Genomic DNA, 56495 nt, shown 5'->3' on the forward strand with positions numbered 1-56495 from the left:
ATGTTCGTGATTGAATTAGTAACGAACAACGGAGAAACTCGTTTAGGTCCCTTGGTGTTCATTTTGATTACTTGTTCTTGAATTGTGGTTAACCCGCCAATTCCAGAGCCGTAGATAACCCCCATCTGTTCGGGATCCACTTCGCCATCCTTAAAATCAGCTTGTTCCATGGCTTCTACCGCCGTGTACAAAGCATATTGGGAAAACGGATCCATCCGCTTAGCAATTTTTCTTTCTAAACGTTCGGTAGCGTTAAAATCTTTAACTTCTCCAGCAACCGTAATTCCAGTAGGTTCAGCATCAAAATGAGTAATTTGGTCGATTCCTACTTTAGATTCATTTAACCCTTCAATAAAGGCGTCCCGACTATTACCAAGTGGGGTTAGTGCCCCCATTCCCGTTACAACAACTCTTCTAGTCATATTTTCCTCCTTGATTTAAAGGGTCAATCCGCCATCCACGGTCAGAACTTGCCCAGTAATGTAATCATTTTTCAGTAAAAAGCTTACCGCCATGGCAATTTCTTCCGGTTGCCCAAAACGGTGCATTGGAATCATTTCTTCAGTCTTAGCGCGAACCTTGTCGCTTAGTTTTCCCGTCATTGCTGTTTCGATCATCCCGGGAGCAATCGCGTTGCACCGAATATTTCTTAACAAACCTTCGCGAGCGGTTGTTTTGGTCAAACCTACAATTCCCGCCTTGCTAGCAGAATAATTAGCTTGGCCCACGTTTCCGTGAGTTCCTGAAATACTAGAAATGTTGACGATGTTTCCCGAACGTTGTTTTTGCATGATTTTCATTGCGTATTTAGTAACTGAAAAAGTTCCTACCAGATTAGTTGCGATAACTTCTTCAAAATCTTCTACCGACATCCGACTCAATAACTTATCGCGGGTGATGCCAGCGTTATTAATGACAATGTCCACGTGGCCTTGTTCTTCGTTAAGTTCGTTAAGCAACGTCCCCACTTCTCCGTCAGCGCGAATATCCAAGTTCTTGAAGGTAATTCCTAAATCATTGAGTTCGTTTTGTAACACTTCGTCTTCAACTGCCCGGCGTGCAGTGATAAAAACCTTCGCACCTTGTTGCGCTAAATCTTTGGCGATTGCAAGCCCGATTCCTTTCGTTCCGCCAGTAACTACCGCAACTTTATCTTTAATATCCAATTATTATGGCCTCCTAATTAAAGACTGAGAAAACTTAAATTAAATTTTCCCAGCCTATTCATGTCTATCAATGTCCGTAAACCTTTAGCTAACCGGTTCCTTAGCTTGTTTAGTCACTAAGAACTCGCGTAGTTTATTTAAATTTTCCACCCGGTCAACGTTAAAAATTGGTAGTTCCGCTTTTTTCAACGTTTTTTTCGCAAAACCACTCAACGCTTTGCCAGGTCCCACTTCAATAAGACAGTCTAGTTCGTCAACGTTTAAACTATTTAAACAATCCGTAAAGTAAGTCGGATGCGTTAACTGCTTCGCTAAGGTTTCCTTCAAATTACTTACGGTAAACGGTGCCTTCAGCGTATTGCTAATTACCGGGATTTGCGGTTCTTGAACCGGAACGTTTGCTAAGCGCTCTGCTAAACGAGCACTAGCTGGCATCATATACGGAGTATGCGAAGCCACCGGCATTTTGATTGGAACAACGCGTTTTACGCCCGCCGCCTTTAAAGCCGCACTAAAGCGTTCAATTCCCTCTGCGTTGCCACCAAAAACGGTTTGTTTTGGCGTATTATAGTTTGCTGGAAAAACGTCACCAACTTCTCGGGCATCCGCTAGCGCTTCATCCACTACTGAAGGTTCTGCGTTGAGCACCGCTACCATTTGACCAGGGTTTTGTTTACCAGCTTCACTCATGTATCGCGCACGGTCTCCAATTACTGCTAAACCATCCGCCAATGAAAAACTACCTGCCGCTAACAATGCAGAATACTCACCTAAGCTTAGTCCCACAAATTTTTCTGCTCGCAGTTTTTCCTGCCGTAAAATTCGTTCCACCCCTAAGCTAAAAATCACAATCGCTAATTGGGTATTGACGGGATCATCCATTACCGCAGGATCTGCAAAATCTTGGTCTAAAATTTGACTAGCTTCATCAACTAAAGCCCGATAAGCTGGTTCAGTTTTATAGAAGTCTTGCCCCATTCCCGCAAACTGCTGACCCTGTCCGCTGAATAAGTATGCTGCTTTAACCATTACGCTCTCCTTAATACTGACTAAAACTAATCTTGATTTTCAATGATGTAATCAACTAATTTGCCTACGGTATCCATGTTTTCGTCAGTATCAATGTCGATATCAAATTCATCTTCTAATTGATCCACAACTTCAAAAATGTCCAAGCTATCTGCTTCTAAATCTTCTGAAAAACTAGTTTCCATTGTGATTTTGCTTGCGTCTTTTTCCAATTGGTCTGCGATTACTTCTTGTACCTTTGCGAATACTTCTTCTTTTGTCATTTTATGTTCCTCCAAATAATATGTTTTTAAAATTTAATTACGTTAGTTCCGATGGTCAGACCACCGCCAAAGCCGCTGAACACAATGATGTCGCCGCGTTGGATTTTATGTTCCTGCATCAGTTCTGCTAAAAGCAACGGTTCGCTGGCTGCCGCGGTATTCCCATAATCAGCAATGTTAATCGGAAACTTCTCTATCGGAAGTTCCAGTCGTTTGGCCACGCTTTTAATAATGCGGGCGTTCGCCTGGTGTAACAGGAAATACTTAACGTCTTTCGCGTCGATTTCCGCCGCTTGTAACACTGCTTGAATTGATTCAGGAACCCGGTTAGTTGCAAATTCGTAAACCTTGCGGCCATTCATTTGAAAAAAATAAGATTGCGTTGAATCGGTTAACGCAGCTACGTTACCAGCTGTGAGGTGTTCCCCTAAATCGCCATAAGTAGTTAGTCGTTCGGCAATTAAACTAGCAGAACTCGCGGGATCATTTTCAACTAAAACGCCCGCCGCGGAATCACCAAACAAAACTGCCGTACTCCGGTCTTGCCAATCTAACAAGCGAGACAGTGCCTCTGAGCCAATTAATAAAGCTTTATGATAACTCGGCGACTGGAGCATTTGGTTCACCACGCTCATTCCGTAAACAAAGCCGCTGCACGCGGCACTAATGTCGAAGGCCATGGCTCTAGAAGCTTTAAGTGCACCTTGAACCAGTGCGGCCACCGAAGGAGTTTGGTAATCCGGAGACATGGTCGCCACCACGATCAGGTCCACCTCTTCGGGAACGGTATTCGTCTTGGTTAATAAAGCTTCTGCGACCCTAGTTGCCATCGTAGCATTAGTTTCTTCACCAATTCGGTGTCGCCGCTTGATGCCGGTTCGTTTCGAAATCCATTCGTCCGACGTATCTAACGTTTGGGCTAGTTCGTCGTTAGTAATAATCCTTTCAGGACTATACTTTGCCGAATCAATAATTTTTAATCCCATTTACCTCACCAACTATGCTTTAGGCTGGTCAGTTGCCCCAACAATAAAGGTCAATTGAGCTTGGCAAACTTTCTTTTCACCGACGGTTGCAAATGTTTCCACAACCCCCATGTTGCGTTTTTTCTTAATCATTTCGACATGTAATTTCAAAACGTCCCCGGGACGAACAATCTGGCGGAATTTAGCATTATTAATCGCGCCAAGGTATGCTGTCTTCCCGGCAAACTCTTCCGACTTCAAAATTAAAATTGAAGCTGCTTGTGCTAATGATTCAATAATTAATACGCCAGGCATTACCGGATTTCCCGGGAAATGTCCTTGGAAAAATTCTTCGTTAATAGTAACGTTTTTAGTTGCAATGATTGATTTTCCTGGTTCTAATTCGTCAACGTAATCCATAAACAAGATTGGATAACGGTTTGGAATTAATTCCATGATTTCTGCCGCGTTTAAAATACTCAAATTCTTATTTCCTCCTCAACCGAGTGTTCCTTGCGATTCCTTACATAAGGAATATTCAAAAGAATAGCGAGAAAAATATCTTTGCGCAATTGATTTTAAAATATGAACTTTTTTCTATTTTTTAATAAAGCTCCGTTAAACTCCGTAACCACGGGGCTGGAGGCTTTCCTTTCTTACTGAAACAGTTTGACGTGAATCGTCACAATTAATTAACCCCATGTACTAAAATCACCTTTAGACCGGCTTTTAACGTGTCAAGTCTTTTTTATACATCCTAGACATCGTTAATGGTGTACAAATAAACTGATTGTGTAACTTGCTTTTAGCTCCCTACTGTCTTTGATTCGCGTTATAATATGAGTTACATAACCATTGAGAAAGGCAGACTCGTTACTAATGAAAATAATTATCCATATTGATGAAATTGAAAAATGGCCGATGGTGTTAAGCAATCTCGCACATTTGAATGAGCATTACGTTAATTCAGACAACGTGATCGAATTACTTGTTAACGGTCCGGCAGTGGTGGCTTTACAAACTTCACAGGCTCGTAGTGCGTCAATTCAATCCGCCCTACAACCACAAAATCAGTTAGCCGTTTGCCAGAATTCATTAGACCAACGACAAATTAATCCCGGGAGTTTAATTTCAGCAGCAAAAGTGGTTCCCTCGGGGGTTGTTGAACTAGTAGAAAAGCAATCCGCTGGTTATGCATATTTACGTCCGTAACTTATATGAGGAGGAATTTTTATGGAAGAAATGTTAGTTACCACTACCGAACACATTCCTGGCAAGGAATATCAGGTGCTTGGAGAAGTTTTTGGCTTAACCACCCAATCAAAGAACTTGGTGCGCAATATTGGCGCAGGACTGAAAAATATCGTTGGTGGCGAAATTAAGGACTATACCAAGATGTTAGACGAATCCCGCCACATCGCGGTCCAACGTTTACGCGAAAATGCTGCAGAAATGGGCGCCGACGCCGTAGTCATGATGCGTTTTGACTCTGGATCAATTGGTTCGGATATGCAGTCGGTTGACGCTTACGGGACTGCCGTTAAGTTTATCCAAGCGTAGTAAAAGGTTTTAATAAAAAAGGAAAGTCATACCTCGTTAAAAGGTATGTCTTTCCTTTTTATTTTTGCTTGAAATTTTAATATACGTATTCTCTTGAAGATCGTTAATTCTAATAATGGTAAACCGCTCGGTTAATTTACTTAAAGCTCATGATGTTCCCTCAACTTAATCAGTCACTAATAATGAATTAATAACTAATTTATAGTCTTTGTTATCAAATCAAAAAGAAATCCTAAGTATACGAAATGCTCCTCGAATACTCCGGATTCCTTTTTGCTTAATTACCTAGTTGAGTTATTAATATTTTTCAGCAATCTTTAGAACTGCTTGTCGTGTATTAGCAGCTTTCCAGTGTCCGTTTGCGCCTGAATAATGGGGTAGCTTTTCAACCGGGCGTTGCGCAAATTGACGTAAGGTTGTGGCTGCCTTAGTTCCTAGTCCAACTAAAACGGCTTCGGCGGGAATGCCTAATTGATCCAGATGGTCTTCGAGAGCCTGGACTTCTGCTTCCCCGCTGACGACATTTTCACTGTTGCTTTCGTCAATCGCCACCAAATCGGTCATGAACGCACCCCACAATGGCGTGCCATAAACGGCGGCCGCTAAACGATAATCGAGGCTCTTTTTTTGACCATGAAAGTTCAAAAATTCTTGTTGCTCATCGAGCGTCACTCCCGCACTCCCGGGGTTTAAGCCCACGAGCACAAACTTAACCTCGGATAGAGCTGACGCTAGATCCGCTGGCAATTGTTCCTTGGGAAAATGATTTGGTTGGTAAGCTTCACCAAATTGATTTTGCCGCGTTTCGTCATCAAGTTGACTGATATCACCAGCTGGCTCATCCCAAAGAGCCCAACTATCTAACGTGTTAAATGGTAAATTTTGCATTATTTCATCCTTCTTTCTTTTCACTTTTCACCATGCTCCTGGACGATCATTTGCAAAACGAGCTTCATTATAAATTCCATCCTGAATATACATTTGCTCAACTTGAACATCGTACATATCATTTATTTTATCTAAAACTGAATCGAACCCAGCCTCTGTACTACTTTGCAAATCCTGAATAGCATTTTTAATTTGAATTGAATTTTTGTCAATACTTTGTTCAATCATTTTTCCAACTTGAAATTGCACCCGTTCAAGTCGTTTTATATTTTCTTCATTTCTATATAGCGTCATTGCTTCTTGCCAAGATGTCGCAATCCCATCTTCTAAAAATTCATGTAATAATTTGAGAGAAGCCAAATTTTGATATGCTTTAGGAAAAATAAGACGATAACTTTCAGAAGTAATTCCCATATTTCGCAATTCATAATATTTATTTACCAAATTTTCTCTCGGTTGAACGACTTTTAATGCAGTTTGTGTTGATAATTTTTCATACTTTTGATTAATCGAAGGAATTGCGTTATTGTGTTTAATTTCCAAATCATTTAATTTTTTTCTTGCTTCAGCATTCCTATCAATTTTAAATTTTAAATATAAAAAACCAAAGACAATTAAAACTAAGGCCATGATGCCTCCCATCCTCATCTTATTATCAGGAGAACCTATACTACTTGGCGTTAGTAGTACTAAAGCAATCGAAAATATAAGTGTTATTGGCATTACTGTAAAAAAAGCCAATAATATATATAAAGCGTATAATTTCTTTTTATGCTTTAGAATTTTTACCCACAATTTACGTCGTTTAATTTTTTTGGCTTCTTTTTCATAATCTAAAGCTTGAATTTCAGCTTCTCGCTTACTTTCCATCTCTTTAAAATCAGACGTATTTTTAAAATCATTTATTTTTTGTTGCTTAATTTCTATTAAAACTTGTTGTGATGCCTTTTGAAACATTTCTACGTAACTAGCACGCTGAATTAAATCAATTAGACTTTTACGACTTAAGTTCAATAAATATTCCACATTATCAAAAGTACGATTCACTTCATTTTCTTGCATTTCATTTTCACCTCAACAACCTATTTCCAACACCTTAGCAAGTACAACTTCTATAAGTTTGAATTACTTCTAATGACATGTCAAGCTGTCCTTTGTAGATTAAAATGGTTCTAAAATAACTAGTGTTGATGGACGTTTGTCCGTCGACACTTTTTTACGCAAAAAGGACATATTCTCATCCTTAGTGCTACAATCATGTCGATAAAAACCTAATTGAAAGCAGGTGATAATATGTCCCGTACTGTCATTATACAAGATAATGTCCTTAAAAGTGATTTCAATATTAAAATTTTAAAAGTGCTAGAAGAATATAAAATATTTCGTATTATTGGTAAATTAACTTATCGGTTAACTACCTGTAGCTATTGCCATCAACACAGCATGGTAAAAAACGGTTATAAAACAGTCTACATACGTGATATTCCGTTCAACAATAAATCCGTTATTATTAAATTAGCCAAACAACGCTTTCTATGTTGTGCTTGTCATCACTCTATTATTGCTAAGTTAGTTACAGACACTTCTGTAGAAAATATTGCTCAAGATTTAAATTTATCCCTCAACACAATTAATAAACAAATTACTAAGATTCATAACGAGTTTATTCATCCATCTGGAAACTTACCTGAACATCTATCATTTGACGAAGTACGTACTGCCAATCATCAAATGAGTTTTTTGGCTATAAATGCCGAAAATGGGAATATTATTTCTTTACTGCCAAATCGTATTTCTAAAAATATCATTGATCACTTCAAACGATGCTATAGCTTATCCAGTCGTAAGGCTGTTAAATCAGTTGTTCTTGACTTCAATTCTAGTTATCACATTTTTATTAAACGACTTTTTCCTAATGCTCAAATTATTGCCAATCGATTCCATCTTATTCAAATGTTAAATCGTGTAACTATCCAAGTTAGAATCGCTACCATGTACCAATTCCAATGGAACTCTAGAGAATATCGCCTCTTAAAATACTATTGGCGTTTATATTTAAAACCATTCAATCAGCTAGAATCGAAAAATCCTACTTGGAAATCACATTTAAAAGATCGTTTAACTTCTGAACAAGTTATTTCCGAGGGTATTAGTACTAATTCAGGTTTTTCTGAAGTCTACTTTGCTGCTCAATCCATCGCTGATGCCATTCGGCATCAAGATAAAGAAAAATTGTTACAACCATTTAGAACCAAGACTACTAATCCATATCTTCGTACATTACTTAATACTTTTAAAACACGCATTAAATCAATCGTACACGCTCTATATTCACTATTATCAAATGGTCGTATTGAAGGCACTATTCGTAAAATCAAACAAATTCAACGCACGACTTATGGATATAGAAATTGGCAGTACTTGAGAGATTGTATATATATCGAATTTATATTTAAAACTAAAAAAAGAAAACTAATTCGTAAATGAATTGATTTTCTTCAATTGCCTTCATCACCACTTGTTGACTTAGCGCCTTGATTCTTAACAACAAAAAAACCAACCCGCAACTAAGCGAATTGGTTTCTTCAATAGCCGTTACCCAATCTTAGTAGGGTTAAAGACTATTTGTTTTTCATAGCGTTAGCTTTACGACGGTCTTCCTTAATCCGAGCTGCCTTACCATGTAGTGCACGTAAGTAGTAAAGCTTAGCACGACGAACGCGACCGTAACGAACAACGTCAATCTTAGCTACACGTGGTGAGTGGAGTGGGAATGTCCGTTCCACACCAATTCCGTTACTGATCTTACGAACAGTGTATGTAGCACTAATACCTGAACCATGACGCTTGATAACTACCCCTTCAAACATCTGGATCCGTTCGCGGTTACCTTCAACAACCTTAGCGTGAACCCGAACAGTATCACCAGCGCGGAATTCAGGAATGTCATCGCGAAGTTGTTCTTTTGTAATCTTGTTGATTAATTCATTCATCAAAAAATCTTCCCTTCACCAATCTTCTTAACTCACCCGGAGCCAGCGGAACATTGTTAATTGTTGGCATTCAAGCCAAATAAAATAATAACACATCCGCTACTGTGATGCAAAGTTATTTTAGCTGTAAATCATCATTATAAAAAAGCGGATACGCCATGTAACACGCAATCACGCTACCAATACTAGTAGCCGCTAGCAACATGAAAGTTACCATGATTTGGTACAAAATTGCCTTTGTCGGATCCACTCCGGCAAAAATCAATCCCGACATCATTCCAGGTAAACTTACAATTCCAACCGTCTTAGCCGAGTCAATGGTCGGCGACATTCCCGTCTTAATTGAACTTTGAACAATCGCCCGTGACGCCTGTTTTAAATTAGCTCCTAACGCCAATCGTTCTAAAACCCCTTGACGCTGGTCTTTGAAGGTTTGGTTCATGCTACGGTAACATAACCCAATCGCCACCATCGTGTTACTAGCAATCATTCCGGAAATCGGTACGATTTGACTAGGGGTAAATTTAATTGCGCGAGCCAACACTAGCAAGCAAATGGTAGTTACGGTGGCCACGCTAATCGCTAAGAGACTGATAAAAAACGCGTGGGGAATCTTGTCCGCCCGTTTTTTTGCGTTAAGAGCGGCATTAAAGATGATGATTAACACCATTAAAATGGTTAACCACACCCGATCAACCTTAATAACGTACGTTAAAACGTAACCCACGACGGTTAATTGAATAACCGCTCGTACTACGCCCACCACCATGTCTTTTTCCAAACCAATTTTTTCGTGTAAATTGATTCCTAAGGCGATAATCACCAGGATGATGGCGAAGGATAATGCTAAGGGACTAACGATTAAGTTCATGTCGTTCACCTACAATTCTGCCATTTTCAATTGTTACTAACCGATGAGCTAAACCAATTTCGGCTTCATCGTGCGTAATTGCTAAAACCGTAATTTTACTTTTTTGATTCATTTTTTCAATTAATTGATGGACAATCGCCTTGGTATCCACATCTAACCCCGTGGTAACTTCATCTAGCAAAAGGACCTTTGGTGGGAAGAGTAAGTTGCGTACCAACGCTACCCGTTGTTTTTCGCCTCCGGAGAGATCAACAATTGGTTTATCCAAAAAGCGCGCCGTTAAATCGACCTGTTCGAGCGACCTAACTGCCTTATCAGCATTAAAAGGATGGTTACGAATTTCAAAAGGAAACGCTAAATTATCACGCACCGTTTCCCCAAACAACGTGGGTTGCTGAAAACAATAAGAAACTTCCTTACGGTATTCAATTTTGGGGATCGCAAGCTGGTCTTCCCCATGATACATAATCGTTCCGCTTGTCGGGGTCAGCAACGTGGCCAAAATCTTTAAAAAAGTACTTTTCCCCGACCCCGATGGGCCAATTATCGTAACGTAATCACCAAGTTCCGCATCAAAATCAATTGAATTTAAAATTCTGGTTCCGTTAACCACGTAATTAAGATTACGAACGGAAAAGATTTTGGTCATAAAAGTCACTCCCCTAACTTATTTAGATTCATTATAATTTAAAAAAACGTAAGTTACTAGTAAAAAGAGGATGAACCGCTATTCTAGCAACATAGTTATCTTTTAAAATATTTTTAGGTGGCCAGCTTTACGCCATGTCATCCTTTTACTAGATAATTGCTAAAATAATGTTCATCCTCATTATATATCTGGCGTTTGCAATTCCCGGAGGATTTTTTGGTCTTCCGTCGTTAGTTTAGCAGTTTTTAGCAAATCTGGGCGACGTTCGAGCGTCTTCTTTAATGCCATGGTTCGGCGCCACTCGTCAATTTTGCCATGATTACCACTTAATAAAATCTCGGGAACTTTTAATCCTCGAAAATCAGCGGGACGGGTATACTGCGGAAACTCCAGTAATCCGGTTGAAAACGAATCATCTTCAGCAGATTCGTCATTACCTAAAACATTTGGAAGTAAGCGCACCGTCGCATCAATCATCGTCAACGCCGCTAGCTCACCACCGGTAATCACAAAATCACCCAAAGAAACTTCGTCGTCAACCAACGTCTTAATCCGCTCATCATAACCTTCATAATGGCCACAAATAAAGGTCAGATGTTCTTCTTTCGCAAAGTCTTCTGCCATCGCTTGGTCGAATCGTTTGCCACCCGGATCTACCAAAATGACCCGACCTGCCGATTGCTGGTTTTGGCTTTTAACATGTTCCATAGCGTCAAAAATTGGTTGCGGGGTTAACAACATCCCGGCGCCGCCCCCGTATGGGTAGTCATCAACGTTCTTGTGCTTATTAGTTGAATACTCCCGAAAGTCAGTCACCTCAACGCCTAATTTGCCGCTTTCGATCGCTTTTCCCACGATTGACTCGTGGAGTGGCACTTCAACCATTTTCGGAAATAAAGTTAAAATATCGATCTTCATTAATCTAACCCCTCAGGTACCGCGACCTCAACGATACTTTTATCTAAATCAACCTTTAAAACCACGTCGTTCAAATATGGCAGTAACAAGTCTTTTTTACCCGGCCGTTCAACTACCCAAACATCGTTAGGGCCATACGATAAAATCTCTTTCACTTTACCGAGGGTTTGTCCATCTTCAATTACCGTCAAACCAATAATTTCATGTTGGTAAAATTCACCATCTGCGAGTTCTTGAAGCTGGTCTTCAGCAATTTTTAACATCATGCCCTTGAACTTTTCGACTTCGTTGATTGAGTCTAGTCCGGCCAATTGGATTAACCACATTCCCTTAAAAGGTTTTGCCGATTGCACCGTCACCGCTTGGGTTGGTGTCGTTGCGTTTGCGTCTTTAAACAATTGCAACTCGGTGCCGGCTTGGAAACGTTCTTCCGGGAAGTCGGTGTACGCAATCACCTTTAGTTCACCGCGTAAGCCACGCGTGTTGACGATTTTGGCCACGTTATAATAATTCATTATTCTTCCTCCGATACAAAAAGAAGGGCGTAATAAAACAACCGTTTTACTTACGCCCTTCATTTCAGGTTAAAACCTATTTTGTATATTTAGCTTCGTGATACTTCTTCATAATTCCTGCTTTAGAAAGAATATTCTTAACCGTATCCGAAGGTTGTGCACCATTGTTTAACCAGTTCATGATTTCTTCTTCTTCAAGCTTAACAGCAACTGGTTCAACTAATGGGTTGTATGTTCCAACTTGGGCGATAAAACGACCATCACGTGGTGAACGTGAATCAGCAACCACGATACGGTAGAAAGGACGCTTCTTCGAACCCATACGTTTTAAACGAATCTTTACAGACATGTTAACACCTCCACTATTTATTCACGAGTAATAATATACCAGTTATTCGAAGAGATGTAAAGGTTTTTTCCTTAACAGATTAAATTTAATTATTTAATCAGCTAAAATACGGTTATTTCCGCTTTTTATTCTTTTTCATCCGCTTCTTTTTGTTCTTTTTGTTTCGCTTAACCATCGAATTCATTGCCATTTTAGACAATTTTCCCTTAATTCCGTTACCAAACATCCCTTCCATTGGGCCAAAGTTTCCCTTAGACATTTGGTTCATCATTTTCTTCATTTGGTTAAACTGCTTGATCATCCGGTTAACTTCGACAACTGGCCGACCCGATCCGGCAGCAATCCGCCGCCGCCGACTCGGATTTAAAATGTCCGGATTTTCGCGCTCTTGTTTAGTCATTGAGTAGACGATTGCCTTAGTATGCTCAATGTCCTTCGGATCCACGTTAATGTTCTTTAACGCAGGATTATTCGCCATTCCTGGAATCATCTTGACGATGTCTTCAATCGGCCCCATACTTTGGACCTGATTCATTTGATCTAAGAAATCGTTGAAATCAAAGGTGTTTTCCCGAATTTTCTGGGACATTTCAGCCGCTTGCTTTTCGTCGAATTCCTTTTGGGTCTTTTCGATTAAAGTAAGCATATCTCCCATGCCCAAGATTCGGGAAGCCATCCGGTCTGGATGGAAGACGTCTAAGTCTTCCATCTTTTCACCTTGACCAACAAACTTGATTGGCTTACCAGTTACTGCTCGAATCGACAGGGCAGCACCACCACGAGTGTCCCCATCTAACTTAGTCAGGATTACTCCGGTGACGTCCAACTTGTCGTTAAAGCCTTCCGCAGTGTTTACCGCGTTTTGCCCGGTCATTGCATCGACAACCAATAGAATTTCATCCGGATGTGCTAGATCCTTGATGTCGGCTAATTCTTGCATTAGTTTTTCATCAATTTGTAAACGCCCTGCCGTATCGATAAAAACATAATCATTCTTGTTTTCAGCTGCTTGTTCAAGACCATGCCGAACAATTTCAACCGGGCTGACGTCGGTACCCTCTTGATAAACTGGAACGTCAATTTGTTCACCGACTTGAACCAATTGGTCAATCGCCGCTGGCCGATAAACGTCAGCCGCAATTAACAGCGGGCGAGCTTTCTTTTCATTTTTTAGCTTTAATGCTAATTTACCAGTCGTCGTAGTTTTACCAGCACCTTGCAACCCTGCCATCATGATTACGGTAGGAATCTTAGGTGCCTGATTTAAAGGACTAGCTTCAGTACCCATCATCTTCACTAATTCATCATTAACTAGCTTAACGATTTGTTGTGCCGGATTTAATCCTTCTAAAATATCCGAACCGAGTGCTTGTTCTCGGACGGTTTTAACAAATTTCTTTACAACGGTAAAGTTAACGTCGGCTTCCAACAGGGCGAGGCGAATTTCTCGCATGGTATCCCGCAAATCGGCTTCCGTTACCTTTCCTTTTTTTCTTAAATTATTAAAAGTTTTCTGTAAACGTTCTGTTAGACCTTCAAAAGCCATTGACAGCCCCTCCGTCTTATTCTTCTTCACTTTGCTCAAGGTCCGCTAAAAAACGCTTGAGCTGGGTATCTTCTGGATATTTCTTGGCAACGTACGCCTGAATACGGTCAAATTTGGCGTTTCGAGCCTCAAAATTACGCAAAAGGTGCAACTGTTGCTCATATTTTTCCAGAATTTTCACGGTCCGTTTAATATTATCATACACTGCTTGACGACTAACGTGAAATTCCTCAGAAATTTCGCCTAAAGAATAGTCATCAGCATAATACAGGGTGATGTACTCTTTTTGCTTCGGGGTCAACAACTGTTCATAAAATTCCAACAAGCTATTGACCCGATTATTCTTTTCAATTTCCATAGGCACTATTCATCCAGTAAACCTTTAAACAATCCCCGGACGTACTCTTCCGGATTAAACGGACTAAGATCTTCAACCTTTTCCCCTAAGCCAACATATTTAACTGCCAGGTGAAGCTGGTTACGGATAGCCAAAACGATTCCACCCTTGGCAGTCCCGTCTAGTTTAGTGAGGATAATCCCCGTTACGTTAGTGGTTTCCAAAAATGCTTTAGCTTGGGTTAACGCATTCTGCCCGGTTGTAGAGTCCAAAACTAGCAGTGATTCTTGCGGAGCGTCCGGGATTTCACGGCTAATTACCCGCTTAATCTTGTCTAATTCCTTCATCAAGTTAACTTTATTTTGTAAACGACCAGCTGTATCAATGAAAACCAAGTCATAATTCTCAGCTTTGGCCTTTTTTACCGCTTCAAAGGCTACTGCTGCAGGGTCAGATTTTTCCTTACCGGTAACAATATCGACACCGTCCCGGTTAGCCCACTCTTCCAATTGTTGAATTGCCCCCGCCCGGAACGTATCGCAGGCTGCCAAAAGGACCTTCCGTCCCCGAGCTTTGAAACGAGCCGCCATCTTACCAATGCTGGTAGTCTTTCCAACACCATTGACGCCTACAAAAAGAAATACCGTTGGGCCTTCCTTACTGAAGACTAAATGGTTATCTTCTGCACTGCCGTTACGCGTATATAAATCTACCAAACGCCGAACGATTAGTTGCGAAATTTTTTCGGGGTCCGAAACGTTTTCGAACTCAATTTCTTCACGAACCTCTTCACTAATCTCAAGCGCCGTGTCAAAGCCGACGTCGGCTTCGATTAGGGTTTCTTCAAGATCGTCATAAAAATCATCATCTACCCCTGAAAAATTAGTAAACAAAGCGGAAAGCTTTTGACCAAAAGACTTTCGAGAACGTTCCAATCCCCGATCATACTTTTCAGCTTCATTTAATTGGGGCTCTTCATTAACTGGTGCCGCAGAACTAACTTCCTTAGCCGGAGCTGGTTCTGGTTTACTTTCCGGTTCCTTTACCGGTGTAGTGTTCGTTGGTGCTTCTTTTACTTTATCCGGAGAAGCCTCTACTTCGGGTTGTGAAACTGGGGTTGATGGTTCAACCTTTTTTTCGGCTTCTTTAGCCTTCTTTTTCTTTTTACCAAAAAACCATGCCATTTATCCCACCTGCTCTCTTCGTTCGATTTCATCAACTGATACCGAAACCATTTTTGATACACCTGATTCTTGCATGGTAACTCCATAAAGTACGTCCGCCTCCATCATGGTCCCTTTTCGGTGGGTAATCACGATGAATTGGGTCGTGTCTTGGAAAGTTCGCAAATACTTCGCGAACCGGTCCACGTTTGCGTCATCGAAGGCTGCTTCAACCTCATCCAAAATGCAAAATGGGACGGGTTTAACCTGTAGAATTGCAAACAATAGGGTAATTGCCGTTAAGGACTTTTCTCCGCCGGACAACAAACTCAAACGTTGCAGCTTCTTCCCCGGTGGCTGGACCTTTATTTCAATCCCGGTAGTCAGTAGATTATCAGGATCAGTTAATTCGAGTTCGGCATGCCCTCCACCAAACATTTTAACAAACACTTGTCCAAATTCTTCAGCAACTTGGTCGAAAGTTTGCTTAAATCTTTGACTTGCTTCTTGGTCGATTTCCGCAATGGATTGTTCCAGCTGTTGTTTGGAACTAGATAAGTCTTCCTTTTGGTCCTTCAAAAAATTATAACGAGTGGAAACACGCTCGTATTCAGCAATCGCTCCGAGGTTAACCGTGCCGAGTTCATCTAAGCCCCGGCGCAATAATTTCAATTCACGCCGTAACTGCTCATCGTCCAACGATTGGTCAACAACTGCTTGAGCACTTTCAAACGTTTGTTGGTAATCATCGTTAAGCTGATCAGCAGCTAATTCGATTTTACTTTCCACTAACGCCAACGTATTTTGCGCTTCTTGGACCTGACTTTGCGCTTCACTACATTGCTTTTGGGTTAATTCGTAGTCGGCAATAACCCGGTCTTGTGCTACCTGAGCCTTTTGCCATTCTGTTTGCAAGTTCGTCATCGCTTCTTCACGTTGTTTCAAACGTTTTTGAACATCTACTAGGTTGACCGCTTGTGTTTGGGACTTCGCAGACGAAGATTGTTCTTCTTGTAGCTGAACTAACTGACGCCGAATTTCTTCCAAACGATCCTGCAAGTCAATTTGGGTTTGCCTTGCCGTCTGAAATTGTTGTTCTTTTTGAGAGTACTGCTCGTTTAGTTTTGCTAATTTTATTTGTAATTCAGCCCGTTGTTCCTGACGAGCTTCAGCATCGTTATCAAAAAGTGCCAATTGCTTTTGCTTTTCGGCCGTTTGGTCCTTTAAATCTTGAATTTTTGCTTCTAATTCGCTGATTTGGGCGGGTAATTTTTGAATTGCGTCATCTACTGGGCTCAACTGGGTTAATTCAAAGTTAGTAGCTTTAATCCGACGTTCGAGTTCAGCAATCCGCTCTTTAGTTAAGCTAACTTGATTTTCTGCCTTAACCTTAGACTGTTCGCTGGTTCGCTGCGTTTCAGTTAATTTTGCTATTTCACCTTGAACTTGTTTACCCTGCGCTAATAACTCTTGCACATGCCTTTCCTTTATCGCTAACTTTTGCTTCATTTCGGCAATTTGCGTTTGCAGCCGCTTGATTTCCTGGTCCTGTTGCAAAAGTCCTTGGCGACCATGTTTCATGGTTCCACCAGTCATCGTTCCCCCAACGCCCACTACGTCACCGGCCAAAGTAATCACCCGGTAACGACGCTGAATTCGTTGTGAAATTTGTAAGGCATGGTCTAAATTATCCGCAATTAACGTTGTCCCTAGCAAATGCTGGCTAACTACGCGGTCAACGTTAGCAACCTTGATTAAATCACTTGCCACCCCGCAAAAACCAGCTAGCGAGTGAACTTGCGTAAGCATTTCGCTACGAATCGTTCGCGCCTGCAACGTATTTCGAGGTAAGAACGTTACCCTGCCTTGGCGTTGTTTCTTTAAAAATTCGATAATCGACTTGGCAGTTTGGTCCGTGTCCACCACTACGTTTTGAATTTGGCTTCCTAACGCGGTTTCAATTGCCACGGTGTACTGTTCCGGTACTTCAATCACGTCCGCAACTGGACCAACCAACCCTGGAAAACGTTCCCTTTGTTGTAAAACCGCACGTACTCCTTGATAAAAGCCCGTGTGTTCATTTTTCAAACTGGTCAGAGCTTCTAATTTGCTGGTTGCGCGGTGCACGATGTCCGACCCGTCTAGCCACTGCTGACGCGCTTCCTCGTATTCTTGGCTTAGTCGGTTGCGCCTTTGCGTCAGTTCTTGAAGTTTACCAGTTTGTTTTTGAAAAATTTCCGTAGTGTTAGCCACCGCCTGGTTTAATTCAGCTAGTTTAGTCTGAAGCTCTTGAAGCTCTTTGTTAAACCGTGCTAAATTTAACTCCACTTTCAACCGTTGTTGTTCATCACGCTTTTGATCTTGCTGGCTGAAACTATATTGATTCTTCAATAAGGTTAATTTTTGGAGATGGTCAACATACTGCGCCCGGAGGTCTTCAATTTGGGCTTGCAAATCAGCCTTCTTTTGTTCTTGATGATCATCAGTTAATAGTTGTAAAGCTTGCTTAGTCTTTTTAATTTGTTGATTAAGGTCGGTGGTTAATTGTTCTAAGTCCTTTAAGTCCTGCTGTCCCGCATCAATTTGCCCTTGTACTTGTTCGATTTGTTCCGTTAAGCGGGTTTGTTCTTGCTCAAAATATTTCCGACGTTCAATCTGTAAGTCATGCTCCCCAGCTAATTGTTGTTCAAGCCGGTTTAAGCGGACTAACTCCGCTTGGAGGTCGTCTTTTTGCTTACTTTGCTGGTTCACTTGTTCCTTAAGCCGGTCACGCTGCTTAACCAACTCGTTTAATTTATTTTCTAATTGATGCGCCTCAGTTTGCTTAACTTCAGCTTCCTTTGCCCACCGTTTTTGGAGGTCGCTATTATGAGTAATTGTTCGCACTAACCGGGTTTGTTCTAAGCGGTCAAACCGTTTTTTTTGTTGCAAATAGTCCTTTGCTACCGCGGCTTGTTCTTCGAGAGGTTCCACCTGTTTTTGAAGTTCCACAATTAAATCATTAACTCGCTCTAAATAGCCACTGGTCTTTTCTAATTCACTTTCAGCCCGCCGTTTATCTTGCTTGTACTCCAACACTCCGGCAGCCTCTTCAATGATCGCGCGACGATCCTCCGGTTTACTATTAAAAATTTCTTCGATTTTTCCTTGCGAGATTACCGACAGGGATTCGCGACCTAACCCAGTGTCGATAAACAAATTTAGGATATCTTTTAAACGACACTCCTGATGGTTCAATTCGTACTGGCTTTCACCATTTCGAAAAAGGCGTCGGCTAATCATTACTTCGTCAAATTTGGAATCTAAGAAATGATCCGAATTATCAAAAACAATGCTGACCGCTGCCCGGGAAAGCGGCTTACGTTTCTGGGTTCCGGAAAAAATTACGTCGGGCATTTTTCCACCTCGAAGACTCTTAGCGGAAGTTTCCCCCATCACCCAGCGAATGGCCTCAATAATATTACTTTTACCCGAACCATTCGGACCAACGATCCCCGTGATCCCATCCTTAAAATCGATCTTGGTATGGTCAGCAAAAGATTTAAATCCGCTAATTTCAATTGTCCGTAGTTTCATTAAAAATACCTAATTCCTATTACGCAATTTTTGTAAAGCTTTGTTAGCGGCATTTTGTTCCGCCGCTTTTTTAGAATGTCCGCTACCTTTCGCTAAAACTTGGTTAGCCGCACTTACCTGAACGGTGAAAACCAAGTCATTATCCGGCCCAGTTTCAGATATTAATTCGTAATTAATCTCCACTTCACCGTTTTGTTGCAAAAGTTCTTGCAATTCAGATTTATGGTCAATAATGTGGTCAAACCGGCCTTCATCAAGCTTAGGAAAAATCACTTGGCGGACGAATTTTTCAACCGCTTGGCGTCCTTGGTCTAAATATAAAGCTCCGATAAACGATTCAAAAATATCACAAAGAAGTGATGGACGCTGCCGTGCGCCGGATTTTTCCTCTCCTTTACCAAGCCGGATGTACCGGTCAAAATGACATTCCTTGGCAAAATCACTGAAGCTGGCCTCACAAACCATTGCAGCTCGCAAACGGGTTAGCTTTCCTTGTGGCATTTCAGGATAACGTTTGTATAGATATTCCGAAACTACTAACTGTAAAACCGCATCCCCTAAAAATTCAATCCGTTCATAGAACTTCAACCCTTGGTGCGGGTGTTCATTAACGTAAGATGCTTGAGTGAAGGCTTCGTCCAGTAGTTCGTGCTTGGTAAAATGAATATCAAACATTTCACTTAGATCGTCTTCTAAATCTTTTAACAACTCGATCATTCCTTTCTAAATTTAAACTCAATAATTCTTTTATAGATAAGAATAACTCGGTGACCAAAGTACATTCAATCACCGAGTTTCCCATTATTGTATTAAGACTGATGTTCACTAATGTAGTTAACAGCATCGGCAACTGTAGTCAACTTTTCAGCGTCTTCATCGCTGATTTCAGCTCCGAAAGTATCTTCTAATTCTAGTACAAATTCAACGATATCGATTGAATCAGCGTTCAAATCTTCCTTGAAGTTAAGCTTTTCGGTAATTTGATCGGCATCCAACTCAAAACGGTCTGCCAAAATTGCCGCAATTTTGTTAAAAATTTCTTCTTTTGACAATTTACTTGCTCCTTAAATTTGTTATAAATCCTGATAATATTTTAATTGTTTTTCCGAGGCTTGTCCACTTCGTCTTGTTGAATACATTTAACGTGCATGTCAAAGTATTCGGCAAGATTTTTAACTAATTTGGAGTCCACAATTTCGTGAACTTGAATTAAAGCATTTTTTACTTGGTTAGCATTACTAGAGCCGTGCGCTTTCACCACCGGAGCTTTAACCCCTAAGAGTACGGCACCCCCGTGCTTAGAATAGTCCATCTGGTCTTTAATTTGACTAAAGGCGGACTTCAACAGTAAACCGCCCATTTTACCTTTTACGCCACTGTTTAAAATGGTGTCCTTAACCAGTTTAAGCATGGATAGCGCCGTTCCTTCAGTATTTTTTAAAACCGCGTTTCCGGTAAATCCATCGGTTACCACAACGTCAGCTGCGCCGTTTAACAATTCCCGGGACTCAACATTGCCGACAAAATTTAAAGAGCTATCGTCATTTAACAATTGATAAGCTTCCTTATGAACTCGATCCCCTTTATCATATTCCGTACCGTTGTTTAAGAGAGCAATCCGGGGATTCGTAATATGCATTACGTTAGCACTATAAAAATTACCTAAAATAGCAAAGTCGTGCAGATTCTTGGCTTTGCTTTCCGCATTGGCACCCACGTCAAGCATGGTGAAATTATCGTGAGGCCCTTGTAAGCTTGGTAACGTGGTGGTCATTCCGGGACGGTCGACCCCTTTAATCCGGCCAATGACAAACAATCCCGCCGCTAACAGCGCTCCGGTATTTCCAGCAGAAAAAATTGCATCCGCATTGCCTTCCTTAACTGCTTGAGCAGCTAAAACCATTGAAGACTGTTTCTTACGTCGAACTGCCCGCACTGGTTCATCTTCCATAGTGATTACTTCGTCAGTATGCACAATTTGGACGTTCCGAAAGTCGTCCATATACTTAGTAATTTCGTCTTTTTTCCCGTATAAAATAAATTCCACGTCCGGTAAAGCTTCACGAGCGGCAGCCACTCCTTTAACAATCTGCTCGGGGGCGTTGTCGCCGCCCATTGCATCAACGGCAATTTTCATTTTTACTCTCCTTATGTTTATTATCTAGTTTAATTAATCTAACCCTTGCTCAATTTGCATAACTTGGTTCAAATACTTGGCTAAGTTTTGGAAAGCTGGTTGGGATTGCCAATCGGGTTGGTTAACAATCTTAGCAGCTTCAAGTTGGGCAGTTTGTAAGGCACCTAAATCCACCACCGGGTCCCCGACTTTAAATTCAGGCACTCCCGATTGTTGTTGACCAAACAAATCCCCTTGCCCACGCATTTTAAGGTCCGCTTCGGCAATTCGGAAACCGTTATTGGTTTCAACCATGATTTGCATCCGTTGTTTACCCACGGCATTTTTGGGATCGGCAACCAGTAAACAATATGCTTGTTGCTGTCCCCGACCGATCCGTCCGCGCAATTGGTGGAGCTGGGCTAACCCAAACCGGTCCGCATCTTGAATCACCATTAAGGTGGCGTTAGGTACGTCTACGCCCACTTCAATTACCGTGGTCGAGACTAACCCCGCATACTTTCCAGCTTTAAAATCAGCCATGATTTGGTCCTTTTCTGCACCATCCATTTTACCATGCAAGATTCCAATCGCATATCTTTGTCCAAAGAAATCTTTTAGTTCCTCATACAATGCCATGGCATTTTGCAAATCCATGACTTCTGATTCCTCAATTAGCGGTGCTACCACAAAAGCTTGCCGTCCCTTTTTAAATTCGTGTTCCATCAATGCCAGTACTTTATCCCACTCGCCTTTTTTCAACCACTTAGTAACCACTGGCTTGCGACCAGCAGGAAGTTGATCAATAATCGACACATCCATATCCCCGTAAGCAGTAATGGCTAAGGTACGGGGAATTGGGGTAGCCGTCATCGCCAAGATATCAGGATTCGCTCCTTTTTGGCGCAACTTTTGCCGCTGGTTCACCCCAAAGCGGTGTTGTTCATCAATGATGGCTAAGCCTAAGTTTTTGAATTCCACATCGTCTTGAATTAAAGCGTGGGTACCAATTACGATGTCAATTTCTCCAGCTTTAACAGCTTCCAAAAGCTCATTGCGCACTTTCTTACGCATTCCGCCAACTAACAGACCAATTTTAACGTCAAAATTGGCAAAAAACTTAATGAGGTTATTAGCGTGTTGCTCAGCAAGGATTTCGGTTGGCGCCATCAAGGCCGCCTGGTGGCCGGAGGTGATGGTGGCGTACATGGCAATTGCCGCCACCACCGTTTTCCCGCTACCTACATCCCCTTGCAACAACCGGTTCATATGCCAAGCTGATTTAAGGTTAGCTAAAATTTCATTGGTAACCCGCTTTTGAGCTCCAGTTAGTTCAAACGGCAACTGTTGGATAAATTCCCGAACTAGTTGGATCTGATAGTCAATTTTGGTTCCTTTTTCCACGCGGTCCCGCGATTTAACCACTTGCAATCCCATTTGAAAAACTAAAAATTCTTCAAACATTGCGGTTCGGCGGGCTTGTTTAGTAATCTGCTCGTCGCCAGGAAAATGCAGGGCTTTAATCATTGCCAAACGATGCATTAACCGGTATTTTTCAATTAAAGCTTCCGGAATCACATCCTGGACTTGCTCAGCATATTCATTCAAAGCTGCCTCCACTAATTGTTGGATTGTCGCTTGTCGAATATGTTTGTTAGCGGGATAGACAGCTTCCATTCCCTGTTCTTCAGTAATTATCTTGATTCCGGTCAAACTTTGCCGGTTAGCATCCCATTTTCCATAGATAGCCACTTCTTGGTTAGCTTCAAGCTGCTTTTTGATCCACGGTTGGTTAAAAAAAGTGACCATCACCGAGCTGTTTTCTACTAATAGCCGAAAATTAACCCGCACCTTATGCCTTCCAAAGCGAGCAATGGTCGGTGCAGTAGCCACGATTCCTTGAAAAGTAACTTTCTGTTGATCAGCAACTTCTTGCGGCTTTTTTGCTGCTAAATCTTCGTAACGAAAGGGATAGTAGGTGATCAAGTCTTCAATCGTCTGGATCCCCAGCTCTTGCAGTGCTTGCGCGCGCTTAGGGCCGACTCCTGCCAGTACCTGCACTGAATCTGTCAGACTTTTCATTTTTCCTCCACAATGCAAATCGAGGCTGTGACATCAATTACGTTTGTCATAGCCTCTAAAATCTATTTCAGCATTAGCTTAACACTTTTAAACCGCTTAGCCTACTCAACCGAAATTAAAAATGGATATACGGGTTGGTCCCCTTCGTGAATTTCAATTTCAAGGTCTTCGTCAATTGCTAAGATAGCCTGTTCTAATTCATCTGCTTGTTTTTGGTTTGCATCTTTGCCATAAATAATCGTTACAATCTCACTATCTTCATCAAGCATTAACTTAACCATTTCAGTAGTTGCTTCCATGAGGTTTGCAGCGGTATTAACAATTTTGCCATCAATCATGCCCATATAATCATCTTTGCGGATTTGACGTCCGTCTAACTTAGTATCGCGGACCGCAACCGTTACTTGACCGCTTTTGACGGTATCTAGGTTATCTTCCATTGCACTTACATTTTCATCAAGTTCCGCTTCGGGATCGAACTCAAGCATTGCCGCCATTCCTTGGGAAATTGTCCGACTGTGAACGATCTTAGTCGGAATTTCAGCAACTTCCACAGCTTGTTCTGCTGCTAAGAAGATGTTTTTGTTGTTAGGTAAAACAATGGCTTGCTTAGCACCCGAATTGTTGATCATTGCAGCAATATCTGCCGTACTTGGGTTCATGGTTTGCCCACCGCTAATAATGTGGGTAACGCCTAAGCTATTAAACAATTTTGAAATCCCGTCTCCCGAAGAAATCGCGATTACCGCCGTTTCGGGGGCTTCCTTAGGTTCGGGAGCAGTCAACGAGTCGTCTTGTTCAATAATCTCTTCTTGCTGCCAGCGCATGTTATCGATCTTGATCTTGGTTAAATCCCCGAATTGTTGTCCCCAGCTTAAAACGTCGCCAGGATGTTCGGTATGCACATGTACCTTAACCACTTCATCGTCATTAATTACGAGTAAGGAATCCCCTAACTTCGCAAGGTAGTTGTAGAAGGTGTCGTAATCAAATTCTTGAGAAACTTGGAGTCCCTTACCGATCCGCACCATCATCTGGGTACAGTAACCATACTTAATATCTTCGGGATTAATTTTTCCTTGCACGCTTTGGTGGTGCTTGGCTTCCACCATTTCATTGATTTCGGTAACGTCTGGTTCATGTTGATATTCGCTGACGTCCTTACCGTTTAAAACATCATTAAAGGCGTCAAAAACAAAAACCAATCCTTGACCACCAGAATCAACTACTCCGACTTCCTTTAAAACCGGGAGCAGTTCCGTAGTCTTTTTCAAAGCTGCTTGCGCTGCAGTATCGATTGCCTGCATTACCTCAGCCAAATTATCACTCGTTAAAGCAGCTTCGTTACCGGCCTTAGCGGCTTCTCGAACCACCGTTAAGATAGTTCCTTCAGTAGGTTTCATTACCGCTTTATAAGCCGTCTTAGCGCCATTAGCGACCGCATCTGCAAGATCCTTGGCATCTAAGCTTTCCTTACCTTCCACACTTTTAGCAAAGCCGCGGAAAATTTGCGATAAAATAACGCCCGAATTACCTCGCGCGCCCATTAAAAGTCCTTTAGCTAAGGAACCTGCCAAGTGACCAACTTCTTCACTAGCATCGTTAGCTTCGTACTTTGCACCACTTTCTAACGATAAACTCATGTTAGTTCCGGTGTCTCCATCCGGTACCGGAAAAACGTTTAATGAGTTAATAAAATCCGCATTCATTTTTAAGCGATCAGCACTAGCCTGCACCATCTGATCAAAAACTTCATTAGTAACTAAGGTTTCGATTACTTCCAATTCTTTATCCTCCCAACCCAACGAACTAATCGCTGAGTGCCTTTACACCCTGAACGAAGACATTCACTGAGTTAGCAGAAATGCCTAGCATTGATTCCAGGTTATATTTTACTTTTGATTGTACATTTTTTGAAATTTCAGAAATTTTTGTACCATAACCGACAATGATGTATACGTCAATTGCAACCCCATTATCTTCTTGTTTAATTACCACGCCTCGTGCATAATTTTCACGTTTTAAAATTTCATTAATGTTGTCGCGGATTTGATTCTTGCTGGCCATGCCCACTACACCATAGTTATCCGTAGCTGCGCTGCCGACCACCGTCGCGATCACATCGTTTGAAACCTCGATGGTTCCATTTTTTGTTTTAATTTTGACAGCCATCTTCCTGCCTCCTTAGTATCATATATACCAACGATATTTTACCATATCTTATCTAGACGCTAAATACAAGAACCTGCCCCATAAATCGACGTCAATTCCTATTATACTGGGAAATTATGTTCGTGCCAATTCTTAAACAGAAGTGACAGCAACTTTTATTTCGTCACGTTAAAATATCTGTCAAGGATAATTACTTGAAAGTTTCCTATTGCAATATACCGGGCAATGTGATAAATTGTTATGGTAATTGAAATAGATTCTATTGAGATATAGAAGTGACAAAGGAGGGTTTCAACATGGCAAAAGATTTTGTCACCGGTAAGCGCACAAGTTTTGGAAATACTCGCTCACACGCTTTGAACCACAGCCGCCGAAGCTGGAAGCCAAATTTACAAAAGGTTCGCATCTTAGTTGATGGTAAGCCTAAACGCGTTTGGGTTTCTGCTCGAGCTCTAAAATCAGGTAAAGTAACTCGTGTATAACCAAGCACTTAAAAGCTTAAAACAAAAAATGCTCTTAACCGTTAGATAATCATCTAGCTGTTAAGAGCATTTTTTTATTTTACTTAGTCCTTGCTTTGAATAACCGCAATTAATCCGTTGCTTAAGTAAACGGTAGCCGTACTACCAATAAACTCGTTGCTTACGTAGGCCCGCGCATTGGGCACCATGTGATTATGCAGTTGGTACTTTTCATCATCCAAAGTCAATGCGTCAATGGGCGTTAACGGAATGAATGACAAATATTTAAAACCAGCTTCCTTTTTAATTGTGTGTTTTCCAGAATTGAAAAAGGTAATCCGATTTTGCCGGTCAATCAACGTAATCTGTTCAGCAAATCGCCGAAAGCGCGCTTCTAGCACCATTAACACGTTTGCTAGCAAGTGGTCGATCCGCCCGCCGCTAACGCCTAGAATGCGAACCTGTGCGTGATCGTCAATATTTAATACCTTAGCTAACGCCGCTTCGGTGTCCGTATCATCTTTGATGGGGTTTAATTTAACCACTCTATCAAATCCCGCTGCGACCTTTGCAAACTCTGCTTCGCTCACCGAATCAAAATCGCCAATTGCCAAACTACCTTTAAGCTGTTCATTTACCAAACGTAATGCTCCGCGGTCTACGCCAACCCATTCACCATCTAATTCTTGCCAATTTTCTGGTAAATTTGCCGGGTCGCCGCCGACTAATAGGTTAAATATTTTCATTATTTAGTAAGGTCCTTTAAGGTTTGTACTTGTTTAGTATAATCAGGTGCGTTAAAAATGTATGATCCAGCAACTGCCACATCAACTCCTGCGTCGTACACTTGTTTAACGTTTTGGTCACTAATTCCGCCGTCAATTTCGATGTCAAATTCTAAACCACGTGCTTGGCGTAATGCTGACAAACGTTTAACTTTACTAATCGAACTTTCCAAGAACTTTTGTCCCCCAAATCCTGGGTTAACCGACATGATTAATACTTGGTCCACTTCTGGTAAAAGTTCTTCTAATTCAGTTAGCGGTGTGCCTGGATTAACAACGACTTCTGCTTGCGCACCCGCTTGTTTGATTAGTTGGATAGCCCGGGCAATGTGCTGGGTGCTTTCTACGTGCACTCCGATAATGCTAGCTCCCGCTTGGGCAAATTGCTCCACGTAATTTTCCGGATTTTGAATCATTAGGTGGACGTCCAACTTAATATCACAGTCTTGTGCCAAGCCCTTAACAGTGTTTAATCCAAAGCTTAAGTTAGGAACAAAACTGCCGTCCATTACATCGACGTGTAAGTAGTCAGCTCCTTGAACCTGTTCAACATCCTTCATTAGATTTGCTGGATCTGCACTTAAAATTGATGGTGCTACTTTAATCATTTCTTCTTCCTCCGATCTTTTTTCTGGTACCCTTTACGTTTATAATCTGGTTTTTGGGACCGGATCAACCCCATGAATTGTTCATAATTAGCGTAACGACTAGCCAAAATTTCCCTATTTTCTACAGCAGCTTTCACCGCGCATCCTGGTTCGTTAAGGTGTAAGCATTCGCGAAAACGACAATTTTGGCCGATTTGCTTTATCTCCAGAAAGCATTCTTTAAGTTCCGTATCCGCCATTTCAAAAACCGCATAAGAGGAAAAACCTGGCGTATCCGCAACTAATCCCCCATCAATGTTCATTAATGAAACTTTCCGCGTTGTATGCTTTCCTCGATTTAGTGCCTGAGAAACTTCACCGGTCTGGATGTTCAAATCCGGATCAATTCGGTTTAACAACGTCGACTTACCTGCTCCAGTTTGTCCCATAAAAATAGTTAATCGCTCAGCAAAAAGTTTGCGCAACGCCTTCACATCGGCATCGTCTTTTTGGCGAACAGGAAAAACTACTTGATAACCAATTTTTTGGTAATAGTCGGCAATTTGTTTTAAATCTTGGTAAGCCTCGTTATCCAATAAATCCGTTTTGGAAAAATAGATCACTGCGCTAATCTTTTTTTCGGCAAGTGCCACTAGTTGCCGATCCAGTAAATTAGCTGAGAAATCCGGCTGGGTAGCTGCCGTAACCACTACCGCTTGGTCAATGTTGGCTAACGGCGGGCGTACTAATTCGTTTTTCCGGGGGTGAATGCTAGTGATGTAGCCAGTTTGATCCGAATTTTCTTTGAAATCGACCACATCTCCCACCAACGGTTTAGTTTGTTGGTTACGAAAATTCCCCCGTGCCCGGGTGCGAATCACTTCGTGTTGCTCAGTTAGCACATCATAAAATCCTGCTAACAATTGTATAATTTGTCCAGTATGCATGCACTTCTCCATCTATTTAGCGATCGTAAACGTAATCGTTGTCAAGCGCGGGACGACTACCTGACCAGCAACCACATCTTGTGAAATAATGCGGTTGTTGTCAAAACGATTAGTAACCACCTCTTTTTTCTTAATGGTGAATCCCTTAGCTTCTAGTTGCCGCTTAGTGCTTGGATAATCACTACCTACATAGTTATCCACATCAAAGCTATTTGGTCCCTTACTAATCACCACGTTGACCTTAATTCCTTCTTGAACAGCTTTACCATTCTCAGGTAAGGTCTTAACCACCTTATTATAACCGGTTTTATCATCAGCGACCTTAGTTATTTTACCCACTCCAAGATTTTCCTTAGATAATTTGGTCGTTGCTTGATTTTGCGTCAAGCCATGCAAATTGGGAACCCTAACCATTTGCGGGCTGCTTAACTTAAAGGCAATTAAAATCCCCAAAATGAAGGCCAAGATGGCAAACGCCATAAACGCCGCCCGCCTGCGCAGCGGGTGCCGATGTTTAGGTCGGTGCATTTCCTCTGTTTTTGCTGCGGGCTGGTGATTTTTCTTAATTGATTTAAGCTTCTCGTTTACCTGCATCTTAATTGAGCGGGTCTGTTCGCTATCCGGTTCATCCAATTGGCGGTTAATCGCCTTTTGGTCTAAAACGATGGTGTGCTCAGTTAAAGAATCCTCTACGAACTTGCTTTCTTGCGCACGTTGCGGACTTAGGGTCGTTTTTAAATCAAGTGCCATTTCGGCAACGTTTTTGTAGCGATCCGTCGGGTTCTTGGCAGTTGCTTTAAGCACCACGTTTTCCAACGCTTGCGGAATTTGGTGATTAAAATCAGTTACTAACGGTAATTGATCTTGGTAATGTTTAATAGCAATTGATACCGCCGTCTCACCTTCAAACGGGACCTTTCCAGTTAGCATTTCAAAAAGAATAATTCCTAATGAATAAATGTCCGACTGTTGCGTAGCCACGTGCCCGCGGACTTGTTCCGGCGAGAGGTACTGTACTGAACCAATCACCGTGTTGGTTCGGGTAAAACTACTTTGCTGGTTGGCAATTGCAATTCCAAAATCGGTAATTTTAGCATTCCCATGTTTATCAATCAGCACGTTTTGCGGTTTTAAATCCCGATGAATAATCCCATGCCGGTGGGCCGCTTGCACTCCGCACAAGATCTGCCCCATTAAATTGACCACTTGTGGAAGCGGAAGCGGAAACTCATCTTTGATATATCGTTTTAAATCTTTTCCTTCTACGTACTCCATTACGAGATAATTCATCCCGTGCTCTTCACCAATGTCATAAACACTAACGATGTTGGGATGAACCAGCTCGGTAGCCGACAATGCTTCTCGTTGGAAGCGGCGCACAGCCGAAGCATCGTCTTGCATATCAAAACGGACTAACTTAACCGCTACGTCCCGGTCTAAAATCAAATCGTGAGCTAGATAAACGCTAGCCATGCCACCTTCACCAACGGGGCGAATAATCTTGTAACGTCCGTTTAGCGTTTGATTCGGGGTCATCAGCTCGCCCCCATTTCTGTTTCCACAATCAGCACCGTCACATTATCAAAACCGCCGGCGTGGTTAGCCAAATCAACCAGCTTACGCGTTTTGGCTTCGAGACTTTGTTGATCTCCCAAGATTTGTTGGATTACATCATTACGAACTAAGTTAGTTAACCCATCCGTGCAAAGTAATAAAATATCACCAGCCGCCACGTTAAATACCTTGATTTCCGCTTCGGCTTGCTCAGAAATACCAAGCGTTTTGGTAATCACGTTTTTTTGCGGGTGGTTACGGGCTTCCTCTGGGGTAATCCGGCCAGTTTTTAGCAACTCATTTACTAACGAATGGTCGGTTGATAATTGACGTAATCCAGCCTGCTGATTATATATGTAACAACGACTGTCACCTAGATTTGCTACGACCACTTGATCATTAATAAATAACGCCAAAACAATGGTAGTTCCCATACCATTTAAATTTTTGTAGTGCTTAGAAGCTTGTAGAATCTTACGGTTTTCAATTGCCAACTGGTGGGTTAACCAGTTTTTGGCGTCTTCAACAGTGTTGATGTCGGAGGTCTCAAATAAATAACCAATGTGGGAAACCGCCATCTCAGAAGCAATGTCACCGCCCCGATTACCGCCAACGCCATCAGCGACGATCGTTAAAATCGATTCTGAATCACTTTTAAAAATTCCCACGTAGTCTTGGTTTGTTTTGCGGACTTTCCCTTTGTCCGATAGGTACGCATATTTCATATCTATCAATCACTTCACTTTTTTCATATTCGCAATGAAGAAACCATCTGATCCAAAATCATCTGGGTAAATATTTAGGCTCAGATCAGTGCGGTCTGCTTTAACTTTTTTATCCGTCTGCGTTTTTAATAGTTCAAATTCTGGGTGCTGGGTTAAAAACTCATCGATTGTCATCTGATTTTCCTTACGGAGCATTGTGCAAGTGCTGTAAGTAAGAATTCCGCCCACCTTAAGCATCGACGCTACGTTATCTAAAATGTCCAACTGAACGCGGTGTAAATCGCTGCTATCCTTTTTGCTCTTAAGGTACCGCGTTTCAGGCTTTCGGCGTAATAAACCGATTCCCGAGCACGGGGCGTCAACCAAAATACGATCAAATTCTTCCTTTAATTCTGGGCAAGGAGCCGTGGCATCGTGGACTTCCGTAACAATGTTCGTTAAATGCATCCGCCGTGCATTTTGTTGAATTAGCCGGGTACGGGATTCATAAATATCCCAAGCAATTACTTGTCCATCAGGTCCCACTTTTTGGGCCAACTGGGTTGTCTTACCCCCTGGTGCTGCGCAAGCATCTAAGACTTTTTGTCCCGTTGCTAATTGCATGGTTTCACCAACTAACATTGCCGACTCATCCTGTGCAATCACCTCGCCAGCTTGAAAACTAGCGGACTGCGCCAGTCCAGGACCATTTTGTAAACGTAATCCGTCCGTTGCTAATAAACTTTCTTGAACGTCGTATTCTTCGGATAGGCTTTGGCGAATTGCCGCCGTCGAACGTTGAATAGGGTTCATCCTGACACTTAAATGAGCTGGCTGATTAATACTATCTAGTATCTTCCGGCACTTATCTTCTCCTAATTCATACATTAATTGGTCCACAATCCACGGAGCAACGCTATATTCGGTTGCTAATCGCTGGGTTAAATCCGGAATGTTGTCTAAACTTGGAGTTCCTTGACGTTGATAAGAACGTAACACCCCGGTTACCATCTTACGAACACCGTCGCTTCCCCGCCGTTTAGCAATTTCAATGGTTTCATTAAAGATGGCAAAGGTGGGGACCCGGTCCAAAAATTCCATTTGAAAAATGGCCGTACGTAATAAGTTAATCACCCACCGCGGGGTCTGTTCTGGTCGCTGCAAGAAATTTGCTAAATAAAAATCAATGGTCAAGCGGTGTTGTAAAACACCATAAACCAATTCGGTCAGTAAATGCTTATCGACTTCTGATAAGTCTGCATCCTGGATCACCTGGTTCAACTCTAAATTTGAATAGGCGCCTTCATCAATACTTTCTAAAGCGTCAACCGCTAAATCGCGGGGGTTATTTTTCAATTCCGTCATTGTCTATAATTTGCTTTCCGGGGTGTAAATTATCGCCAACCCCATTTAAATAATCTGTGATGGACATCTTTTGTTTTCCAGCTGGTTGTAATTCTAAAATGCTGATTACACCATGCTCACCAGTGGCCACAAGCAATTCATGCTTGGTCTTTTCAACCACCTGTCCAGGTGCTAAATCAGTACTTTGATCAACGACCGCCGTCTTCCACAGCTTGGTCCGCTGTCCTTCCATGATCACGTAAGCAACTGGGAAAGGTCGCAATCCGCGAACCTTAGCATCTACTAAGCGTGCTGGTAAATTGATATCAACCGCTTCTTGTTCAGGGGCAATGTTAGGTGAAAAGCTAACCTGTCCTTCATCCTGCGCTACCGGCGTGATTTCTCCGTTTATTAACTTAGGTAAGGTTTCCAGAAGCGTATCCCGGCCTAAAATACTTAATTTTTCAAACATGCTGCCAACGTCATCTTGATCGGTAATTGGCATTTTAGCTTGGGCAAGCATATCCCCGGCGTCCATTTTCTTAACCATGTAAATAATGGTGACCCCAGTTTCTGCATCCCCATTCATGATTGCGTAATGTACGGGTGCTCCTCCCCGATATTTAGGTAATAACGAAGCATGCACGTTGATTGCCGCAATTTTAACCGAGTTAATTAATTTCATCGGTAAAAATTGACCAAAGGCTGCCGTCACGATAAGGTCCGCGTTTAAATTAATTAACTCCTCCATTTCCGGACTGCCACTAAGTTTTTCCGGTTGATAAACCTTAATATCGTGCTTAGTTGCTACTTGTTTAACCGGACTTGGTGTAAGAACGTGCTTTCTACCAACTCGGCGATCAGGCTGGGTGACCACCCCAATTACGTTATAATCCGGATGGTCAATTAAACTTTGTAAAATGGGCGCCGAAAATTGGGGCGTTCCCATGAAAATAATTGATTTCATTAAAAAACCTACTTTCTATGCTTACATAAAGTTTTGCGGATCGGCATCAATTGTGATTCGGACCCCGTGTCGAAACTTTTCTTGTGATTCATTTAGCACCTTTAACAAGGCGTCATGGAGTCGCGGCTCCTTTTGGTACTTAATTAAAATCTGGTAATAATATTTTTGCTTGATTTTAGAAACCGATTTAGGCGTAGGCCCTAAAACAATTGCTTGCGAGCTTAACTGGGGTTGAATTTTATTTAACACTTCGTACGCATTTTTTTGCGCAGTAGCTTCGTCGGAAGCCGCAACGTTGATTAAAACCGTAAAGTAATACGGAGGGTATTTCCCCAGGTGGCGCAGATACATTTCTTTTTGAAAGAAGTCTTCATAGTCCTGTTTTTGCGCCAACTTAATCGCGTAATGGTCCGGATTAAAGGTCTGGATAAGAACTTCACCAGCTTTTTGCGCTCGTCCGGCTCGTCCAGCAACCTGTGTCAACAATTGAAAAGTCCGTTCACTGGCTCTTAAATCCGGTAGTTCTAAGGAAGTATCCGCATTCAAAACCCCTACAAGAGTTACCTCAGGGAAATCTAACCCCTTTGCAATCATTTGGGTTCCTAAAAGAATATCTGCGTCATGGTTACCAAAACGCGCTAGTAGCCGTTCGTGAGCCCCTTTTCGCCGAGTGGTGTCCACGTCCATTCGTAAGACCCGTGCTTGCGGTAAGATCTGTTGCAGCTGTTGCTCAACTTTTTGGGTTCCCGTACCAAAGAACCGAATTTTGTTGCTGCCGCAATTCTGACATTTTCGCGGAATTGGTTCTTCATGCCCACAGTAGTGACACTTCATCGAGTGAGTATCCAGATGCATGGTTAACGAAACATCACAATTAGGGCATTTCAATACAAACCCACAATCACGACACATCACAAATGACGAAAATCCCCGTCGGTTTAACATTAAAACTACTTGTTCATGCTTTAGGAGTCGTTCTTGAATCGCGTTAACCATGGGAGCCGAAAAGTTCTCATTAAACCCGTCGCCCAGGTGCCGTCGCATATCAATTACCCTTATTACTGGCAAAGCCTGTTGGTTAGCGCGTTTATGAATCTGGATAAAGTCATAAACCCCCCGTTCTGCGCGCGCCCGACTTTCCAGCGCTGGAGTCGCACTACCTAAAACCACCGGGCAATTAGCATTTTGCGCCCGATAAATGGCAACGTCACGCGCATGGTATCGCGGAGCATCGGTTTGCTTATATGTTTCGGAGTGCTCTTCATCCATAATAATAATACCAAGATTATGCAGGGGTGCAAACACCGCAGAACGCGCACCCACCACTACTTTAACCTCGTTACGCATAATTCGGCGCCATTCATCAAATTTTTCGCCATCGGAAAGTGCGCTATGCAAGACCGCCACTTGGTCGCCAAACCGCGCCCGGACGCGGTTAACCATCAAAGGAGTTAGTGAAATTTCTGGAACCATTAAGATTGCGGTCCTGCCTTGGTTGAGCACCTGGGAAATGCTTTGTAAATAGACTTCCGTTTTTCCTGAGCCAGTTACTCCCTCTAATAGGATTGGCTTAGCACGACGGTTTTGAACAGCATCCGAAATTTTTTTAAAGGCAGAGGCTTGTTCATCATTCAAGTTGAGCGCTTGGTCGGTTTGCAGATCACTTTGCGCAAACGGGTCCCGGTACTGTTCTACTAAGTCACGCTTTAACCACCCTTGCTCTACCGCGTGGTCAACCGTTCCGCGACTAATTTGATAATCCTTGATTAAGGAAGCTTGACTAAGGCCTTCTTTAACGCTTATTTCTGGTATTAACTGCAATAGTTTCAACTGTTGACGGGCGTTAGGTCGCACCGTCTTGGTAATTTGAGTGATTTGTTCGGCATCCACTAGCGGCCAAATCCAGTTAATCATCTTTTTTCTAGCAGAATTTTCGGTGGCGTACTCTAAAGTAACGCTACCGTCCTTAACCCACTGGTTTAATTGACGCTGTTGCGGATAATCAAGCTCGTTAACCTTTAAATCGACGACCTGCTGCTCGCCCAATACTTCAACAACCCTTTGTGGATCAATTCGTTGACGATTAACTTTCACAAACCGTTTTGTATTAATTTTAACCAAATTAGGCAACATTGCATTCAAACAGGTTACCCTAAAGGAAAAAGTTTTATCCGCCAACCATGCTGATAAATCAATTAATTCCTGATTTAAGAAAGGCTCTGGTTCAAGAAGTGAAATAATATTTTTTAATTCCATCGGGGAACCTTGCCGATTTTCTCCAATCACAAACCCTTGGACCGGTCGTCCCGCTTGACCAAAGGGAACGATTACGCGTGAACCAATTTTAATGTCATTTTCAATTGCCGCGTCTGCTTGGTAAGTAAATGGTGTGTTCGTTTGCAGAGCTGGTACGTTGACGATGACATCAAACTTTTTTGTCATTCCCTAATCCCCTTTACTTCAATTCTTCGCTAACAATTTTTAAAATTGCTTCTGCAATCTTTACTTTAGATTGTTTAGCAATCACCTTAGCTCTTTGATCCGGACGTAAAATGGTTACGGCATTATCGTCAACGTTAAAACCAATCTCGGGGTTGCCCACGTCGTTAGCCACCACCATATTCAGACCTTTTCGCTGCATTTTTCCCGTAGCATTTTCTAGTAGATCATCCGTCTCCGCCGCAAAACCCACGACATATTTTAACCGGTCCGGTCGGTCCAACGTAGCTAAAATATCTGGGTTTTCGACTAGTTCAAGTTGTAAGCCATTTTTAAAATCATGTTTCTTCAACTTATGCGTGCTAACCTTAGCAACTCGATAATCAGAAACCGCAGCTGCCATAATTAACACATCCGCATTTTTGAGCTCCTGATCTAAAGCTGCTTTTAACTCCGCTACGTCTTCAATATCAATTCTTTTAATTTTAGAATGGGTGTCAAGGCTTAAGTTAGTTGGTCCAGTGATTAAAGTCACTGTCGCTCCGGCTGCCGCAGCTTGTTGTGCAAGTGCAAAACCCATTTTTCCCGATGAACGGTTGCCAATGAAACGGACCGGATCAATTGCTTCACGGGTTCCTCCAGCAGTGACCACCACCTTATAGCCTGCCAACTGCTGGCTACTACTAACTGGTTGACTTATAAACTGATTAACCACTTCCGCCGATGGAAAACGGCCCTTTCCGGAGTAACCTTCCGCCAGTTCTCCCACTACTGGCTCTAGTATTTCTACCCCATCCGCCTTGAGTTGGGTCAGGTTACGTTGAACCGCTGGATTTTGCCACATGTTAACGTTCATCGCCGGCAGAACCCTTTTCTTAGCTGAAGACGCAAGTACTACCGTAGACGCAAAATCGTCCGCAATTCCAAGTGCCATTTTTGCGATAAAGTTTGCCGTTGCCGGAGCCACCACGACTTGATCCGCCCAGTCAGCTAATGCTACGTGAGCAACTGGCTTTCCCAGGTCCGATTTAAAATCATCATAAACCGGTTCGTTGGTTAACGTGGCAAACGTCAATGGGGTGACGAACTCTTCAGCCATCTTAGTCATAACAACTTTTACTGCGTTACCAGCCTTCACCTGGTATCGAACCGCCTCAACCACCTTATATTCGGCAATTCCGCCGGTAATTACAAATAATATTTTCATTGGCAAACACCTTCCTAGTTTTATATTCTACCAGTCTCCTGTACCTAATCCCATCTAAAATAATGGAATGACAATCACGTAAAAAAGCTAGAAAAAATCATTTCAGATTTTTCCTAGCCTCGCTTTACACTTAGTATCGTTTGGTAGATTTTCCAGTGACGGGTTCTACTTAACCTTAAGTACTGATTAATTATAGGTCTTTTTCGTTAGGATCAATAACTACGTCGCCCGCAACAATTTCTTCTAAAGCTTTCCCAACGTTTTTATGAGAACTATAGTGGTCAAGCAATTCTGGTGCGCCCTCATCTAATTGGTGTGCGCGCTTGCTTGCTAACATAATTAATGAATAACGAGAATCAACTCGTTCAAGCAGTTTATCAACTGAAGGATATAAAATCATTTTACAACTCTCCTAACATTTCTTGGTATTCAGGGTAAACGCGTGAAACGCGTAAATGTTCTCCCTTAATAATATTTTTAATTGATTCAACGGCATTTTCGACCTTATCATTAACGATTGCATAATCATAATCATGCATCGTTTTAATTTCATCGACCGCCTTTTCCATTCGTTTATTAATCGTTTCAATGTCTTCGGTTCCCCGATTAATAATCCGTTGTTTTAATTCCATCAAATCTGGCGGTGTTAAAAACAAAAAGACGCCGTCCGGCATTTTTTCACGGACTTGACGAGCTCCGTTAACTTCAATTTCTAAAAAAACGTCCCGACCAGAGTCTAAAGTCTGGTTGACATATTTTAACGGGGTGCCGTAGTAATTGTCAACATATTTGGCATACTCTAGCATTTGACCTTCTTCGATGTTTTTCTCAAATTCAGCTTTAGAAACAAAGTAATAATCCTCGCCATTAACTTCACCTTCACGAGGTTTTCTAGTAGTCATTGACACTGAATATTGGAAATCATTTCCACCTTGATCAAAGATTGCTTTTCTAACCGTTCCCTTACCTACACCGGAAGGTCCCGAAAGAACAATCAACATTCCTCTTTTCGCCATTTCCAAACTCCCTCAAATATATGTATGTAATTACTATTTTGCACTTTTTTTACTTATTTTTCAACTGTATTCCGCATGTCAAGGCAAAGTAATTCCGCTTTTGAGCACCTTTATTTAAAACTACTTGCAAAACTGAACGTTTGTTCGTATAATAAAAACACAAACAAACGTTCGATGGAGGCAATTATGGAAAGTCGTAAACTAAGTCCGCTTAAATTATTTAACTTTTCGCTCGCAGCAATTCGTAGTACTTATGAAAATTTATTCGTGGTTCCTGAAGACCGCGGACTTAACATTGTTGACCAAGCGATGTCCTTAACTCAAATCAACGATACGATTGCGTTTGCTATCCAAAACCAAGTTCCCGTTCAGATGCAAATCAATTTAACGGCTTCTCGGGTGGTCGAGCTACGTGGCCACCTATTATTAAACCGTTCGGGAAGGCTTTGTATTCAAGACCAAAATTCAAATACCACCCAGACATTAGAAGATGCAGAAATTCGCAGCATCGCGCTAATATAATATTTTCTTTTACAAGTTCAACGTGGCTTGTAACCCGCAATCCGTTATTTGTCGTAGTAGGAGCGCGAAAACTATTAAAAATCGCGACTGAGAAAAACTAAAAATCGACCATCATGGACTAGGGGCCCTGTCAAGTTGACAGACAAAATAATATAAAATTAGGTAGCTTACTAAACGGCTTCGTTCCAGTATTCATCTGGAATGAGGCCATTTCTTGTTGTTGATTAAAATATTCAATTCCATTTTTAACTAACTTAATTAGCACTTGATAGGCTTTAAGGATCTCATGTCGTTCCAGCCAACGTAGTTTAAATTCAATTATAAAAGCTAAATTTTTCTAATGCTGTGTACTTAAATCTAGACATTCAAAAATCCCTCCATGATTGTCAAATGAAATATCATAATTCATCTGACAGTCATGGAGGGATTATTACATTATGCCAAATCCAAGCATGATGATTAGTTTCTTAGTTAATGCTCAAAAATTACCAAACTTTTATCCCACGCTCACTTTTTACGTATCTTATTACTCAGGCTTGTTCATGTTCCATCTGCAACAGCTCGCGTGCGTGCTCTAAACTCAATTCAGTTAGGTCTACCCCAGCTAACATTTTAGCGATTTCATTAACCCGCCCCTCATCATCAAGAGCGGTTAAATTAGTCATCGTCCGTCCCTTAACCACTTTTTTAGCCACGTGCAACTGGTAGTCTGCCCGGGCAGCTACTTGTGGAAGGTGGGAAATACATAATACTTGCGAGTGATTTGAAATTTCATGAATTTTATCCGCAATTGCCTGAGCTACTCGACCACTGACTCCAGTGTCAACCTCGTCAAAAATAATGCTGGTAACCCCCTCATTACGAGCAAAAATAGTTTTCAAAGCTAACATGATCCGTGAAAGCTCCCCACCAGACGCAATTTTTGCCAATGGTTTCAAGTCTTCACCAGGATTGGGTTGGATTAAAAATTCAACGTCATCAAGTCCGTCGAGTTCCGGAACCTTTTTAGAATTGAACTGTACCTTAAACTGTGTTTTTTCCATGTACAATCCCGCCAACTGATCCCGAACTGCTTGTTCTAGTTTCAAAGCCATTTTCTGGCGCAAATTGGTTAACTGCGTACCTAATTGCTTGGTTTCTTGCAGACGTTTTTCCACTTCCACAGCCAAATCATCTAGATTTTGACCCGCCCCAGTCATTTCTGCCAATTCGTTTTCAATTCTCGATAAGTATTTCAGAATTTCAGTAATCGAATTGCCGTACTTCTTTTTTAACTGCCGGATTGTTTCTAACCGTTGTTCGACTTCATCCAGTTCAGCAGGGTTCCATTCCATCGAGTCAATCGCCGAGCGAACTCGATTAGTAACATCTTCTAAAGAATAGTAGGCATTTTGAACCTCATCGGCAATCTGCTCGTATTCTTCATCATAGTCAGCAATTCCTTGCATTTCTTGCATTACATTTCCAATTTGATCGGTTGCAGAAACTCCTTCTTCACTTTCCAAAACTTGAAAACTAGTTGCTAACGCATCTGAAATACTTTGAAAATTAACCAACTGATCACGCCGCTTTTCTAACTCTTCATCTTCACCTTCGATAAGGTTTGCAGCCTTAATTTCATCAACTTGAAACTGCAGCATATCTACCCGCTGATTCCATTCATGTTCATTTTTTAGACTTTGGTTTAAACGCCGGTTTAATTTAGTGTACGCCTTAAAAGCAGCTTGGTACCGTTGCTTGGTGTCGGCTACCGTAGCGTAATCAAACTGTTCTAACAAGCGTAAATGCTTATCGCTATCCATCAATTCTTGGTGTTCATTTTGTCCGTGAATATCAATTAAAGTTTGCCCAATCTTTTTTAGACTGTTCAAATTAACGATGGTTCCGTTAACTCGACAAACGCTACGCCCCGTCTTAAGTAATTCCCTAGTAATCACGAGGTCGTTAGTCGGTTCAATTCCTAATTCTTCTAAAACCGTCTTAGTATTGGCAATTTCAGCAATATCAAAAACGCCTTGCAAGACGGCCTTATCCGCGCCAGTTCGTACAAAGTCTACGGATCCGCGACCCCCAGCTAGCAATCCGACGGCATCAATGATAATCGATTTTCCGGCACCGGTTTCCCCAGTTAATACGGTCATCCCTTGCCGAAAACTAGCATCTAGTTTTTCGATAATTGCAAAATCCTTGATTGATAATTCCAATAACATGATAATCTCTCCTAGGTATAGGCTATCGCTTTGGTGATCCTTTTTCTTAACTGTATAGCGCGCTCATTGTCTTTGCAAACTACCAGCACTCCGTCATCATCAGCAATCACAGCAAACACAAAACTATAGTTAACTTGCTTCAAAGTTGCCGCAACGCTGGGACCGTTCCCGGGCTTTAAATCGATGTAAACTAATTGGTCTTGTGCCTTGATCGTAATTAAAGACGTCGCTAGTAAATTAAAGAAACGCTGTTCAATTTGTGAACTATCCGTCTTTGGTAACGCATAGCGAAGACGGCCATCCACCGTGGCGACCTTAACTAGCTGCAATTCCTTAATGTCACGAGAAATTGTTGCTTGGGTAACTTGAATTCCTTGCTTTTGCAGAATTTCAACAATATCTTCCTGGCGCCCAACCTGATGATTATTGATGATTTGTTTAATGAGGGCGTGTCGTTGATTTTTACGCATTATCTCACCTACGAATTTAAATTAGAATATGCTCGATCAATTACTTCATTAATATTTACCTTCGAACTAATGCTGCCTAATTCAGCATCCGTACTAGATAGCCATGCTAAGAACTCAATATTACCTTCGCCACCCTTGATTGGCGAATAATCTAGCCCCAATACGTCGAATCCTTCCGCATTAGCCATGGTCAAAACATTCTTAAGTACTTCTTCATGCACTTTACGATCCCGGACGATTCCATGTTTACCAACCTTTTCACGCCCTGCTTCGAATTGTGGCTTGATCAAGCTAACTACCGAGCCTCCAGTTCTTAAAATCTGTTTAAGGACCGGTAAAATTAGTTTTAAGGAAATGAAGGAAACGTCAATAGAGGCAAATTCTGGTTGACCGCTGGTAAAGTCTGCTAACTTACTATAGCGAAAATTAGTATTTTCCATCACTACTACTCGGGGGTCTTCCCGTAATTTCCAAACCAGCTGGTTAGTCCCCACATCAAGGGCATAACTTAATTTAGCACCATTTTGGAGCATTACATCGGTAAAACCGCCTGTAGAAGAGCCAATGTCTAAAACTACCAGTCCACTCACGTCAATGTCAAAAACATCTAGGGCCTTAGCAAGTTTTAAACCACCCCGGCTCACGTAGGGCATCGGTTTTCCCTTTAAGTGTAATTTAGTGTTCGGGTCAATTTTAACCCCTGGTTTATCCAACCGTTCTTCATTATCTCCTAGAATTTCACCAGCCATCACTGCTCGTTTGGCCTTTTCGCGGGTGTCAAATAACCCTTGCTTAACTAATAAAACATCTACTCGTTCTTTTGCCATTACCTTGTCTCCATTATTTTAAATACGCTAAAAAACCGCGAAGCAGTGAAACTTCGTAACCCCGTTCAACTAAGGGGATCAACGCCTCTTCGCATGCATTAAGAACCGTCGATAACCGTTCTTTTGCAGAATCCAGTCCTAATAAATTAACGTACGTGTTTTTATTTAGCGCTTGATCCTTACCAGCCGTTTTGCCTAGTTCCACACTACTTTCCGTTACGTCAATGATATCATCATGAATTTGGAAAGCTAAGCCAAAATTTTGTACAAACCGTAATATTGCCGTAGCCACCGTGGTTTCGCACTTAGCAATATGTAAAGCTGCTTTAGCTGGAAAAATCAACATTTGTCCCGTTTTTAATTCGTGCAATTTTTTTAATTGCTCAATTGTATAGCGTTGGTGATTGCCTTCAATGTCTTGTAGCTGCCCAGCAATCATCCCTTCTGGTCCCGCTGCCTGCGCCAAGTCACCAATCATCGTGGCTTTGACTTCAGCTGTAAACCCAGTCACTGCTAACCATTGAAAAGCAATCGTTAATAGGGCGTCCCCCGTCAAAATTGCTTCCGCTTCCCCGAATTGTTTATGACTAGTTGGACGGCCTCGCCGAAGATCATCATTGTCCATCGCCGGTAAATCGTCGTGAATCAACGAATAGGTGTGTACGGCTTCTAACGCGACGGCGACCGTTAGCACATCAGGATTGATGGGCTCTCCCAGCACCTCTAAAACGGCTAGTAATATTAACGGGCGGACGCGCTTGCCTCCAGCGTTGAACGAATACGCCATCATCCGCGCCAGCTGGGGTTGGTGTTTTTCAACCTTCTCCATCAGTTCTGCAAAATGATCGTTGATTAATGGTGTACTTCTTCGAACAAACTCGTTGAATTCTTTATTCATTAGTTTCATCTGTTTCTAAATCAAGATCACTTTCTTCACCATTGTCTTTCATCACTTTGGTAAGTGTCTTTTCAGCATTTTTCAGGGTATCTTGTAATTGTGAACTCAATTGAATTCCTTTTTGAAATTCACTCAATGCTTTTTCAAGAGGGATATCACCCTGTTCGAGGTTATTTACTACATCTTGTAATTCTTGTAAATTTTCTTCAAACGTTTTTTCTTTTTCCATTATTTTTCCTCGTTATTAATTGTTTTAATTATGGCATCAGCACTGCCGTCGCTAAAGTTCAACTTAATTGCGTCATTAACGGATAACTTTTCTACGGAATTAACCACTTGTTCGTCTTTAGTAACGTAAGTATATCCTCGACTCATAATCCGTAAGGGACTAAGGTTATCTAAAGCTGCAACTAATTTTTGCATTTGTGTTTGTGATTGAGTAAATCGCCTAGTAATTACGCTAAGCAATTGTTCCCGCAAATATCCCACCTTTTGCGTAGCTAAGTCAACCTGATTTTGCGGATTGTTTACTAACAAGCGGTGCTGTAATTTAACTAATTCTGCAGAGCGGTCAGCTAAATACTGTTTCTGTGCATTACGCAACCGCTCCGTTAATTGATCAACGTTTTGTACGTAGCCTTCATAAAGTCGTTGAGGTTCTTGAAAAATATACGAATTTTCTAATTGACGCGCTTGTTGTTGCTTAATTTTCAATATATTTTTGAAAGCGTTGATAACTCTTAGCTCCGTTTTTTGTAAATCTGTCAAAACATCCGTCAAAACTGGGGTCGCCAGTTCCGCCGCCGCAGTTGGGGTTGCCGCGCGAACGTCGGCAACTAAATCAGCAATCGTCGTGTCCGTTTCGTGTCCTACCGATGAAATTGTCGGGATTCGGCTTTCAAAAATTGCCCGTGCCACTACTTCTTCATTAAAGGGCCACAAATCTTCAATTGAACCTCCGCCCCGACCCAAAATGATGGTATCAAAATCGGGTAAAGTGTTAATAAATTTAATTTGGGCGGCAATATTAGGGGCAGCTTCGTTACCTTGCACTGCTACAGGAAAAAGCACTAGTTGTACAATCGGATAACGGCGCTTCACCGTAGTAATAATATCGCGAATTACCGCTCCCGAACGACTGGTCACTACCGCAATTTTTTTCGGAAATCGGGGAATTGCCTGTTTAGGGGCCTTAAATAAGCCTTCCTTATCTAGTTTAGCCTTCAACTGCTCGTAAGCTTGATATAAAGCGCCCACACCGTCCGGTTGCATTGAATCGACGTACAATTGATAACTGCCGTTTCCGGGATAGACGCTAATCCGACCGCTCACAATAACGCGCATTCCTTCTTCAGGTTGAAATTTAACCTTCGCAAACGCCGACTTAAACATAATTACATTAATTTTAGCCTGTTCGTCTTTAATACTAAAATATTGGTGGCCGTTAACGCGCAAACGGAAATTAGAAATTTCACCGACCACGTAAACCCGATGCAAATACGGATCAACGTCAAATTTTCGTTTGATATATTGAGTTAACGCCGAAACCGTTAAATATTGATCATTTGTCATTAAATACTCCACTTTGTCAAATCAATTGTTTGCCTCATTAGCATGGTAATGGTCATTGGACCAACCCCTTTCGGGACCGGGGTAATAAACGAAGCTTTTGGAGATACCTCCGCAAAATCAACATCACCAGTTAATTTGCCATTTTGATCCCGGTTCATCCCTACGTCGATTACTACGGCGCCATCCTTTACTTGGTTAGCTTTGATAAAGTGCGCAATCCCCGTAGCTACGACTAAAATATCGGCTTGCTTGGTTAGTTCGCTTAAATTTTTAGTATGACTATGTGCTACCGTTACCGTTGCGTTAGCGTTTAGTAACAATGCAGCCATTGGCTTACCGACGATCATGCTCCGTCCAATTACCACGGCTTTCTTACCTTCTGGATTAATGTTGTATTTATGCAGCATTTGCATAATTCCTCGGGGGGTACAAGCCACCGGAGTATGATCAGTTTTATTTTGTAAAAGCCGCCCCATATTCACCGGATGAAAACCGTCTGCATCTTTTCGCGGATCAATTGCTAACGTCACCTTAAATTCATCGATTTGTGGCGGCAGTGGCATCTGAACCAAAATTGCGTGAACCGAGGCATCGTGGTTTAAGCGGTCAATTTCTTTTAATAATGTTGCTTCCGTTACGCTACTTGGAAATTGGCAAACCGTCGATTGGATTCCAAGCTTTTCCGCCCGTCTTTTTTTATTACGAACGTAAATGTGGCTAGCTGGATCATCACCCACTAGTACCACTGCTAAATGCGGAACGATTCCCCGTTCCTTTAATTGCATAACTTCTGCCTTAGTCTGTAAGTCGATTTCAGCCGCTAAGGCTTTCCCATCAATGATTTGTCCCAAGCACAACGCCTCCAGTTTTGAATAATTACACACTTTAAATGATAACACATGACCTCATAAAATAATTTGTAAAATAAAAGAGTTACGAATGTCAGTTTCCATCCGTAACTCTACATAACCTAGTCTTTAGCAACGTTCGATAAAACACCGTTAATAAACTTACGTGCCTTTTCGTCCGTATACTTCTTAGCTAACTCAAGTGCTTCATTAATTGCTACGCTATTAGGCACTTCAGTATGTTTAATTTCATACGTACCAATTTGTAAAATCACCCGGTCAGGGTTTGCCAAACGATTTACCGTCCAACCAGCTTTAAGTTCTTTACCAATCGTTTCATTAATTGACGAAACGTTTTCTTGAACTCCAGTAACTAGATTGTCCAGAAACGGATCAGCAACGTCGGTTTCATGAAATTCTTCCAAAACTTGTTTTTTTAATTCTTCGGGATCCGCGTCCGGATTTACGCTCTGGGCAAAAATCATCTTAAAGGCGCTTTCCCGCATTTGATGTCGATTTAAACTCACTTTTGATCACCATTATTTTCTGAAAAAATATCGTTAGGGTCAATATCAGACGTGGTTTTGTCCGGAACCATTCCACTAACTACTACGTTAACTTCATCAATAACGATGCCGGTCATAAATAGTAGTTGTTGTTGAATCCGATCCTGAATCTTGGTGGCAACTTGGGGTACAGATACGCCAAAATCAAGCATCACATTGACCCTGATTACCAATCCGCGTTCATCTTCAATCAACTTAGTACCAGCGCCAACTGCGTCACGACCTAAAATGGTGTTAAAGCCCTTTGAGATATTGTTGCTAATCAAATGGACACCGTCAATTTGATCGACCGTAATCCCCGCAATGGATTCAACCACGTCAGGTGCAATCGCGATTCCGCCGCTTTTTGAACTGGAATCCTTCAATTCCAAGTATTTCGTATCTGCCATAACTATGCCTCCCAAAAAATTAAGCCCGTGAAATATAAGTTCCGTCTTGGGTGTTAATGTTGAGGGTATCTCCTTCGTTTACAAAGAAAGGTACTTGTACCACTAAACCTGTTTCCATCGTTGCTGGCTTTGAACCACCGCTTGCAGTATTACCCTTAATACTTGGCTCAGTCGATTCAACCTTCAAAGCAATGTTCTTTGGTAGTTCAACCCCTAAAGTTTCGGAACCAAAGAAGGAAATGCTTACTTCCATATTTTCAATTAAGTAGTTTTTCTCTTCTTCGAGACGTTCTTCTGGAATTTCAACTTGTTCATACGTATTGTTATCCATGAATACGTAGTTTGCCCCATCGTTATACAAGTATTGCATCTTGCGAGTTTCGATGTTAGCTTGTTCCATCTTTTCACCAGCACGGAAAGTCTTTTCTTGTACCGCGCCAGTTCTTAAGTTTTTCAACTTAGTCCGTACAAATGCACTACCTTTACCCGGCTTAACATGTTGAAATTCAACAATCCGCCAAATGTTATCTTCAACTTCGATAGTTAATCCATTATGAAAATCTGACGTTGAAATTGTGCTCATAAAAGATTCCTCCAATTATTATAAGTTCATAATATCAATCGCTCGTCTATTTAACAAGAAATTCATTAAAAAAGGCCGGAACAAGATGATTTGTCCCGACCTGAATTGCTTATCGCTTATTCAGCATCTGCTACTGGATATACAGAAACTTGACGCTTGTCGCGACCTTTACGTTCGAAACGAACGATTCCGTCTGCAAGTGCGAACAATGTATCATCGTTTCCGCGACCAACATTTACACCAGGGTAAATATGTGTTCCACGTTGACGATATAAAATCATACCAGCCTTAGCAGCTTGTCCGTCAGCACGCTTAGTTCCAAGGCGACGACCAGCTGAGTCACGACCATTGGATGTGGAACCTCCCCCTTTATGATGAGAGAAGAATTGTAAGTTCATTTCCATGGTAAATACACCTCCGAATGTAAGTTAATTCATTACTAAGTACTTGTCATAGGTTTTACTAATATCCCGTAATCCTAATTCAAAAGAAGCCAATAAGACTTGCGCCTTTTGTTCCGCTTCCCGATCCTTACTTTCGGGGACATTAACTGATAAAAATCCACCGTTATCATCATCTGAATCAACCAGTGGCATTACCGAGGCGATTTGTTCGATACTATTCACGGTATTAATAGCTAAAACAGAAACTGCGGCACAAACAATATCCTTGCCGTACTCACCAGCATCCGCGTGCCCGGTCAGCTTGAACCCGCTAATGCGGTCGGCTTCCCGATAAATCCATGCTTGTATCATCACTCTTCACCCTTCCAACTGACTAAGCGTTGATTGAATCAATCTTAACCTTTGTATATGGTTGACGATGACCCTTCTTAGTGTGTTGACCCTTCTTAGCCTTGTACTTGAAAGTAGTAATCTTCTTTTGCTTGCCTTGTTTTTCAACAGTACCTGCAACTGAAGCACCTTCAACGACTGGAGAACCAATCTTTGTTGATTCACCACCAACAAAAAGTACTTGATCAAATGTTACCTTTTCGCCTTCAGCAGCGTTTAGCTTCTCAACGTATACAGATTGTCCTTCTTCAACCTTGAGTTGCTTGCCACCAGTTTTAATAATTGCGTACACAACGTGCACCTCCTTATTCATCTCAGACTCGCCAAAGTAAGTGCCATGCTTAAAACTCACTCTGTGCGGTTGTAGCGTGGAGACCACACCAACATTAGTACTATACTTGATTATCGTTAATTAGTCAACGTTAAACCACAAAAAAATCAGTCAACTTTAAATTGTTTGCCTTGACACTTTCTTTGCTATCAAGGACTTGTTTTGCTGCGTTTGCCATGTAATGCGGCGTGTACATCATTCCTTTTTCCAACCAAACCTTGATCATTCCGACAATTCCGTTTACATAAAAGGAGCTCAATACTTCGAAGGGAAACCCGCCTAAATCAATTTCGTCATCGTAATAATCTGCGAACTTTTCAAACTCTTCCATTAAGCGTTTTTTTAACGTCTGGTTGAAACTAGGTAGTCGATCGCTTCCCATTACTACTGTGTAAGCTTGGTAATTTTCAGCTACGTGGTTAAAAATTTCAGTCAACGAAAGCACATTTGCCTGATGGGCGTTTTCGTGCTTCGTCTCTTCCACATAATCCGCGGAGTCCTTTAGGGATGGTTTTAGCAATTCTTGAATTAGGCTTTCCATAGTAAACTCAAGGAATTCTTTTTTGTCTGAAAAATGAGAGTAAAAAGCCCCCCGCGTGACCCCGGCTTCGTCACTAATTTGACGGACGTTAATGTCACTAACATCGTAAGTCTTTAATAACATTACAAACGCCTTTTCCAGTTTATTGATTGTTTTAATAATTCTTGGATCATTTTTCATAATTAAGCACCTCATAGAGTTCGCAAATTTAGTCATTCAAAAATTTGTACCGCCCTTAATATTCTATACCATACATTAATAGCGAACTTTTATCATCTACATGTTCATGATAGCTTACCAAACCCAACAAATGAACCGCTAACAGTCCAGTTTCCGTCTCCTTTTTTTCGCTTATTTTAAAAAAAGTGGCATAGTAGACAAACATCCCTCACCGAAGCGGTAACAAGTTAAGTTATTCCCGTAAACATAACAATAAATAATGGCGCCCTGTATTTTGGTTTTAAAAAAAGATGCTACATCGTTTAAAGCAAATTAATTGGTATACTTCGCACTAAATGGACCTGTCTTATAAAGATGTTTCTCGGTGATTAATTAATACCTTTTTCAACCTTGAGATTAAAAAAGCGCCTCTCAAAAACTTAAAATTCTTGAGAAGCACTTTTGATTTTTCACCTTCAATAGCATTAAAACGCAGGTTATCATCCCTTGGGTTTCAAACGATTCCCAAATTAGACAGTACGGTTACCTTAGCGTAGCCGCTAATTTTATTTATATTATAACCCAAAAGCAACCGATTTTCTTTTGCCTCGCTATGGCTTACCTCAGCACTTATTCGTTACCGCCAATCCGGTATAACTTCCGATCAGCCTGAGTATCTTTTAACATTTGTTTGTAAATTTTATTTTGTTCATCCTGATGTTTAGTAACCCCATGCGGGAGGAGTTTAATTGCTTTAAGCATGTTATTGCGGATTCGCTCGCTTAGATCATCGTCAAAACCACGCTGGTGGTCATAAGCATTTTTGACAATTCCCTTAACTCCGGTAGGCGTGTCACCTAATAGTTGCTTAAACTGCGCCCGATCCTGTTTATTAAGGTGCCGTTGCCCCTTTTTAATAAGGGTGTTCAAAGTTTTAATTACCTTCTGCTCTGATTCAGGATTCTCGGAATTAAATTTTTCTAAACCCTTTATTGAGTCTTCGATCATCGTCTTATCCGCCGAGATCTGTTTGTATTTTTCAGGTGTGACTACTACAGTCCCATAAACCTTGTTGTGTGTACAAGCTCCCAAAACGACCGTCACCATAATTAATGACAATAAAATTGCAAAAAATTTTTTCATCGTCCGTCACCCTCTAATGATTTCTTTTACCTAATGATAACGGATATTTAACTTTTATTAAAGTAATTTGCGCCCTTAACTGATTTTTAAAATAAAAAAAGCAACCACTATATTAGCAGTTGCTTCTTTACTAGAAGATAAAAGTCATCATCAAAATCCAGTTAAAAAACGGAAAAGCACTCAACCTTAATTGAAAGATTGAGTGCTTTTTCTTTGCTTGGTGAGCGTTTGGTGAGCGCTCCTTCTTCAAAAGCCTATATTACAGGGCTTCCAGCCAATATAAGTATGATTCGGGTGAGACTTGAACTCACGACCGTCCGCTTAGAAGGCGGATGCTCTATCCAGCTGAGCTACCGAACCGTACCTGTTTATTATATTTAAAAAATCCCAATGTGTCAATAAACTTTCGGGCCAGATAACCTAATCTATCCAAATTAAAAGGGCGCGAAGATTCATCAAGAATCCCCTCGCCCTACACATTATTTATCACTCGTCTCAAAAACATCCCAATAGTTATCTGGTGGAGTGTCCTTAGAACTTAACTTCCAGTGCGCAGATCCCTTATGAGTAGATTCAGGATGCTCTTTCAAACATTCGAAGCGGCGATGCTTTTCATCTTCAATAATGAAAACACGTCGAAACTCATCTTTTTTACTGACGATGGTGGCATTTTCGTGCTTAAAACCATAGATATCAGTATACGTCATTACATACATCGCTTCCTTATAAACGCAAAATTCGCCAAATGTACTTCGGCCTCACATTACCATTATTCCACAAACAGAGTCTTTAGTAAAATATCTTGCTTCTTTGAAGCACCTATACGTCTTAAACGTCGCTCCCAAATCATCAATAATTGTTTTCTTGACGCTGATAATTAATTTGGTTTTTCGCAAAATAAGCCTTTTCCAATTCCTCAGGAGTAAATCCTAAGCCTTGTATCCCAAATTTTATGAATAAGTGCCAAGCATGTTGAAAATCCGTCCCCCGATTATAAGAATACGTTGAAAACAGCATTTTCTTAATATTTAAATACATCAAAGAAAGGTCCAAATCACGCTGATCACTTTGATAATTTGCTAATTGCTCATCACCAATCACAATTAAATGGTTCCACTGGTTTAAATTAGCCATCAACAAAAAGAAATCAATGGCATCCACAAACTCGTTTAAAACGGTTTGATGAACTGATAATTCTCCGTCGCGCTTTCCGCGGTGAGTCTTCCAAACTTTAAACCATTCCGCAGCATTGGCGATTTCAGCCAATTCCACATCCAATGAAATATACGCTTCTTGGATTCGATCCGCCAAACTGTTTTGTAAATTATGCTTAATCCGAATGTCACGGTCAAGGTTAACCGAGGCCTGTAACATTTTTGCCCAATCCATCTTATTAATCACCTTAAAGTATCATTTTTAATTTTAAATCGCCAATGTTATTGACATACCAATCATTTAAGAAGGCGTAGTCTTTCAAAACATCAAATAAAGAGTATTGCTCTTCTTGATCTTGAACGCGCATCGCCCACTGATGGTCGGAGGCACTCATTTCAAAAATAGTTAGCATTACGTTAGATTTCAAACGCAAGAATGCGCCTAAAAATTCATCCGCATTGTATAAAATGTAATGATTCTGTGCCGCAGATACAAACAATTCATCAAGAATACTACTGTCCAAACCGGTACCTTCAAAAACGTAAGTCTTTTCGTTGCGAGCATCAAACATGTTGAAGTCAACTTGGAAATTATAATCCCTTTCAAGGAGTTGGCCAAACTTAATAAAAGAAGCAACCTGTTTTTTCAACGCGGACTGCGAATCAGTTTCAGAACCGGATAAGAAGTATAAATTATTAATGGTTTCGGTATCAAAGCTCATGGTCTGCTTTTCTAAGTTCAACCTAAAAATAATTTGGTGGCTAGTTTGTTCAACATACGCTAAGTGCTCACCATTTTTTTCAAACCGGAAAGTCTGTTCAGTGCCTGGCCATTGATGGTGCATAACCGGATGCCCACCAGCCTCAGTCATTACGGAACGAAATTGGTTCGTCAATCCGTTTAGCTCAAGCAAGCGTGACATAAAAATCAGGTAGTAGTCACTAGCTGCAAACTTTTTTGGAAAGACTACCGCTGCCGTATCCACTTCAAAACTAGCTAATTGCCGCGTTGCACTCAGTAACTCTTCTGGATCGGTAGTGGTAGTTAACACTTGCATTAACTCCGCATAGTGTTGACCCTTCTTGAGTCCTTCGTTTAATTCGTCTTGAACCTTTAACATGTTCTGTTTGAATTCGTTAGTGGCTTTGGTATTGGTTGGTTGTGTTTTTTGCTTATCCATTAGACTTTACCTGCCCTTCGTCTAATAGATCCATAAGGTAGTTATGGTAAAGATTTTGCGTTAATTCATGGAATTCTTTAAAACTCGTAAAGCTCTTCTTTAAAGCTGCCGTCTCCAATCCAAGCATGGTGTCTTCTTTGGACAATGCCAAAATTTGTTTTTGTTGTTCCCGAATCTTACTTGGAGCTTGGTTAGCAGTTTGAATTTCTTCTTCGACCTTAGCTAAGTCGTCTTTTAATTGTTGCCGCTCTTCTTTTACCTTTGCTGACTCAAATAAGCCACCCTTTTCAGCCAGGTCACTTTGTTGTTGCATCAACTCTTCTTTTTTCTTCTCTAATTCAGCTTGGCCATCAATTAATTTTTGTAACCTAACGTTGTCAGCAGAAAGTTCAGCAATTTGGTCGCCGTTTAAACTTTCGCCAGCTTCTTCAGCTTGTAACGCTTTTTCCAATTGACTCAACTTATCTTCATCCAGTGCCAATTCAATGTTTAAAGAATCGAGCGTCCCAATTTGGCGCCGGTCCCACCAATTTCCAAAGAAGACGATAAATTGCCCCTTTTCTACCTCACGATAGTAGAAAAATGGAAACTTTTGAATCAGGTAATCAATTAAATTATCACTTAGGTAATGCGCTAGTTCAGCACGTTGATCCCGAACAAGTTCAAACGGATGCTCCCCATACTTCAAATCGAAGCCCTGGTCAATTTCTTCTCGATAACGTACTGGCTCTAAAAGTTGGTAAACCTGTAAATCATCATGTTGATCAATCGCTTGCGCTAAGTCGTTTATGTATTGATCCTTTACCCTTAGTTGGGAAATTAAAATCTCCCCACTAGATTGCCCGTGGTTCTTACGTTCATCTGCCATGATATCCGCTCCATTCTCTATTTCTGTCTTAATGTTACAAAAAAATTTCAAATAAATAAAGCGTTTAGTCACCAAATTTAAACAAACTTCAAAAATAAGTTTTAAAACCGTTTCATACGAGAAAACAGTGCCTTAACCAAAATAAAAATTGCAGTAAATAAAAAAATCGCCCAAGAATTTAAGAATTCTTAGGCAATCTCTTAGTTCGTTATCGATGAAACAAAAGCCAGAATGCTGGTTACAAATTAACTTAAAGCCTGCGATTCCGCATTGACTTTGTTCCATTAGTCAGGTATGGCAATCAAACGGTTATTTTAATTGATTTTTAGAACATTTCCAAATACTGATCCCGTTCCCATTGGGTAACTTCTTGACGATACGAAGCCCATTCTAATTTCTTAGCTTCCAAGAAACTTTGGAAAATATGGTCGCCCAGCGCCTTTCTCATCACATCGTCTTTTTCAAATTCCTTAAGAGCGTTATGCAATGTAGAAGGTAAATCTTGAATGTGTTCTTCGTGACGTTCTTGAACGTTCATCCGGTAGATGTTTCGATCAACCGAATCATCTGGTTCAATTTGGTTGCGAATTCCGTCCAGTCCCGCTTCGAGGACGGCAGCAATCGCCAAGTACGGGTTAGCTGACGGATCAACGCTACGTACTTCAAAGCGTGTCGATAGTCCCTTGCTGGAAGGAACTCGAATCAATGGGGAGCGGTTAGAACCTGACCAAGCCACGTAAACGGGAGCTTCATAGCCAGGTACTAAACGTTTGTACGAATTAACGATGGGGTTGCAAACTGCCGTGTAACTCCGAGCGTGTTTTAACAGTCCTCCTAAGAACCAGTAGGCCTTTTGGGAAAGCTGCAACTCACCCTTTTCATCATAAAAGGCGTTGCCTTCTTTATTGAAAAGCGACATGTTTAAATGCATTCCCGAACCGTTGATCCCGTCGAGTGGTTTAGGCATAAAGGTTGCGTGTAAATTATACTTCCGTGCGACCGTCTTAACCACTAACTTGAAGGTTTGAATGTTATCTGCCGCAGTTAGCGCATCGGCATACTTAAAATCGATTTCGTGTTGGCCGGGTGCCACTTCGTGATGGGAAGCTTCCACATCAAATCCCATATTTTCAAGTTCTAGCACGATATCCCGCCGACAGTTTTCTCCTAAGTCAACCGGCGCCAAGTCAAAGTAACTTCCTTGGTCATTGAGGTGCGTCGTTGGTTTACCATTTTCGTCTAACTTCAAGAGGAAGAACTCTGGTTCAGGTCCGATGTTAAAATCGGTAAAACCTTCGTCCTTCATGTCTTGGAGGGCGCGGATCAAGTTATTACGCGGATCCCCAGCAAACGGTTTACGATCGCTTGTATACACTTCGCAAATGATTCGAGCAACTTTTCCGTGTTCACTTCCCCATGGAAAGACCATCCAGGTAGAAAGGTCTGGGTACAAGTACATGTCACTTTCTTCAATCCGTACAAAGCCATCAATTGAAGAGCCGTCAAACATTAACTTATTTTCCAGCAATTTGTCTAACTGGCTAATTGGAACTTCGACGTTTTTAATCACCCCGAAGAGATCCGTGAACATTAACCGCAAAAATTGTACGTTGTTATCCTTTGCCATCTGTCGTATATCTGCTGGTGTGTAATTTTTCTTTGCCATAATTGTATGTCCGCCCCACTTATTTTTTTATTAAATTCGTTTAATTGGGAAAGTTGGGCCATCATCGTCGGTCAAGCGCCCCGTTTGCAATAATTCGTCGCGCAAAATTTTGCGCATCTGGCTATCCGAAATCGAACGCTTCCGCGCTTCGGCTTGCCGAGCAAACTGTTCTTTTACTTCAGCGATGTTTAAACCGTCTGCCAGGTAATCCTTAATTTCCAGCAAACGATCCACATCGTTTAAGGAAAATAATCGCCGATTGCCTTCGCTCCGGTCCGGAAATACCAGTTGGTGTTGTTCGTAATACCGAATTTGTCGCGCAGTTAGCGATGTCAGTTTCATAACTGTACCAATTGGTAAAACTGACAGTGAACGACGGAGCTCTTTTTCACTCATACCAATAACTCCTTTAATATTGAGCTTATTCTACCAATTGAAAATCTGCCCGTCAAGAATCATGTCAGGTTTTCTAACATCAACTAAAAAAAGTTGCTTCCACGGCCTTTGCAATCGCCACTTTTACGTGTGCGTAGGTTAACCCACCTTGTAAATATAACGTATATGGCGCTCGTAACGGGCCATCCGCAGAAAATTCAATGCTAGCTCCCTGTACAAAGGTTCCCGCTGCCATAATCACCTTATCTTCGTAGCCGGCCATTACGGATGGTTCTGGATCAACGTAAGAATCAATTGGGGAATTCTTTTGAATTTGTTTAGCAAATTTGATCATTGGTTCTGGCTTTCCAAAATTAATGGTCTGAATCAAGTCTGTCCGCGCATCATTCCACTTTGGATCCACTTGGAGACCACACTTTTCAAGAATGGCACTTTCAAAAATAGCACCTTTAATGGCTGCCCCAGTGACCGCCGGAGCCATGAAAAATCCTTGGAACATCCGTCGCAAGTTTTCTAAGGTCGCCCCTTCTTCTTTGCCCGATCCAACGTTAGTAAGCCGGCTAGCAATTTTTTCAATGAGGTCCCTGCGCCCAACTACGTATCCACCAGTTTGCGCGATGCCGCCTCCGGCATTTTTAATTAGCGACCCCACCATTACGTCTACCCCGACTTCGGTTGGCTCGATAGTTTCAGAAAATTCCCCATAACAGTTATCTACAAAGATGGTTACGTCTGGAGCGACTTTACGAACCTGTTTAACCATTGCTTCAATTTCGGTAACCGTGAAACTTGCTCGGCTATCATATCCACGGGAACGTTGGATGGCCACTACTTTGACGTCGGGAGTCAATTTCGACCGCATTCCCTCAAAGTCAACTTTTCCGTCAGCTAACAATGGCACGTAATCAAAATCAATTTGAAAATCTTTCAACGAACCCCGGCCAGCTTCACCAGTAATTCCAATTACTTCTTGAATGGTGTCATAAGGCATTCCAGTTAAGTACAATAATTTATCATTAGGTCGCAGCATTCCAAAAAAGGCCGTACTAATTGTGTGGGTTCCCGAAACAAATTGTGGCCGAACTAAGGCATCCTCAGTCTTGAATACCTCTGCATAAACCTGGTCTAAAGCGTCCCGACCCATATCGTTATAACCGTAACCGGTAGCCCCGTTTAAATTCTCCTCAGCAACCCGTTCTTTTTGAAAAGCGTTCAAAACTTTTTGCTGATTGTAAGTCACTTGATCATCAATTTCATTTAATTTAGGCTGAATTTGTTGTTCAACCTCGGTAATTAACTTTTGTACTTCCGGTTTATATTGGTCTTTCCAACTCTTCATTTTACTAACCACTCCTCAATTTCTTGATTAATTATTTGTTTTTCATTTGGGTTTTGAATAATGTCGAACCAATTTACGTCCATCTGGTTTCGGAACCAGGTTAATTGTCGTTTAGCGTAATGTCGCGAATCTTTTTGAATTTGAGCCACCGTAGTTGAGTAAGGTTGTTCACCCGCAAAATATGCCGGCCATTCACGATAACCAATTCCCTTCACCGCCTGAGGAACCTCCGGCTGTTTGAACAACCAGCGGGCTTCAGCTTCTAATCCTTGTTCCAACATTATCTCCACCCGTTGGTTAATCCGTTCATACAGCTTCGCCCGTTCCGTATTTAACCCGATCAGGAAGGCGTCATAGGCTAACTCACCCCGTGATTTAGTCTGTTCAGAAAATTTTTGCCCCGTCGTTTGGTAGACTTCCAAAGCCCTAATCACCCGTCGACGATTATTTAAATCAATATTCGCGTAACTTACCGGGTCGACCTTTTTCAACTGTTGCCGGAGTGCATCGTCCTCCTGTTGATTTAATGCCGCCCGAACTTTTTCAACCTGTTGTCGATCTTCATTAGCGGTCCCCAGCTGTAAGTCGTTCAATAACGCTTGCAAATAAAACCCGGTTCCCCCAACAATAATTGGCAATCGGTTTCTTCCGTTAATTTCTTTAATTAACTGCGAAGCCGTATTTTTAAAATCAGCGGCGGTAAAACGTTCTTGAACCGTCCGAACGTTAATTAAATGGTGAGGAATTCCCTGCATTTCTTCAGGGGTAATCTTTGCCGTGCCGATATCAAGTCGTTGGTATACCTGCATTGAATCACCAGAAATAATTTCACCATTCCAGCGTTTAGCCAACTCGACGGACAGGCTGGT

Annotated in this window: 63 protein-coding genes, 1 tRNA gene and 1 other annotated feature (2 of these 65 only partly in view); of the genes, 5 read left to right on the forward strand and 59 right to left on the reverse strand. The window is 41.5% G+C overall.

The window, feature by feature from the left end:
- The 6 genes from fabF to fabZ form a co-directional block, all read right to left on the reverse strand.
- Nucleotides 1–422, reverse strand: partial view of a beta-ketoacyl-ACP synthase II gene (gene fabF / locus I6H64_RS04305; protein WP_036685725.1) — the start only. The gene continues 805 nt to the left of window position 1, outside the view; only the first 422 of its 1227 coding nucleotides appear in the window; it begins with the start codon at nt 420–422; its stop codon lies beyond the left edge, outside the window.
- Nucleotides 423–437: 15 nt separating this feature from the next.
- A complete protein-coding gene (fabG, locus tag I6H64_RS04310) occupies nt 438–1166 on the reverse strand; it encodes a 3-oxoacyl-ACP reductase FabG (protein WP_008842122.1) in 729 nt (242 codons plus the stop codon).
- Nucleotides 1167–1250: 84 nt separating this feature from the next.
- Nucleotides 1251–2195 carry an ACP S-malonyltransferase gene (locus I6H64_RS04315; RefSeq protein WP_008842123.1) on the reverse strand — a complete coding sequence of 315 codons (945 nt, stop codon included), beginning with the start codon at nt 2193–2195 and terminating at the stop codon, nt 1251–1253.
- Nucleotides 2196–2221: 26 nt separating this feature from the next.
- Nucleotides 2222–2458 carry an acyl carrier protein gene (acpP, locus tag I6H64_RS04320; protein WP_002831510.1) on the reverse strand — a complete coding sequence of 79 codons (237 nt, stop codon included), beginning with the start codon at nt 2456–2458 and terminating at the stop codon, nt 2222–2224.
- A gap of 26 nt (nt 2459–2484) precedes the next feature.
- Nucleotides 2485–3444: a beta-ketoacyl-ACP synthase III gene (locus tag I6H64_RS04325; RefSeq protein ID WP_008842124.1), complete on the reverse strand. Its 960-nt coding sequence runs from the start codon at nt 3442–3444 to the stop codon at nt 2485–2487.
- A gap of 12 nt (nt 3445–3456) precedes the next feature.
- The gene (gene fabZ / locus I6H64_RS04330) at nt 3457–3906 is read right to left on the reverse strand and encodes a 3-hydroxyacyl-ACP dehydratase FabZ (protein WP_002831508.1); all 450 of its coding nucleotides are present in this window, start codon (nt 3904–3906) and stop codon (nt 3457–3459) included.
- A gap of 396 nt (nt 3907–4302) precedes the next feature.
- On the opposite strand from fabZ, the gene I6H64_RS04335 reads away from it, so the two are divergent.
- Together I6H64_RS04335 and I6H64_RS04340 are read left to right on the forward strand one after the other, a co-directional pair.
- Nucleotides 4303–4635 carry a DsrE family protein gene (locus I6H64_RS04335; RefSeq protein ID WP_008842125.1) on the forward strand — a complete coding sequence of 111 codons (333 nt, stop codon included), beginning with the start codon at nt 4303–4305 and terminating at the stop codon, nt 4633–4635.
- Between the two features lie 21 nt (nt 4636–4656).
- A complete protein-coding gene (locus tag I6H64_RS04340) occupies nt 4657–4983 on the forward strand; it encodes a heavy metal-binding domain-containing protein (RefSeq protein WP_008842126.1) in 327 nt (108 codons plus the stop codon).
- A gap of 297 nt (nt 4984–5280) precedes the next feature.
- Here I6H64_RS04340 and I6H64_RS04345 read toward each other — a convergent pair whose 3' ends face one another.
- The gene (locus I6H64_RS04345; protein WP_036685728.1) at nt 5281–5871 is read right to left on the reverse strand and encodes a uracil-DNA glycosylase family protein; all 591 of its coding nucleotides are present in this window, start codon (nt 5869–5871) and stop codon (nt 5281–5283) included.
- Nucleotides 5872–5898: 27 nt separating this feature from the next.
- Nucleotides 5899–6933 carry a hypothetical protein gene (locus I6H64_RS04350; RefSeq protein WP_008842128.1) on the reverse strand — a complete coding sequence of 345 codons (1035 nt, stop codon included), beginning with the start codon at nt 6931–6933 and terminating at the stop codon, nt 5899–5901.
- A gap of 213 nt (nt 6934–7146) precedes the next feature.
- On the opposite strand from I6H64_RS04350, the gene I6H64_RS04355 reads away from it, so the two are divergent.
- Nucleotides 7147–8358 (forward strand): ISL3 family transposase, encoded by a 1212-nt coding sequence (locus I6H64_RS04355; RefSeq protein WP_148276886.1) that lies wholly within the window; start codon nt 7147–7149, stop codon nt 8356–8358.
- A 134-nt stretch (nt 8359–8492) separates the two neighbouring features.
- Here the strand turns inward: I6H64_RS04355 and rplS are convergent, their stop codons facing one another.
- The 16 genes from rplS to I6H64_RS04435 all read right to left on the reverse strand — a co-directional run bounded on the left by rplS (nt 8493) and on the right by I6H64_RS04435 (nt 25158).
- On the reverse strand, nt 8493–8864 hold the full coding sequence (rplS, locus tag I6H64_RS04360) for a 50S ribosomal protein L19 (protein ID WP_002831503.1): 372 nt from the start codon (nt 8862–8864) through the stop codon (nt 8493–8495).
- Between the two features lie 115 nt (nt 8865–8979).
- A complete protein-coding gene (locus I6H64_RS04365) occupies nt 8980–9735 on the reverse strand; it encodes an ABC transporter permease (RefSeq protein ID WP_004165726.1) in 756 nt (251 codons plus the stop codon).
- Entirely contained in the window at nt 9719–10384 is a 666-nt protein-coding gene (locus I6H64_RS04370) for an ABC transporter ATP-binding protein (protein ID WP_005916672.1), read from the reverse strand. Before I6H64_RS04370 ends, I6H64_RS04365 begins: the two co-directional genes overlap by 17 nt.
- Before the next feature lie 180 nt (nt 10385–10564).
- Nucleotides 10565–11302 carry a tRNA (guanosine(37)-N1)-methyltransferase TrmD gene (trmD, locus tag I6H64_RS04375; protein WP_008842130.1) on the reverse strand — a complete coding sequence of 246 codons (738 nt, stop codon included), beginning with the start codon at nt 11300–11302 and terminating at the stop codon, nt 10565–10567.
- Nucleotides 11302–11817, reverse strand: coding sequence for a ribosome maturation factor RimM (rimM, locus tag I6H64_RS04380; RefSeq protein ID WP_002831498.1), 516 nt, complete (start codon nt 11815–11817; stop codon nt 11302–11304). Before rimM ends, trmD begins: the two co-directional genes overlap by 1 nt.
- A gap of 76 nt (nt 11818–11893) precedes the next feature.
- On the reverse strand, nt 11894–12166 hold the full coding sequence (gene rpsP, locus I6H64_RS04385; RefSeq protein ID WP_002831497.1) for a 30S ribosomal protein S16: 273 nt from the start codon (nt 12164–12166) through the stop codon (nt 11894–11896).
- Nucleotides 12167–12278: 112 nt separating this feature from the next.
- The gene (gene ffh, locus I6H64_RS04390) at nt 12279–13712 is read right to left on the reverse strand and encodes a signal recognition particle protein (RefSeq protein WP_002831496.1); all 1434 of its coding nucleotides are present in this window, start codon (nt 13710–13712) and stop codon (nt 12279–12281) included.
- Between the two features lie 16 nt (nt 13713–13728).
- Nucleotides 13729–14070, reverse strand: coding sequence for a putative DNA-binding protein (locus I6H64_RS04395; protein ID WP_002831495.1), 342 nt, complete (start codon nt 14068–14070; stop codon nt 13729–13731).
- Between the two features lie 5 nt (nt 14071–14075).
- Nucleotides 14076–15233, reverse strand: a complete 1158-nt coding sequence (ftsY, locus tag I6H64_RS04400) for a signal recognition particle-docking protein FtsY (RefSeq protein WP_008842132.1) — start codon at nt 15231–15233, stop codon at nt 14076–14078.
- Nucleotides 15234–18788 (reverse strand): chromosome segregation protein SMC, encoded by a 3555-nt coding sequence (gene smc / locus I6H64_RS04405; RefSeq protein ID WP_056984997.1) that lies wholly within the window; start codon nt 18786–18788, stop codon nt 15234–15236.
- 9 nt (nt 18789–18797) lie between these two features.
- The gene (gene rnc / locus I6H64_RS04410) at nt 18798–19496 is read right to left on the reverse strand and encodes a ribonuclease III (RefSeq protein WP_005916657.1); all 699 of its coding nucleotides are present in this window, start codon (nt 19494–19496) and stop codon (nt 18798–18800) included.
- 101 nt (nt 19497–19597) lie between these two features.
- Nucleotides 19598–19840, reverse strand: coding sequence for an acyl carrier protein (acpP, locus tag I6H64_RS04415; RefSeq protein ID WP_002831490.1), 243 nt, complete (start codon nt 19838–19840; stop codon nt 19598–19600).
- Nucleotides 19841–19881: 41 nt separating this feature from the next.
- Nucleotides 19882–20925, reverse strand: a complete 1044-nt coding sequence (plsX, locus tag I6H64_RS04420) for a phosphate acyltransferase PlsX (protein WP_008842138.1) — start codon at nt 20923–20925, stop codon at nt 19882–19884.
- A gap of 33 nt (nt 20926–20958) precedes the next feature.
- Complete coding sequence (recG, locus tag I6H64_RS04425) at nt 20959–22986, reverse strand: ATP-dependent DNA helicase RecG (protein ID WP_056984999.1); 2028 nt, start codon at nt 22984–22986, stop codon at nt 20959–20961.
- A 101-nt stretch (nt 22987–23087) separates the two neighbouring features.
- On the reverse strand, nt 23088–24770 hold the full coding sequence (locus tag I6H64_RS04430; protein WP_056985001.1) for a DAK2 domain-containing protein: 1683 nt from the start codon (nt 24768–24770) through the stop codon (nt 23088–23090).
- Between the two features lie 25 nt (nt 24771–24795).
- A complete protein-coding gene (locus I6H64_RS04435) occupies nt 24796–25158 on the reverse strand; it encodes an Asp23/Gls24 family envelope stress response protein (RefSeq protein WP_002831486.1) in 363 nt (120 codons plus the stop codon).
- 296 nt (nt 25159–25454) lie between these two features.
- On the opposite strand from I6H64_RS04435, the gene rpmB reads away from it, so the two are divergent.
- Nucleotides 25455–25640 carry a 50S ribosomal protein L28 gene (gene rpmB / locus I6H64_RS04440; protein WP_002831485.1) on the forward strand — a complete coding sequence of 62 codons (186 nt, stop codon included), beginning with the start codon at nt 25455–25457 and terminating at the stop codon, nt 25638–25640.
- An 83-nt stretch (nt 25641–25723) separates the two neighbouring features.
- Here the strand turns inward: rpmB and I6H64_RS04445 are convergent, their stop codons facing one another.
- The 11 genes from I6H64_RS04445 to gmk form a co-directional block, all read right to left on the reverse strand.
- Nucleotides 25724–26365: a thiamine diphosphokinase gene (locus tag I6H64_RS04445; RefSeq protein ID WP_004165719.1), complete on the reverse strand. Its 642-nt coding sequence runs from the start codon at nt 26363–26365 to the stop codon at nt 25724–25726.
- Nucleotides 26365–27012 carry a ribulose-phosphate 3-epimerase gene (gene rpe, locus I6H64_RS04450; protein ID WP_002831483.1) on the reverse strand — a complete coding sequence of 216 codons (648 nt, stop codon included), beginning with the start codon at nt 27010–27012 and terminating at the stop codon, nt 26365–26367. The genes I6H64_RS04445 and rpe overlap by 1 nt, the downstream gene beginning before the upstream one ends.
- Nucleotides 27009–27938 carry a ribosome small subunit-dependent GTPase A gene (gene rsgA / locus I6H64_RS04455; RefSeq protein ID WP_008841377.1) on the reverse strand — a complete coding sequence of 310 codons (930 nt, stop codon included), beginning with the start codon at nt 27936–27938 and terminating at the stop codon, nt 27009–27011. The genes rpe and rsgA overlap by 4 nt, the downstream gene beginning before the upstream one ends.
- Before the next feature lie 12 nt (nt 27939–27950).
- Nucleotides 27951–29474: a Stk1 family PASTA domain-containing Ser/Thr kinase gene (gene pknB / locus I6H64_RS04460; protein WP_004165717.1), complete on the reverse strand. Its 1524-nt coding sequence runs from the start codon at nt 29472–29474 to the stop codon at nt 27951–27953.
- A complete protein-coding gene (locus tag I6H64_RS04465; protein ID WP_004165716.1) occupies nt 29474–30217 on the reverse strand; it encodes a Stp1/IreP family PP2C-type Ser/Thr phosphatase in 744 nt (247 codons plus the stop codon). Before I6H64_RS04465 ends, pknB begins: the two co-directional genes overlap by 1 nt.
- A 9-nt stretch (nt 30218–30226) precedes the next feature.
- Nucleotides 30227–31561, reverse strand: a complete 1335-nt coding sequence (gene rsmB / locus I6H64_RS04470) for a 16S rRNA (cytosine(967)-C(5))-methyltransferase RsmB (RefSeq protein ID WP_036685269.1) — start codon at nt 31559–31561, stop codon at nt 30227–30229.
- Nucleotides 31542–32507, reverse strand: coding sequence for a methionyl-tRNA formyltransferase (gene fmt / locus I6H64_RS04475; RefSeq protein ID WP_008841379.1), 966 nt, complete (start codon nt 32505–32507; stop codon nt 31542–31544). The genes rsmB and fmt overlap by 20 nt, the downstream gene beginning before the upstream one ends.
- A gap of 21 nt (nt 32508–32528) precedes the next feature.
- The gene (priA, locus tag I6H64_RS04480; RefSeq protein ID WP_056985004.1) at nt 32529–34949 is read right to left on the reverse strand and encodes a primosomal protein N'; all 2421 of its coding nucleotides are present in this window, start codon (nt 34947–34949) and stop codon (nt 32529–32531) included.
- Nucleotides 34950–34962: 13 nt separating this feature from the next.
- Nucleotides 34963–36153 carry a bifunctional phosphopantothenoylcysteine decarboxylase/phosphopantothenate--cysteine ligase CoaBC gene (coaBC, locus tag I6H64_RS04485; RefSeq protein WP_005916619.1) on the reverse strand — a complete coding sequence of 397 codons (1191 nt, stop codon included), beginning with the start codon at nt 36151–36153 and terminating at the stop codon, nt 34963–34965.
- 190 nt (nt 36154–36343) lie between these two features.
- Nucleotides 36344–36553, reverse strand: coding sequence for a DNA-directed RNA polymerase subunit omega (gene rpoZ / locus I6H64_RS04490; RefSeq protein WP_002831471.1), 210 nt, complete (start codon nt 36551–36553; stop codon nt 36344–36346).
- A 1-nt stretch (nt 36554) separates the two neighbouring features.
- A complete protein-coding gene (gene gmk / locus I6H64_RS04495; RefSeq protein WP_002831470.1) occupies nt 36555–37169 on the reverse strand; it encodes a guanylate kinase in 615 nt (204 codons plus the stop codon).
- A 186-nt stretch (nt 37170–37355) separates the two neighbouring features.
- Here gmk and I6H64_RS04500 point away from each other — a divergent pair, with 186 nt between their 5' ends.
- Complete coding sequence (locus I6H64_RS04500) at nt 37356–37691, forward strand: hypothetical protein (RefSeq protein ID WP_005916613.1); 336 nt, start codon at nt 37356–37358, stop codon at nt 37689–37691.
- A 530-nt stretch (nt 37692–38221) separates the two neighbouring features.
- Here I6H64_RS04500 and recN read toward each other — a convergent pair.
- The 24 genes from recN to miaA all read right to left on the reverse strand — a co-directional run.
- Nucleotides 38222–39901: a DNA repair protein RecN gene (gene recN / locus I6H64_RS04505; protein WP_005916611.1), complete on the reverse strand. Its 1680-nt coding sequence runs from the start codon at nt 39899–39901 to the stop codon at nt 38222–38224.
- Between the two features lie 11 nt (nt 39902–39912).
- A complete protein-coding gene (locus tag I6H64_RS04510) occupies nt 39913–40371 on the reverse strand; it encodes an arginine repressor (protein WP_002831464.1) in 459 nt (152 codons plus the stop codon).
- 8 nt (nt 40372–40379) lie between these two features.
- The gene (locus I6H64_RS04515; protein WP_008841385.1) at nt 40380–41198 is read right to left on the reverse strand and encodes a TlyA family RNA methyltransferase; all 819 of its coding nucleotides are present in this window, start codon (nt 41196–41198) and stop codon (nt 40380–40382) included.
- A 13-nt stretch (nt 41199–41211) separates the two neighbouring features.
- Nucleotides 41212–42096 (reverse strand): polyprenyl synthetase family protein, encoded by an 885-nt coding sequence (locus I6H64_RS04520; RefSeq protein WP_005916605.1) that lies wholly within the window; start codon nt 42094–42096, stop codon nt 41212–41214.
- Entirely contained in the window at nt 42089–42325 is a 237-nt protein-coding gene (locus tag I6H64_RS04525; protein ID WP_002831459.1) for an exodeoxyribonuclease VII small subunit, read from the reverse strand. The genes I6H64_RS04520 and I6H64_RS04525 overlap by 8 nt, the downstream gene beginning before the upstream one ends.
- Complete coding sequence (gene xseA / locus I6H64_RS04530; protein WP_002831457.1) at nt 42325–43668, reverse strand: exodeoxyribonuclease VII large subunit; 1344 nt, start codon at nt 43666–43668, stop codon at nt 42325–42327. Before xseA ends, I6H64_RS04525 begins: the two co-directional genes overlap by 1 nt.
- Nucleotides 43668–44519 carry a bifunctional methylenetetrahydrofolate dehydrogenase/methenyltetrahydrofolate cyclohydrolase FolD gene (folD, locus tag I6H64_RS04535; protein ID WP_005916602.1) on the reverse strand — a complete coding sequence of 284 codons (852 nt, stop codon included), beginning with the start codon at nt 44517–44519 and terminating at the stop codon, nt 43668–43670. The genes xseA and folD overlap by 1 nt, the downstream gene beginning before the upstream one ends.
- Before the next feature lie 119 nt (nt 44520–44638).
- The gene (gene nusB, locus I6H64_RS04540) at nt 44639–45043 is read right to left on the reverse strand and encodes a transcription antitermination factor NusB (protein WP_002831455.1); all 405 of its coding nucleotides are present in this window, start codon (nt 45041–45043) and stop codon (nt 44639–44641) included.
- Entirely contained in the window at nt 45040–45471 is a 432-nt protein-coding gene (locus I6H64_RS04545) for an Asp23/Gls24 family envelope stress response protein (RefSeq protein ID WP_002831453.1), read from the reverse strand. The genes nusB and I6H64_RS04545 overlap by 4 nt, the downstream gene beginning before the upstream one ends.
- Nucleotides 45472–45490: 19 nt before the next feature.
- Complete coding sequence (efp, locus tag I6H64_RS04550; protein WP_002831452.1) at nt 45491–46054, reverse strand: elongation factor P; 564 nt, start codon at nt 46052–46054, stop codon at nt 45491–45493.
- A 116-nt stretch (nt 46055–46170) separates the two neighbouring features.
- Nucleotides 46171–46458: a 50S ribosomal protein L27 gene (gene rpmA / locus I6H64_RS04555; RefSeq protein WP_002831450.1), complete on the reverse strand. Its 288-nt coding sequence runs from the start codon at nt 46456–46458 to the stop codon at nt 46171–46173.
- 24 nt (nt 46459–46482) lie between these two features.
- Nucleotides 46483–46809 (reverse strand): ribosomal-processing cysteine protease Prp, encoded by a 327-nt coding sequence (locus I6H64_RS04560; protein WP_002831449.1) that lies wholly within the window; start codon nt 46807–46809, stop codon nt 46483–46485.
- 22 nt (nt 46810–46831) lie between these two features.
- Complete coding sequence (gene rplU / locus I6H64_RS04565; RefSeq protein WP_002831448.1) at nt 46832–47140, reverse strand: 50S ribosomal protein L21; 309 nt, start codon at nt 47138–47140, stop codon at nt 46832–46834.
- A 14-nt stretch (nt 47141–47154) separates the two neighbouring features.
- Nucleotides 47155–47221, reverse strand: a sequence feature (ribosomal protein L21 leader region).
- Nucleotides 47222–47270: 49 nt separating this feature from the next.
- A complete protein-coding gene (locus I6H64_RS04570; RefSeq protein WP_002831447.1) occupies nt 47271–47900 on the reverse strand; it encodes a TetR/AcrR family transcriptional regulator in 630 nt (209 codons plus the stop codon).
- Nucleotides 47901–48509: 609 nt separating this feature from the next.
- On the reverse strand, nt 48510–49022 hold the full coding sequence (locus I6H64_RS04575; protein ID WP_002831445.1) for a hypothetical protein: 513 nt from the start codon (nt 49020–49022) through the stop codon (nt 48510–48512).
- Between the two features lie 286 nt (nt 49023–49308).
- Nucleotides 49309–49382 (reverse strand) — tRNA-Arg (locus tag I6H64_RS04580).
- Between the two features lie 119 nt (nt 49383–49501).
- Nucleotides 49502–49729, reverse strand: coding sequence for a hypothetical protein (locus tag I6H64_RS04585; protein ID WP_002831444.1), 228 nt, complete (start codon nt 49727–49729; stop codon nt 49502–49504).
- Between the two features lie 142 nt (nt 49730–49871).
- Nucleotides 49872–50411, reverse strand: a complete 540-nt coding sequence (locus tag I6H64_RS04590; protein ID WP_002831443.1) for a dUTP diphosphatase — start codon at nt 50409–50411, stop codon at nt 49872–49874.
- Between the two features lie 13 nt (nt 50412–50424).
- A complete protein-coding gene (locus tag I6H64_RS04595; protein ID WP_008841390.1) occupies nt 50425–51357 on the reverse strand; it encodes a hypothetical protein in 933 nt (310 codons plus the stop codon).
- Nucleotides 51350–52225 carry a coiled-coil domain-containing protein gene (locus I6H64_RS04600; protein ID WP_024862415.1) on the reverse strand — a complete coding sequence of 292 codons (876 nt, stop codon included), beginning with the start codon at nt 52223–52225 and terminating at the stop codon, nt 51350–51352. The genes I6H64_RS04595 and I6H64_RS04600 overlap by 8 nt, the downstream gene beginning before the upstream one ends.
- A 325-nt stretch (nt 52226–52550) precedes the next feature.
- Nucleotides 52551–53891, reverse strand: coding sequence for a type I glutamate--ammonia ligase (glnA, locus tag I6H64_RS04605; RefSeq protein ID WP_002831440.1), 1341 nt, complete (start codon nt 53889–53891; stop codon nt 52551–52553).
- Nucleotides 53892–53921: 30 nt separating this feature from the next.
- Nucleotides 53922–54287, reverse strand: coding sequence for a MerR family transcriptional regulator (locus tag I6H64_RS04610; RefSeq protein WP_004165215.1), 366 nt, complete (start codon nt 54285–54287; stop codon nt 53922–53924).
- 79 nt (nt 54288–54366) lie between these two features.
- On the reverse strand, nt 54367–55626 hold the full coding sequence (locus I6H64_RS04615) for a methionine gamma-lyase family protein (protein WP_008841392.1): 1260 nt from the start codon (nt 55624–55626) through the stop codon (nt 54367–54369).
- A protein-coding gene (gene miaA / locus I6H64_RS04620) for a tRNA (adenosine(37)-N6)-dimethylallyltransferase MiaA (protein ID WP_008841393.1) crosses the window boundary here: on the reverse strand, nt 55623–56495 show its 3' portion. 45 nt of this gene lie beyond the right edge of the window; the window shows 873 of its 918 coding nt (coding positions 46–918); its start codon lies off the right edge, out of view — the gene reads right to left on this strand; it ends in the stop codon at nt 55623–55625. The genes I6H64_RS04615 and miaA overlap by 4 nt, the downstream gene beginning before the upstream one ends.

It is taken from the genome of Pediococcus acidilactici (genome assembly GCF_016127815.1).
GTDB lineage: Bacteria > Bacillota > Bacilli > Lactobacillales > Lactobacillaceae > Pediococcus > Pediococcus acidilactici.

Excerpts from the sequence above, each read along its gene's own strand:
- I6H64_RS04315 (WP_008842123.1), bottom strand. The coding sequence starts at position 2,195 with ATGGTTAAAGCAGCATACTTATTCAGCGGACAGGGTCAGCAGTTTGCG.
- acpP (WP_002831510.1), bottom strand. The coding sequence starts at position 2,458 with ATGACAAAAGAAGAAGTATTCGCAAAGGTACAAGAAGTAATCGCAGAC.
- I6H64_RS04325 (WP_008842124.1), bottom strand. The coding sequence starts at position 3,444 with ATGGGATTAAAAATTATTGATTCGGCAAAGTATAGTCCTGAAAGGATT.
- I6H64_RS04335 (WP_008842125.1), top strand. The coding sequence starts at position 4,303 with ATGAAAATAATTATCCATATTGATGAAATTGAAAAATGGCCGATGGTG.
- I6H64_RS04340 (WP_008842126.1), top strand. The coding sequence starts at position 4,657 with ATGGAAGAAATGTTAGTTACCACTACCGAACACATTCCTGGCAAGGAA.
- I6H64_RS04345 (WP_036685728.1), bottom strand. The coding sequence starts at position 5,871 with ATGCAAAATTTACCATTTAACACGTTAGATAGTTGGGCTCTTTGGGAT.
- I6H64_RS04350 (WP_008842128.1), bottom strand. The coding sequence starts at position 6,933 with ATGCAAGAAAATGAAGTGAATCGTACTTTTGATAATGTGGAATATTTA.
- rplS (WP_002831503.1), bottom strand. The coding sequence starts at position 8,864 with ATGAATGAATTAATCAACAAGATTACAAAAGAACAACTTCGCGATGAC.
- I6H64_RS04365 (WP_004165726.1), bottom strand. The coding sequence starts at position 9,735 with ATGAACTTAATCGTTAGTCCCTTAGCATTATCCTTCGCCATCATCCTG.
- I6H64_RS04370 (WP_005916672.1), bottom strand. The coding sequence starts at position 10,384 with ATGACCAAAATCTTTTCCGTTCGTAATCTTAATTACGTGGTTAACGGA.
- trmD (WP_008842130.1), bottom strand. The coding sequence starts at position 11,302 with ATGAAGATCGATATTTTAACTTTATTTCCGAAAATGGTTGAAGTGCCA.
- rimM (WP_002831498.1), bottom strand. The coding sequence starts at position 11,817 with ATGAATTATTATAACGTGGCCAAAATCGTCAACACGCGTGGCTTACGC.
- rpsP (WP_002831497.1), bottom strand. The coding sequence starts at position 12,166 with ATGTCTGTAAAGATTCGTTTAAAACGTATGGGTTCGAAGAAGCGTCCT.
- ffh (WP_002831496.1), bottom strand. The coding sequence starts at position 13,712 with ATGGCTTTTGAAGGTCTAACAGAACGTTTACAGAAAACTTTTAATAAT.
- I6H64_RS04395 (WP_002831495.1), bottom strand. The coding sequence starts at position 14,070 with ATGGAAATTGAAAAGAATAATCGGGTCAATAGCTTGTTGGAATTTTAT.
- ftsY (WP_008842132.1), bottom strand. The coding sequence starts at position 15,233 with ATGGCATGGTTTTTTGGTAAAAAGAAAAAGAAGGCTAAAGAAGCCGAA.
- smc (WP_056984997.1), bottom strand. The coding sequence starts at position 18,788 with ATGAAACTACGGACAATTGAAATTAGCGGATTTAAATCTTTTGCTGAC.
- plsX (WP_008842138.1), bottom strand. The coding sequence starts at position 20,925 with ATGAAAATTGCCGTTGATGCAATGGGCGGCGACAACGCCCCCGAGCAG.
- recG (WP_056984999.1), bottom strand. The coding sequence starts at position 22,986 with ATGAAAAGTCTGACAGATTCAGTGCAGGTACTGGCAGGAGTCGGCCCT.
- I6H64_RS04435 (WP_002831486.1), bottom strand. The coding sequence starts at position 25,158 with ATGGCTGTCAAAATTAAAACAAAAAATGGAACCATCGAGGTTTCAAAC.
- rpmB (WP_002831485.1), top strand. The coding sequence starts at position 25,455 with ATGGCAAAAGATTTTGTCACCGGTAAGCGCACAAGTTTTGGAAATACT.
- I6H64_RS04445 (WP_004165719.1), bottom strand. The coding sequence starts at position 26,365 with ATGAAAATATTTAACCTATTAGTCGGCGGCGACCCGGCAAATTTACCA.
- rpe (WP_002831483.1), bottom strand. The coding sequence starts at position 27,012 with ATGATTAAAGTAGCACCATCAATTTTAAGTGCAGATCCAGCAAATCTA.
- rsgA (WP_008841377.1), bottom strand. The coding sequence starts at position 27,938 with ATGCATACTGGACAAATTATACAATTGTTAGCAGGATTTTATGATGTG.
- pknB (WP_004165717.1), bottom strand. The coding sequence starts at position 29,474 with ATGACCCCGAATCAAACGCTAAACGGACGTTACAAGATTATTCGCCCC.
- I6H64_RS04465 (WP_004165716.1), bottom strand. The coding sequence starts at position 30,217 with ATGAAATATGCGTACCTATCGGACAAAGGGAAAGTCCGCAAAACAAAC.
- rsmB (WP_036685269.1), bottom strand. The coding sequence starts at position 31,561 with ATGACGGAATTGAAAAATAACCCCCGCGATTTAGCGGTTGACGCTTTA.
- fmt (WP_008841379.1), bottom strand. The coding sequence starts at position 32,507 with ATGAAATCAATTATTTTCATGGGAACGCCCCAATTTTCGGCGCCCATT.
- priA (WP_056985004.1), bottom strand. The coding sequence starts at position 34,949 with ATGACAAAAAAGTTTGATGTCATCGTCAACGTACCAGCTCTGCAAACG.
- coaBC (WP_005916619.1), bottom strand. The coding sequence starts at position 36,153 with ATGAAAATATTATTTGTAATTACCGGCGGAATTGCCGAATATAAGGTG.
- rpoZ (WP_002831471.1), bottom strand. The coding sequence starts at position 36,553 with ATGATTTTATATCCTTCAGTTGATAAACTGCTTGAACGAGTTGATTCT.
- gmk (WP_002831470.1), bottom strand. The coding sequence starts at position 37,169 with ATGGCGAAAAGAGGAATGTTGATTGTTCTTTCGGGACCTTCCGGTGTA.
- I6H64_RS04500 (WP_005916613.1), top strand. The coding sequence starts at position 37,356 with ATGGAAAGTCGTAAACTAAGTCCGCTTAAATTATTTAACTTTTCGCTC.
- recN (WP_005916611.1), bottom strand. The coding sequence starts at position 39,901 with ATGTTATTGGAATTATCAATCAAGGATTTTGCAATTATCGAAAAACTA.
- I6H64_RS04510 (WP_002831464.1), bottom strand. The coding sequence starts at position 40,371 with ATGCGTAAAAATCAACGACACGCCCTCATTAAACAAATCATCAATAAT.
- I6H64_RS04515 (WP_008841385.1), bottom strand. The coding sequence starts at position 41,198 with ATGGCAAAAGAACGAGTAGATGTTTTATTAGTTAAGCAAGGGTTATTT.
- I6H64_RS04520 (WP_005916605.1), bottom strand. The coding sequence starts at position 42,096 with ATGAATAAAGAATTCAACGAGTTTGTTCGAAGAAGTACACCATTAATC.
- I6H64_RS04525 (WP_002831459.1), bottom strand. The coding sequence starts at position 42,325 with ATGGAAAAAGAAAAAACGTTTGAAGAAAATTTACAAGAATTACAAGAT.
- xseA (WP_002831457.1), bottom strand. The coding sequence starts at position 43,668 with ATGACAAATGATCAATATTTAACGGTTTCGGCGTTAACTCAATATATC.
- I6H64_RS04545 (WP_002831453.1), bottom strand. The coding sequence starts at position 45,471 with ATGGCAGATACGAAATACTTGGAATTGAAGGATTCCAGTTCAAAAAGC.
- efp (WP_002831452.1), bottom strand. The coding sequence starts at position 46,054 with ATGAGCACAATTTCAACGTCAGATTTTCATAATGGATTAACTATCGAA.
- rpmA (WP_002831450.1), bottom strand. The coding sequence starts at position 46,458 with ATGGAAATGAACTTACAATTCTTCTCTCATCATAAAGGGGGAGGTTCC.
- I6H64_RS04560 (WP_002831449.1), bottom strand. The coding sequence starts at position 46,809 with ATGATACAAGCATGGATTTATCGGGAAGCCGACCGCATTAGCGGGTTC.
- I6H64_RS04570 (WP_002831447.1), bottom strand. The coding sequence starts at position 47,900 with ATGAAAAATGATCCAAGAATTATTAAAACAATCAATAAACTGGAAAAG.
- I6H64_RS04575 (WP_002831445.1), bottom strand. The coding sequence starts at position 49,022 with ATGAAAAAATTTTTTGCAATTTTATTGTCATTAATTATGGTGACGGTC.
- I6H64_RS04585 (WP_002831444.1), bottom strand. The coding sequence starts at position 49,729 with ATGACGTATACTGATATCTATGGTTTTAAGCACGAAAATGCCACCATC.
- I6H64_RS04590 (WP_002831443.1), bottom strand. The coding sequence starts at position 50,411 with ATGGATTGGGCAAAAATGTTACAGGCCTCGGTTAACCTTGACCGTGAC.
- I6H64_RS04595 (WP_008841390.1), bottom strand. The coding sequence starts at position 51,357 with ATGGATAAGCAAAAAACACAACCAACCAATACCAAAGCCACTAACGAA.
- I6H64_RS04600 (WP_024862415.1), bottom strand. The coding sequence starts at position 52,225 with ATGGCAGATGAACGTAAGAACCACGGGCAATCTAGTGGGGAGATTTTA.
- glnA (WP_002831440.1), bottom strand. The coding sequence starts at position 53,891 with ATGGCAAAGAAAAATTACACACCAGCAGATATACGACAGATGGCAAAG.
- I6H64_RS04610 (WP_004165215.1), bottom strand. The coding sequence starts at position 54,287 with ATGAGTGAAAAAGAGCTCCGTCGTTCACTGTCAGTTTTACCAATTGGT.
- I6H64_RS04615 (WP_008841392.1), bottom strand. The coding sequence starts at position 55,626 with ATGAAGAGTTGGAAAGACCAATATAAACCGGAAGTACAAAAGTTAATT.